General features: G+C 63.4%; 46 protein-coding genes, 1 tRNA gene and 7 pseudogenes (2 of these 54 running past the window's edge). 27 read left to right on the top strand and 27 right to left on the bottom strand.

Translation table 11 applies throughout. The features are described 5' to 3' along the window. The 8 genes in view from QIY50_05265 to QIY50_05230 are tightly spaced (at most 27 nt apart) and all read left to right on the top strand, a layout consistent with a single transcriptional unit that may run on beyond the window. Nucleotides 1-773, top strand: the 3' portion of a protein-coding gene (locus QIY50_05265; protein ID WGV21648.1) for a pilus assembly protein TadG-related protein. The gene continues 568 nt to the left of window position 1, outside the view; 773 of the gene's 1,341 nt are visible here — the last part of the coding sequence; its start codon lies beyond the left edge, outside the window; the stop codon is at nt 771-773. A 9-nt stretch (nt 774-782) separates the two neighbouring features. Then, the gene (locus QIY50_05260; GenBank protein ID WGV21647.1) at nt 783-1,253 is read left to right on the top strand and encodes a TadE/TadG family type IV pilus assembly protein; all 471 of its coding nucleotides are present in this window, start codon (nt 783-785) and stop codon (nt 1,251-1,253) included. Beyond that, nucleotides 1,253-1,756, top strand: coding sequence for a pilus assembly protein (locus QIY50_05255; protein ID WGV21646.1), 504 nt, complete (start codon nt 1,253-1,255; stop codon nt 1,754-1,756). The genes QIY50_05260 and QIY50_05255 overlap by 1 nt, the downstream gene beginning before the upstream one ends. After that, a complete protein-coding gene (locus tag QIY50_05250) occupies nt 1,750-2,967 on the top strand; it encodes an AAA family ATPase (protein WGV21645.1) in 1,218 nt (405 codons plus the stop codon). Before QIY50_05255 ends, QIY50_05250 begins: the two co-directional genes overlap by 7 nt. A gap of 3 nt (nt 2,968-2,970) precedes the next feature. Beyond that, nucleotides 2,971-4,413 (top strand): CpaF family protein, encoded by a 1,443-nt coding sequence (locus QIY50_05245; GenBank protein ID WGV21644.1) that lies wholly within the window; start codon nt 2,971-2,973, stop codon nt 4,411-4,413. Then, nucleotides 4,410-5,396, top strand: coding sequence for a type II secretion system F family protein (locus tag QIY50_05240; GenBank protein WGV21643.1), 987 nt, complete (start codon nt 4,410-4,412; stop codon nt 5,394-5,396). The genes QIY50_05245 and QIY50_05240 overlap by 4 nt, the downstream gene beginning before the upstream one ends. A 27-nt stretch (nt 5,397-5,423) precedes the next feature. After that, the gene (locus QIY50_05235) at nt 5,424-6,392 is read left to right on the top strand and encodes a type II secretion system F family protein (GenBank protein WGV21642.1); all 969 of its coding nucleotides are present in this window, start codon (nt 5,424-5,426) and stop codon (nt 6,390-6,392) included. 1 nt (nt 6,393) lies between these two features. Continuing rightward, nucleotides 6,394-7,437, top strand: a complete 1,044-nt coding sequence (locus QIY50_05230; GenBank protein WGV21641.1) for a tetratricopeptide repeat protein — start codon at nt 6,394-6,396, stop codon at nt 7,435-7,437. A gap of 165 nt (nt 7,438-7,602) precedes the next feature. Here QIY50_05230 and QIY50_05225 read toward each other — a convergent pair whose 3' ends face one another. From QIY50_05225 to QIY50_05200, 6 genes and pseudogenes are all read right to left on the bottom strand, one after another. Further along, a complete protein-coding gene (locus QIY50_05225) occupies nt 7,603-8,610 on the bottom strand; it encodes a DUF4917 family protein (protein ID WGV21640.1) in 1,008 nt (335 codons plus the stop codon). A gap of 163 nt (nt 8,611-8,773) precedes the next feature. Next, nucleotides 8,774-10,480, bottom strand: a complete 1,707-nt coding sequence (locus tag QIY50_05220; protein ID WGV21639.1) for a SulP family inorganic anion transporter — start codon at nt 10,478-10,480, stop codon at nt 8,774-8,776. A gap of 165 nt (nt 10,481-10,645) precedes the next feature. Beyond that, nucleotides 10,646-10,719: transfer RNA gene (locus QIY50_05215), tRNA-Gly, on the bottom strand. Nucleotides 10,720-10,831: 112 nt separating this feature from the next. After that, nucleotides 10,832-11,719, bottom strand: coding sequence for a (R)-3-hydroxydecanoyl-ACP:CoA transacylase (phaG, locus tag QIY50_05210; protein WGV21638.1), 888 nt, complete (start codon nt 11,717-11,719; stop codon nt 10,832-10,834). A 448-nt stretch (nt 11,720-12,167) separates the two neighbouring features. Then, nucleotides 12,168-12,861, bottom strand: a pseudogene (locus tag QIY50_05205) (pseudouridine synthase). Nucleotides 12,862-12,870: 9 nt separating this feature from the next. After that, nucleotides 12,871-13,083 (bottom strand): cysteine-rich CWC family protein, encoded by a 213-nt coding sequence (locus QIY50_05200; protein ID WGV21637.1) that lies wholly within the window; start codon nt 13,081-13,083, stop codon nt 12,871-12,873. 143 nt (nt 13,084-13,226) lie between these two features. Here QIY50_05200 and QIY50_05195 point away from each other — a divergent pair, with 143 nt between their 5' ends. Continuing rightward, nucleotides 13,227-13,676, top strand: coding sequence for a hypothetical protein (locus QIY50_05195; GenBank protein WGV21636.1), 450 nt, complete (start codon nt 13,227-13,229; stop codon nt 13,674-13,676). 35 nt (nt 13,677-13,711) lie between these two features. On the opposite strand, the gene QIY50_05190 is transcribed toward QIY50_05195, so the two are convergent. Next, nucleotides 13,712-14,818, bottom strand: a complete 1,107-nt coding sequence (locus QIY50_05190; GenBank protein WGV21635.1) for an enoyl-CoA hydratase/isomerase family protein — start codon at nt 14,816-14,818, stop codon at nt 13,712-13,714. Nucleotides 14,819-14,944: 126 nt separating this feature from the next. Here QIY50_05190 and ung point away from each other — a divergent pair. Further along, nucleotides 14,945-15,638, top strand: a pseudogene (ung, locus tag QIY50_05185) (uracil-DNA glycosylase). Between the two features lie 70 nt (nt 15,639-15,708). Here the strand turns inward: ung and QIY50_05180 are convergent. The 5 genes from QIY50_05180 to QIY50_05160 form a co-directional block, all read right to left on the bottom strand. Next, nucleotides 15,709-16,740 (bottom strand): AbrB family transcriptional regulator, encoded by a 1,032-nt coding sequence (locus QIY50_05180; GenBank protein ID WGV21634.1) that lies wholly within the window; start codon nt 16,738-16,740, stop codon nt 15,709-15,711. Beyond that, nucleotides 16,733-18,247 (bottom strand): tripartite tricarboxylate transporter permease, encoded by a 1,515-nt coding sequence (locus QIY50_05175; protein ID WGV21633.1) that lies wholly within the window; start codon nt 18,245-18,247, stop codon nt 16,733-16,735. Before QIY50_05175 ends, QIY50_05180 begins: the two co-directional genes overlap by 8 nt. 3 nt (nt 18,248-18,250) lie before the next feature. Continuing rightward, nucleotides 18,251-18,709 (bottom strand): tripartite tricarboxylate transporter TctB family protein, encoded by a 459-nt coding sequence (locus tag QIY50_05170; protein ID WGV21632.1) that lies wholly within the window; start codon nt 18,707-18,709, stop codon nt 18,251-18,253. Between the two features lie 136 nt (nt 18,710-18,845). After that, nucleotides 18,846-19,826 (bottom strand): tripartite tricarboxylate transporter substrate binding protein, encoded by a 981-nt coding sequence (locus QIY50_05165; protein WGV21631.1) that lies wholly within the window; start codon nt 19,824-19,826, stop codon nt 18,846-18,848. Nucleotides 19,827-19,872: 46 nt separating this feature from the next. Then, nucleotides 19,873-21,162, bottom strand: coding sequence for an OprD family porin (locus QIY50_05160; protein ID WGV21630.1), 1,290 nt, complete (start codon nt 21,160-21,162; stop codon nt 19,873-19,875). A 199-nt stretch (nt 21,163-21,361) separates the two neighbouring features. Here QIY50_05160 and QIY50_05155 point away from each other — a divergent pair, with 199 nt between their 5' ends. After that, entirely contained in the window at nt 21,362-22,033 is a 672-nt protein-coding gene (locus QIY50_05155) for a response regulator (GenBank protein WGV21629.1), read from the top strand. Further along, nucleotides 22,026-23,405 carry a sensor histidine kinase N-terminal domain-containing protein gene (locus tag QIY50_05150; GenBank protein WGV21628.1) on the top strand — a complete coding sequence of 460 codons (1,380 nt, stop codon included), beginning with the start codon at nt 22,026-22,028 and terminating at the stop codon, nt 23,403-23,405. Before QIY50_05155 ends, QIY50_05150 begins: the two co-directional genes overlap by 8 nt. A gap of 114 nt (nt 23,406-23,519) precedes the next feature. Here QIY50_05150 and QIY50_05145 read toward each other — a convergent pair whose 3' ends face one another. Together QIY50_05145 and QIY50_05140 are read right to left on the bottom strand one after the other, a co-directional pair. Further along, entirely contained in the window at nt 23,520-24,326 is an 807-nt protein-coding gene (locus tag QIY50_05145) for an HDOD domain-containing protein (protein WGV21627.1), read from the bottom strand. Nucleotides 24,327-24,381: 55 nt separating this feature from the next. Next, on the bottom strand, nt 24,382-25,323 hold the full coding sequence (locus QIY50_05140; GenBank protein WGV21626.1) for a folate-binding protein YgfZ: 942 nt from the start codon (nt 25,321-25,323) through the stop codon (nt 24,382-24,384). A gap of 133 nt (nt 25,324-25,456) precedes the next feature. Between QIY50_05140 and QIY50_05135 the strand changes: the two genes are divergently transcribed. Both QIY50_05135 and QIY50_05130 read left to right on the top strand, forming a co-directional pair. Continuing rightward, nucleotides 25,457-25,711: a succinate dehydrogenase assembly factor 2 gene (locus QIY50_05135; GenBank protein ID WGV21625.1), complete on the top strand. Its 255-nt coding sequence runs from the start codon at nt 25,457-25,459 to the stop codon at nt 25,709-25,711. Then, nucleotides 25,695-26,153 (top strand): hypothetical protein, encoded by a 459-nt coding sequence (locus tag QIY50_05130; GenBank protein WGV21624.1) that lies wholly within the window; start codon nt 25,695-25,697, stop codon nt 26,151-26,153. The genes QIY50_05135 and QIY50_05130 overlap by 17 nt, the downstream gene beginning before the upstream one ends. 117 nt (nt 26,154-26,270) lie before the next feature. Here QIY50_05130 and nadB read toward each other — a convergent pair. Then, a pseudogene (gene nadB / locus QIY50_05125) lies at nt 26,271-27,876 on the bottom strand (L-aspartate oxidase). Between the two features lie 434 nt (nt 27,877-28,310). Between nadB and rpoE the strand changes: the two are divergent. The 10 genes and pseudogenes from rpoE (at nt 28,311) to pdxJ (ending at nt 38,239) form a co-directional block, all read left to right on the top strand. Beyond that, a complete protein-coding gene (rpoE, locus tag QIY50_05120) occupies nt 28,311-28,892 on the top strand; it encodes an RNA polymerase sigma factor RpoE (protein ID WGV21623.1) in 582 nt (193 codons plus the stop codon). 31 nt (nt 28,893-28,923) lie between these two features. Continuing rightward, a complete protein-coding gene (locus QIY50_05115) occupies nt 28,924-29,514 on the top strand; it encodes an RseA family anti-sigma factor (GenBank protein WGV21622.1) in 591 nt (196 codons plus the stop codon). A gap of 12 nt (nt 29,515-29,526) precedes the next feature. After that, on the top strand, nt 29,527-30,489 hold the full coding sequence (locus tag QIY50_05110) for a MucB/RseB C-terminal domain-containing protein (GenBank protein WGV21621.1): 963 nt from the start codon (nt 29,527-29,529) through the stop codon (nt 30,487-30,489). A gap of 189 nt (nt 30,490-30,678) precedes the next feature. Continuing rightward, nucleotides 30,679-32,112 carry a DegQ family serine endoprotease gene (locus tag QIY50_05105; GenBank protein WGV21620.1) on the top strand — a complete coding sequence of 478 codons (1,434 nt, stop codon included), beginning with the start codon at nt 30,679-30,681 and terminating at the stop codon, nt 32,110-32,112. A 180-nt stretch (nt 32,113-32,292) separates the two neighbouring features. Further along, complete coding sequence (lepA, locus tag QIY50_05100) at nt 32,293-34,092, top strand: translation elongation factor 4 (GenBank protein ID WGV21619.1); 1,800 nt, start codon at nt 32,293-32,295, stop codon at nt 34,090-34,092. Nucleotides 34,093-34,097: 5 nt separating this feature from the next. Further along, nucleotides 34,098-34,952, top strand: a complete 855-nt coding sequence (lepB, locus tag QIY50_05095; GenBank protein ID WGV21618.1) for a signal peptidase I — start codon at nt 34,098-34,100, stop codon at nt 34,950-34,952. Between the two features lie 161 nt (nt 34,953-35,113). After that, a pseudogene (gene rnc / locus QIY50_05090) lies at nt 35,114-35,804 on the top strand (ribonuclease III). Further along, the gene (gene era / locus QIY50_05085; protein WGV21617.1) at nt 35,797-36,699 is read left to right on the top strand and encodes a GTPase Era; all 903 of its coding nucleotides are present in this window, start codon (nt 35,797-35,799) and stop codon (nt 36,697-36,699) included. The pseudogene rnc and the gene era overlap by 8 nt, the downstream one beginning before the upstream one ends. A 72-nt stretch (nt 36,700-36,771) precedes the next feature. Further along, nucleotides 36,772-37,455: a DNA repair protein RecO gene (recO, locus tag QIY50_05080; protein ID WGV21616.1), complete on the top strand. Its 684-nt coding sequence runs from the start codon at nt 36,772-36,774 to the stop codon at nt 37,453-37,455. A 43-nt stretch (nt 37,456-37,498) separates the two neighbouring features. Further along, complete coding sequence (gene pdxJ, locus QIY50_05075) at nt 37,499-38,239, top strand: pyridoxine 5'-phosphate synthase (GenBank protein WGV21615.1); 741 nt, start codon at nt 37,499-37,501, stop codon at nt 38,237-38,239. A gap of 116 nt (nt 38,240-38,355) precedes the next feature. Here pdxJ and QIY50_05070 read toward each other — a convergent pair whose 3' ends face one another. Then, a complete protein-coding gene (locus tag QIY50_05070; GenBank protein ID WGV21614.1) occupies nt 38,356-39,738 on the bottom strand; it encodes a heavy metal sensor histidine kinase in 1,383 nt (460 codons plus the stop codon). Continuing rightward, entirely contained in the window at nt 39,735-40,409 is a 675-nt protein-coding gene (locus tag QIY50_05065; protein ID WGV21613.1) for a heavy metal response regulator transcription factor, read from the bottom strand. Before QIY50_05065 ends, QIY50_05070 begins: the two co-directional genes overlap by 4 nt. A 350-nt stretch (nt 40,410-40,759) precedes the next feature. Here QIY50_05065 and QIY50_05060 point away from each other — a divergent pair, with 350 nt between their 5' ends. Then, entirely contained in the window at nt 40,760-40,963 is a 204-nt protein-coding gene (locus QIY50_05060) for a hypothetical protein (GenBank protein ID WGV21612.1), read from the top strand. Nucleotides 40,964-41,033: 70 nt separating this feature from the next. On the opposite strand, the pseudogene cmoB reads toward QIY50_05060, so the two are convergent. The 7 genes and pseudogenes from cmoB to QIY50_05025 all read right to left on the bottom strand — a co-directional run bounded on the left by cmoB (nt 41,034) and on the right by QIY50_05025 (nt 52,177). Next, a pseudogene (cmoB, locus tag QIY50_05055) lies at nt 41,034-41,991 on the bottom strand (tRNA 5-methoxyuridine(34)/uridine 5-oxyacetic acid(34) synthase CmoB). Further along, the gene (gene cmoA / locus QIY50_05050; GenBank protein WGV21611.1) at nt 41,988-42,731 is read right to left on the bottom strand and encodes a carboxy-S-adenosyl-L-methionine synthase CmoA; all 744 of its coding nucleotides are present in this window, start codon (nt 42,729-42,731) and stop codon (nt 41,988-41,990) included. The pseudogene cmoB and the gene cmoA overlap by 4 nt, the downstream one beginning before the upstream one ends. A 106-nt stretch (nt 42,732-42,837) precedes the next feature. After that, the gene (locus QIY50_05045) at nt 42,838-43,230 is read right to left on the bottom strand and encodes a protease inhibitor I42 family protein (GenBank protein ID WGV21610.1); all 393 of its coding nucleotides are present in this window, start codon (nt 43,228-43,230) and stop codon (nt 42,838-42,840) included. 170 nt (nt 43,231-43,400) lie between these two features. After that, the gene (gene lon, locus QIY50_05040) at nt 43,401-45,821 is read right to left on the bottom strand and encodes an endopeptidase La (protein ID WGV21609.1); all 2,421 of its coding nucleotides are present in this window, start codon (nt 45,819-45,821) and stop codon (nt 43,401-43,403) included. A 234-nt stretch (nt 45,822-46,055) separates the two neighbouring features. After that, complete coding sequence (locus tag QIY50_05035; protein WGV21608.1) at nt 46,056-48,467, bottom strand: glucose/quinate/shikimate family membrane-bound PQQ-dependent dehydrogenase; 2,412 nt, start codon at nt 48,465-48,467, stop codon at nt 46,056-46,058. Between the two features lie 29 nt (nt 48,468-48,496). After that, complete coding sequence (locus QIY50_05030; GenBank protein WGV21607.1) at nt 48,497-49,831, bottom strand: carbohydrate porin; 1,335 nt, start codon at nt 49,829-49,831, stop codon at nt 48,497-48,499. Nucleotides 49,832-50,131: 300 nt separating this feature from the next. Beyond that, a complete protein-coding gene (locus QIY50_05025) occupies nt 50,132-52,177 on the bottom strand; it encodes a TonB-dependent receptor (GenBank protein ID WGV21606.1) in 2,046 nt (681 codons plus the stop codon). Between the two features lie 165 nt (nt 52,178-52,342). Between QIY50_05025 and QIY50_05020 the strand changes: the two genes are divergently transcribed. After that, nucleotides 52,343-52,564, top strand: coding sequence for a VF530 family protein (locus tag QIY50_05020; protein WGV21605.1), 222 nt, complete (start codon nt 52,343-52,345; stop codon nt 52,562-52,564). A gap of 1 nt (nt 52,565) precedes the next feature. Further along, nucleotides 52,566-53,202: pseudogene (locus QIY50_05015) on the top strand (Pr6Pr family membrane protein). A 107-nt stretch (nt 53,203-53,309) separates the two neighbouring features. Here QIY50_05015 and QIY50_05010 read toward each other — a convergent pair. The 3 genes and pseudogenes from QIY50_05010 to QIY50_05000 form a co-directional block, all read right to left on the bottom strand. Further along, nucleotides 53,310-54,071 carry a siderophore-interacting protein gene (locus QIY50_05010; protein ID WGV21604.1) on the bottom strand — a complete coding sequence of 254 codons (762 nt, stop codon included), beginning with the start codon at nt 54,069-54,071 and terminating at the stop codon, nt 53,310-53,312. Further along, nucleotides 54,064-54,609: a PadR family transcriptional regulator gene (locus QIY50_05005; GenBank protein WGV21603.1), complete on the bottom strand. Its 546-nt coding sequence runs from the start codon at nt 54,607-54,609 to the stop codon at nt 54,064-54,066. Before QIY50_05005 ends, QIY50_05010 begins: the two co-directional genes overlap by 8 nt. A gap of 89 nt (nt 54,610-54,698) precedes the next feature. Next, nucleotides 54,699-57,051: pseudogene (locus QIY50_05000) on the bottom strand (transglycosylase domain-containing protein); it runs 798 nt beyond the window's last position.

The raw sequence follows: 57,051 nt of genomic DNA, 5'->3' as shown, positions 1-57,051 counted from the left end.
CTCAATACAACCCGGGTACCGGCCTGTTCTGGGGGTATCGCTTTGGTGACCTGGAGGTATTGAAATCAGCCTCCAAGAACAGCGACCCGATCGGCCCGGGCAATTTTCAGTTGCTCGACTTTGGCTCGGGCGGCAAGGATGTTGGCGAACTCATGGCCGGCGGCGCCTCGGTTTGCCGCAATGTCGGTGAAAACGCCACCACCAAGCCTGGCAACACTGTTGGCCCTGCCATCAAAGGCCTGAATGCGCGCTTTGGCGAGTACGCCGGGTCGCTCAATAGTACGGACTATCCACCGGACCTGGTGACGAACTACAGCAACCCGGTGATGACGTACAACAGTACAGCTACACCTCCCCGGATCGAGCAGCAGGGCCAGGTCGTCACTTCGAGCAATGGCAACCTGTCTGCCGGCGGCACGTCGCTGTTCGACTACAACGATTATTCCGCGCAAACAGCCGCCTGTGTCGCAGGCGGCACGGGTTGCCAGTCGGGTGGGGTTTTCGAGCGGCGGATGCTGAAGATCGTGGTCGGCGACTGCTCTGGCAAGAACTCGGGTGCAACGTCGATTCCTGTCATCGGTTTCGGTTGCTTCTACGTAGTGCAGCCGGCCGACAACGCAGGTGGGGATTCGCAGATATTCGGCCAGTTCGTCCAGCAATGTGAAGGCGACGGTGTGCCAGGGCCCACGCCGCAGGACGATACCGGCCCGCGAATCATCCAGCTGTACAAGACCTTTATCAGTGGCAGTGGCACACCGAGTACCGACTCCTAGGAGCGTGTCATGAAACTTCACAGGCTCACGCGTGCGCAGCGCCAGCAAGGGGTGGCAATCGTCGAGTTCACCATCACCCTGCCGCTGCTGCTGCTTACCTTGCTGGCTTTCGGCGAGTTTGGCCGCATGCTCTACCAGTACAACAGCTTGCTGCAGGGCAGCCGGGATGCCGCACGCTTTGTCGCCAGCCAGGCCTGGAACTCGACCCTGGGCAAGGTCGAGGTGAGCGCCGACCTCGACTGCATGACCAAGTACGTGGCGGTGTACGGCGCGCCTTCTACGCCGCCCTGTAGCCTGACCGGGATGCCGGCCAACACTACCGTGCAGGTGGCCAAGGTTGCGGGTACCAACGACCATGTGCAGGTGACCATCAGCACGGTTTTTTCCCCGCTGATCGCCAACGGCATTCCGGCATTTTTCGGCAACGGCGCGGCGCTGAATTTCCCGTTGGTTGCCACCACCGTGATGAGGGCACTGTGATGAAGCGCAAAGACATGCAGGGCGTGTACGTGGTGGAGTTCGCCATCGTCAGTGCGTTGATGTTCACGCTGCTGTTCGGGGTGCTTGAAATAGGCCGCTTGTATTACACCGTGAACGTGCTGAATGAGTCCGTTCGGCGTGGTGCACGTTTGGCCGCGGTGTGCAATATCAGTGATCCGGTGGTGCTGCGTCGGGCGATATTCAACACTGCAGGCGACAGTGGAGCCAGCGGCCTGCTGGCCGACCTGGACACCTCGGACCTGACCCTGCGCTACCTGGACAAGAACGGTGCACAGGTCGCCAACCCCGGTGACCTGGTGAGCGCTACCGGGTTTGCTGCTGTCCGCTATGTGCAGCTGACGCTGCAGAACTTTCAATTCAGCCTGTTTATTCCAGGTTTTGGGGTACCCATTACCCTGCCAGTATTCAAGGCGACCTTACCCCGCGAGAGCCTCGGGCGTCATACCGAGGCGGATGTCGTACCGGAGATCACGCCATGCTGAATCTTAGGGAGAGTTCCGTATCCGCTACCTCCATCAAGCCCGGGATGCGTCTGTTGATCAGCAGTTCAGACGCGCTGGCCTTGCGTCAGTTGCAGGAAATCTGTCAGCGCATCGCCGGTCTGGAGGTGAATGTTCGTCAGGTGAGCAATGGGCATTGCGACCCTCTGTACGGGCTGGACCGGATGCCCGATTTTCTGCTGCTGCGCGTCGGCCAGCTGTGGCGCGAGGAACTGGCAGCCCTGTTGCAACGCCCGGCCCACGAGCGCCCGCCGCTGTTGCTGTGTGGCCTTTTGGACGATCGGGAAGGCATGCGCCTGGCGATGCAGGCCGGTGCGCGCGATTTTCTGCCGGAGCCCATCGTTGCCACGGAGCTCATCTCAGCCTTGAACCGTATGGTCATGGAAACCCAGACCATCAGCACGGCAACAGGGAAACTGGTCGCGGTGATGAATGCCAAGGGCGGCTCCGGCGGCACGGTACTGGCCTGTAACCTGGCGCATCAGCTCAGCCTCAAGGGCAACACCCTGTTGCTGGACCTGGACCTGCAGTTTGGCAGCGTGTCGCATCATCTGGACGTGGCGCAGTCGCACAGCCAGCTGGAGGTGTTGCAGCAGGTAAAAGAAATGGATGGTGTTGCACTGCGCGGGTTTTGCAGCCATTTCAGCCCGTCCTTGCATGTGCTTGGCAGCCGGGCCAATGAGCTGTGCCTGCCGCAGGATGTTCAGGCCGAACAGCTCGATGCGCTGCTGCAGCTGGCGCGGGCCAACTATGACTGGGTGGTGGCGGACTTGCCGCGGCAGATCGATCACATCACCGCCTCGGTGCTGGAGCAGGCCGACCGGGTGTATGTGGTGATACAGCAGAGCGTCAACCACCTGCGCGACGCCAGTTCCCTGGCGCGCATTCTGCGCGATGACCTGGGCGTACGCGGCAATCAGCTGGAGGTAGTGGTCAACCGCTACGACAAGGCGGCGCCGGTCAGCCTCAAGGACATTGGCGAGGCATTGCGCTGCACCAATATCGTGAAGCTGCCCAATGACTTCAGCGTTATCAACCAAAGCCAGAACACGGGTGTGCCCTTGGGCCTGCAAGCACCTCGCTCGGCGATTGCCCAGGCACTGCGTGGCCTGGCCGACGAGTTGGCCGGTGCGCAGGTGGACACGGGTAGTGGCTTGTTCAAGCGCGCCTTCAAGCGTGTTTTTCGGGGGTGAACCATGCTTAGCGATTTCCGTAACCGTTTGCGCAACCAGGCAGCCATCCCCGAGCCGTCGACGCCGTCGAAGCAGGGTGGCGGGGCGAAGGATCCGGCAGAGGCGCTGATGGCGTGGGAACAACCAGCGCCCGATGTTCTGTTTGAAACGAAAAGCCAGGTCACCTCGGTGGAAGCCGAGTGGCGAGAGAAAACCTATCAGCAACTGCTCAAGGTCATGGACCTGTCCCTGCTCGACTCGCTCGAGCAAGCCGAGGCCGTGCGGCAGATTCGCGATATCTGCCAGCGTCTGCTCGATGAGCATTCGGCGCCGGTGAGTTCTGCCAGCCGCCAGTTGATCATCAAGCAGATCACCGACGAGGTGCTTGGCCTTGGCCCGCTGGAGCCACTGCTGGCCGATCACACGGTGTCCGATATCCTGGTCAACGGCCATGACTCGGTGTACGTCGAGCGCTTCGGCAAGTTGCAACGCACCGATGTGCGTTTTCGCGATGATCAGCACTTGCTCAACATCATCGATCGCATCGTCTCCAGTCTCGGCCGGCGTATCGACGAGTCTTCGCCGTTGGTCGATGCCCGGCTCAAGGATGGCTCACGTGTCAATGCGATCATCCCGCCGCTGGCCATCGATGGGCCAAGTGTCTCGATTCGCCGCTTTGCCGTGGACCTGCTCAATACCGACAGCCTGATCCAGGCGGGCGCCCTGACGCCGGCCATTGCGCTGCTGCTCAAGGCGATCGTACGGGGCCGACTGAACGTGCTGATCTCCGGCGGCACCGGCTGCGGCAAGACCACCATGCTCAATGTGCTTTCCAGCTTCATTCCCCATAACGAGCGCATCGTCACCATCGAGGACTCGGCCGAGCTGCAACTGCAGCAGCCCCATGTTGTGCGCCTGGAAACACGGCCGGCGAACATCGAGGGGCGCGGTGAGGTGGGCCAGCGTGAGCTGGTACGCAACAGCCTGCGGATGCGCCCCGACCGTATCGTGATTGGTGAGGTGCGTGGCGCCGAGGCCCTGGACATGCTGACGGCAATGAATACCGGCCACGATGGTTCGCTGACCACGATCCATGCCAATACTGCGCGCGATGCGTTGGGCCGGGTCGAAAACATGGTGTTGATGTCTGGCGCTACATTCCCGATCAAGGCCATGCGGCAGCAGATCGCTTCGGCCATCGATGTGGTGATTCAGCTGGAGCGGCAGGAAGACGGCAAGCGGCGGTTGGTAAGCGTGCAGGAGGTCAATGGCATGGAGGGCGAAATCATCACCATGACCGAGATCTTCTCGTTTGTCCGCAATGGTGTGAATGAGCAGGGCCAGGTGCTGGGTGACTTCCGCCCCAGTGGCATGGTCCCGGCCTTTCGCGATGCCTTGGCAAAGCGCGGGATCGAGCTGCCGCTGACGATGTTCAGGCCGGAATGGATGGAGGCTCGTCAACCATGAGCCAGATACCTGTTGAATTCATCCTGATATTTCTTGGCATGGTGTTCGTTGCCGTGTTTCTCCTCAGCCAAGGGTTGGTGGTGCCAGTGTTCGGCGAAGCGGGCAAGGTCCGCAAACGTATCCGCAGCCGGCTGGTGATTCTGGAGCGGGCGAGCCATCTGCCGAACATGCAGACCGTGTTGCGGCAGAAGTACCTGACACGTTTGTCGCCGCTGGAGGCGCGACTCGAGCAATTGCCCTTCATGGCGACGCTGACGCAGTTGATCGAACAGGCCGGGCATGACTATCGCGCCTATCGGGTATTGTTGACGGGGCTCGTGCTGGCAGCGGCTGCCGGGATGCTGGCTTGGGTGTTCTTGCCATACTGGTGGTTGGCGCTGGCGGCAGCGTTCGTAGCGTTCTGGCTGCCGCTGCTGAAAATCATCAAAGACCGTGGCAAGCGTTTCGCCAGATTCGAGGAGGGTTTGCCGGACGCGCTGGAAGCCATGTGCCGGGCATTGCGCGCCGGGCATCCCTTCAATGAAACCCTGCGCCTGGTGGCCGAAGAGCACAAGGGACCGGTAGCGCATGAATTCGGCCTGACCTTCGCCGACATCAACTACGGTAACGATGTGCGCCGGGCCATGCTTGGCCTGCTGGAGAGGATGCCGAGCATGACCGTAATGATGATGGTGACTTCGATCCTCATTCATCGCGAGACCGGCGGCAACCTGACCGAAGTACTGGAGCGCCTCAGCAGCCTGATCCGCGGGCGTTTTCGCTTTCAGCGCAAGGTCAGGACAATGTCGGCCGAAGGGCGAATGTCGGCCTGGGTGTTAGTGGCCGTCCCCTTTGTGCTGGCGGCGGGGATCATGTTCACAAGCCCCACATACATGCCAACGCTGATCAACGATCCTTTCGGACAGAAGCTGATCCTGGCGGCTTTTGGCGCCATGTTGGTCGGGATTTTCTGGATCCGCAAAATCATCCGTATCCAGGTTTGAGCGGGGCTCTCAGGGGGGACGTTGGTCATGGATTACTTGCTCGGTTTGCTGAGTCGGGTGACGGACAATGAGGCACTTGCACGCTTGTTGATCGTCGGTGCGATCGGAATGAGCACGGTCATTGCGGTGATCACCGTGGCGTTACTGGTGCAGGGGTTGCAGAGCCCTTTGCGACGTCGCCTCGCATTGATAAAGCGTGATCATTCCAGCGTTGCGGTCGGGCGGGAAGCGCCAGGAAACCTGCAGCTTTTACTGGAACGGGTCGGTCAGCGCCTTGGCCCTTCTGCGCAGGGGGAGGCGTCAGCCACCCGAACCCTGTTGACCCACGCGGGTTATGGCTCGGCGTCAGCGGTACAGGTTTACTGGGCCGTGCGCTTGCTGCTGCCGTTGATGCTGATGGGTATCTCGCTGTTTACACTTCCACTGGTCCCCAATCTTTCGTCACTCACGATCATCGCCGTGGTGCTGACGGGAGCGGCCGTTGGATGGTTGCTGCCGGCGGTGTATGTCGACAAGCGCAAGAAGGCTCGACAGGGTCGGTTGCGTGCGGCCTTTCCTGACGCCCTGGACTTGATGGTGGTTTGCGTGGAGTCGGGCCTGGCGTTGCCCCAGGCGATAGAGCGGGTGGCCGAAGAAATGGCGGTCAGCCAGGCCGAACTGGCCGAGGAACTGGCGTTGGTCAATGCGCAGATCCGCGCTGGCATTTCCAGTACCGAAGCGCTGCGGCAACTGGCCTCTCGCACCGGCCTGGAAGACATCCAGGGCTTGGTCAGCCTGCTGGCCCAGAGCATCCGTTTCGGCACCAGCGTAGGGGCTACCCTGCGCATCTATGCCGAGGAGTTTCGTGACCGGCGCATGCAGGCCGCCGAGGAAATGGGCGCGAAGATCGGAACAAAGCTGGTTTTTCCGCTAATTTTCTGTCTGTGGCCAAGCTTTTTTCTGGTCGCCATCGGCCCGGTGATCATCGGGGCACTTAGAACGTTCGGGAAGCTATGACATGAACAGGATCAGCTTGCTGTTGACCATGATAGCCGTGCTTTCGGGTTGCCAGAGCACTGGGCCAGACTTGAACGGTGTACGGTCAGTCTATTCCGCTGGCAATTCGGTGCTCTACCAGGTGCAGTCGCAGAGCAACTCGCCCGACCAGGCGATGCAGATGGCGGCGATGGCTTACCAGGCCGGCGACCTGGACCAGGCGCTGTACCAGTACTTGCGCGTGCTTGAACTGGCGCCTGAACGTTATGAGGCCCTGGTCTGGGTTGGCCGTATCCATCGTGAGCGCGGCAATAACCAGCTGGCCGAGATGGCCTTCACCGAGGTACTGGGCAAGGCGCCGGAAAACCCCGATGCCCTGACCGAAATGGGCCTGCTGAACCTGTCCATGCGCAAACACGAGCAGGCCAAGGCGATGCTGTTGAAGGCAGTAGCCGTGGATCAGAAGCGCTTCACCAAGGACCCGGCCAACGCCCAGGCCGGGGCGGCTGCGCTCAGGGTCGACAGCAAGTCACCGCTCAAGGCATACAACGGGCTGGGGGTGCTTGCGGATCTGGCCGACAACTTCACCGAAGCGCAGACGTACTACCGCCTGGCCGAGCTCATCGATCCACGGTCGGCGTTGGTGCAGAACAGTCTGGGGTACTCCTACTACATGGCCGGGCAATGGGCCGATGCCGAGCTCCGCTACAAACGTGGTGTGAGCTACGACGGGACCTACAAACCGCTTTGGCGCAACTACGGGTTGCTGCTGGCGCGCATGGGGCGCTATGAGGAGGCAGTGTCTGCTTTCGAACAGGTCGAAAAGCGTGCCGAGGCCAGCAATGACGTTGGCTATGTCTGCCTGGTGGAAGGCAAGCTGGATGTGGCCGAGCAGTTTTTCCGCAGCGCGATAGAGTTGTCGCCGGGGCACTACCCCGTCGCCTGGGAAAACCTGAACAGGGTCCAGCAGATTCGGCAAATTCGCCAGCTGGGTGGCGATGTAGCGATGCCTGAGCCGGTTGCAGTTGGCCCGGCCGTGCAGGTGACAACCGCATCGGCGCCTTGATGCATACGGTTGGTTCAACGGGCTGGCTCTTGTAGGAGCGGCCTTGTGTCGCGAAAGGGCTGCGAAGCAGCCCCAGCAATTTGGGCATCTGCGCTGGAATCCGGGGGCTGCTTCGCAGCCCTTTCGCGACACAAGGCCGCTCCTGCAACTGGCCGCGTTATTCGGTCAGGTGCGAGCTGGCGCTTCAATAACCAACGCTGCTTGCCCCAACGGATGCGTACTGGCATCAAAGAAATGCAGCTCCGTCCCTGACATATCCCCGAACCTATTCATAAAATGCTGCTTCTGGTTGATCACCGATGCCCCGCTCAACGGCCTAATGGCAATAGACAGATGCTTCGGCCGGGCCTGTCGGATGGCTTCGAGCAGGTGCTGGTCACTGCTGTCCAGATGCTGCCCGAACAGGCATAGCCCCTGGCTTTCCTGCGCCAGCTGCCCCAGGCACCAGCCAAGGTAATCCGAGTTGCGGATGGCGCGCAGTTTCTCGTCGCTGCGATCTTCGTTGACGAACAACGGCACTTCGCCCGGAATGTTCACGGCAAAACCATCGAGCAATTCGGCGCTGTCGGCGCTGCGGTGGCGGGTGGTGCCGTCGGGTAGCTTGAGCAGGTGCAGGCCGCCATGCAGGTGCAGCACGCGGGTGCCTTCGCCGCGGGTGCGGCGCACGTCGAAGAAGCCTTGCTCGTCGAACAGTTTGGTGAAGCCGTGCGGGGCGTGTTGCACAGCCCACGGTAGCAGCAGGTCGTAGTTGCTGGTGTAGACGCTGCGGTAGCCGCGCAGGGCCTGGTTGAGGGTTGCCAGGGTGGCCGCCGGCATGAGTGGCCACGGCAGGTGCACCGTGCGGACGGCGTGAATCAGCGCTTCCTTGATCGAGTAGTAGCGGTTCAGCGGCGCGGTGGAGTTGATGGCCAGCGCGGCGTTGGTGCGTACGGTGGTGTTGAGGGCGCTGAGCACCGGCTCGAACAGTTCGGTGCCCAGTGACTTGAACAGTGCCTGGTCGCTGACAGCCAGGCCTTTCTTGCGACCGGCGCGTTGCGCTTCCTCGAACAGCGAGAAGTAGCCGAACGGCTTCCACAGCGCGCGGCTGGCGCCGTTGCCCAACAGCAGTGCATCGCAAGGGTGCAGGGCGGCGAGTTCTGGCCAGGGGATGAGGGTGGCGTCGAGTGCGGGCATGCTGGGGTCCGTTGGGTGGAGCGAAAACGGGGCGACTTTAGCATGTCATGCAAGGTGTGCGAGGGTTGTATTCAGCCAACGGCCTTGCGGCGGCACTGACGGCAGCGCAATACCTATGGGAGCTGGCTTGCCGGCGATAGGGCCAGTGGCAACCATGCATCTTTCAACTTTGCTCAGCCACCTCCACACTGCGGCTCCTGTTACGCCACACCCGATACGCACGGATGCCCGCCCGCACCGAGCCGAACAGCAGTTTGTCTTCCATCTCCCGGGCCATCCCCGAGCGCACCAGCATGCGCAGAAAGGTGCCGCGGGCGCGGGCTATGGCGAACAGGATACCCTGGGCCGCCAAGGTGTCGCGCACTTCGCGCAGGGCGGCGATGCCGCTGACGTCGATGCTGGTTACCGCTTCGGCATCGAACAGCACGGCCTTGGGCTGGTCGTGGCTCTGCACCGCTTCGAGCAGGCGCATCTTGAAATAGTCGGCGTTGAAGAACAGGATCGCGTCGTCGAAGCGGTACACCACCAGCCCGGGCACGGTACGGGCATCCTTGTGTTTGCGGATGTCCACCTGGCCTTCGGTACCCGGCAGCCAGCCCAGCACCGCGTCGGTGGGCTGATAGATGCTGTACAGCAGGCGCAGGATCGCCAGGGTCACGGCAAACACGATGCCGGGCAGCACGCCCAGGCTCAGCACACCGACCGTGGTCAGCAGGCACAGCCAGAACTCGAAGCGGCTCAGGCGGCGGATATGCTTCAGCGACTTGATGTCGATCAGCCCCCAGCCTGCCATCAGCAGCACGGCACCCAGCGCGGCCTGCGGGATCCACGCCATCGGCGCGGTGAAGAACAGCAGGATCAGGGCGATGACCAGTGCTGCGATGATGCCCACCAGTTGGCTCTTGCCACCGACCATGTCGTTGACCGCAGTGCGCGAGTCTGCACCGCTGATGGCAAAGCCCTGGGAAACCCCGGCTGCCAGATTGCTTACGCCCAGGGCGACGAATTCGTGGTTGGCGTTGATCGCGTAGCCGTGCCGGGCGGCAAAGCTGCGTGCGGTGAGCATGGCGCTGCAGAAGCTGACGGTGGCGATACCCAGGGCGTCGCGCAGCAGGCTTTTCATTTCTGCCAGGTTACTGTGTGGCCAGGCCAACTGCGGGATACCGGCGGGTACCGGGCCGAGGATGGCGACGCCAAAGCGGTCGAGGCCGAACAGGCCGACCAGCAGCATGAACAGCGCGACCACTGTCAGTGCCGCGGGCAGGCGCGGGTAGCGCCGTGGTAGCCAGATCAGCAGGCCCAGTGCGGCGAGGCCGATGAACAGTGTTACCCAATGGATTTCGCCCAGGCGCTGGAAGAAGTTGATCAGGCTGAGGATGAAACCGTCGCCCTCGATCCTGAATCCCACCACCTTGGACAACTGCCCGGCGATCAGGCTCAGGCCGATGCCGTTGAGGTAGCCAATCAGGATCGGCCGCGAGAAGAAGCTGGCGATGAACCCGGCCCGGGCCACACCGGCGGCAATCAGCATGACCCCGACCAGCAGGGTGACGATCACTGACAGTTCGGCAATCCGGTGCGGCTCGCCCATGGCCAGCGGCGCCACGGCACCGGCGATCATCGCGCAGGTGGCGGCGTCGGGGCCGACCATCAACTGGCGTGAGCTGCCGATCAGGGCATAGACCATCATCGGCAGCACACAGGCGTACAGGCCGTATTGCGGCGGCAGGCCGACGATTTGCGCGTAGGCGATGGCAATGGGAATCTGGATGGCTGCCACCGACAGGCCGGCCTGCAGGTCGGCGTGGAACCACTCGCGGCGGTAGCGCAGCAGGTTGGCAAGGCCCGGTAGCCAGCGGGAGAGAAACATGCGTCGTCCTTTCGAAATGCTTCACGAGTCCATCCACGCATTGAAGCGGATCGGCAGGCAAATGGCCATGGGGCAGGTCAAAGGGAAGGGGGAGAAACGAAAAAAGGAGCCTGGGCTCCTTTTGACAGCGATGACGTTGCGGGAACGCCATGCGGGAATGCGATGTGGAGCGGGTAGAGGGAATCGAACCCTCAACTAAAGCTTGGGAAGCTTTCGTTTTGCCACTAAACTATACCCGCATCTGCGCTGCACTTTTTACCAGAACCCTCCACGAATTAGAAGCCCAAGTTATAAAAAAGCTTGTCGGCACCCCATAAGCCTGCGGGTATCGCCTACGGGGCGCCGATGCGCTCAGATGGCCAATGCATGCTGCCCCTGTTGTACGTGCTGGTAGCGTTGACGAGGTTCGCGCACGGTCGGCTTGAGGAAACCGAGCAAGACGCTGCGGGTGTTCTCGCAGGCGGCCTTGTTTTCCATGTCGAGGAAGTGGCCCGCGTCACGGATCACGCTGAACTGGCTCTTGCCCACATGCTTGCCGAACTGCCTGGCATCTTCGACGGTGGTGTACTCGTCGCGTTCGCCGTTGATGAACAGCACCGGGATGTCGATATTGCGTGCGCCGTTCAGGGCCCGCTCCAGGTCATGTTGCAGCACTTCGTTGATGTGGAAGTGCATCTGCGCGTACTCGTGGCTGTCCAGGCTGCTGACGTGGCGGTAGTTGAAGCGCTTGAACAGCGACGGCAGGTGCTTGCCGATGGTGTCGTTGACCAGGTTGCCGACCTGATAGCGGTCGCAGGCGGCCAGGTACTGGCAGCCACGGTTCAGGTAGTCGCGCATCGGTTCGTTGATCACCGGCGAGAACGAGCTTACCACCGCTTTCTTCACGTGCCGCGGCTGGTGCGCCAGCGCCAGCAGCGTACTTGCGCCCCCCCACGAGAACGACATCACGTGGTCTGCCTGGAAGTGCTCGATCAGCTCAAGAAGAATATGCGCCTCGGTCTCCTTGCTGATCAGTCGTTCCTGGCGGTTATGCGGCTTGGACTTGCCGGCATATGGCTGGTCGAACAGCACTACGTTGAACTGCGGGTGCAGGTTACGTACCGTCTGGGCGAACGAGGCCGTGGTGGCCAGCGAGCCATTGATCAGGATGATCGTTTTTTCGGCCGCATCCGCGCGATAGAACTCCGTGTAAACCCGATACTGACCTTGGATATCAAGTACAGCGATTTCTGGCCTCATGTCATCGACTCCTGGCGCAAAAAGGGTATTCGCGTCACCTAGGGTGCACGTTCTTTATGACAGGTAGGCATTTGCCTGAAGAGAAACCGGGTGGCCCTGTGTCGATCCTTGGCACGTGCGTCGACGGTATTGTTTTTGGCGGGCAATTTGCCGTGCCCCAAGGCATCAAGGCCCTGGGTGGCCGGCAAAAAGTGTCTTCGACCGCGAGCGTGACTTGTTAGTCACATGCGGACTGACGATTTGGATTCAAGCAGTGGAGCGGGGATCCCGCAAGTGCCGTTCGGGAGGAAATGTGACTTTTGTCGCTGAGCGGTCGTATGACGAGCCTGAGCTGTCTTTTCGGGCCTCTTCGCGGGCTTGCCCGCTCCCACAGGTACACCACAGGCCTCAGGGTTGATGTGATCCCTGTGGGAGCGGGCGAGCCCGCGAAGAGGCCCGAACAGTCCAACTAGACCGTCGCTATTTCATCCGCCGTGAGCTCACGAAACGCGCCAGGCGCCAACCCCGGGTCCAGCCGGATCGCCCCCATGCTCTCGCGGTGCAACCCCACCACCTTGTTATCGAAATGGCCGAACATGCGCTTCACCTGGTGATAGCGGCCTTCGACGATCGCCAACCGCGCCTGGCGCGGCCCAAGGATGTCCAGCTGGGCCGGCAGGGTGGTGAGGCCCTCGAAGGCGAAGTAGAAGCCCTCGAGGAACTTGGCCACATAGTGCTCGCCAATCTCGTCCTCGGTTTCCACCAGGTAGTGCTTGGGTAGCTTGGTCGCGGGCTGGGTAAGCCGCCGTGACCATTGGCCATCGTTGGTCAGGATCATCAGGCCGGTGGTGTTGAAGTCCAGCCGCCCGGCAATGTGCAGGTCCTCACGCAGCGCGGGGGGCAGCAGGTCGAGCACGGTGCGGTGTTGCGGGTCCTGGGTGGCACTGACGCAGCCAGTGGGCTTCGTGCAGCATCAGGTAGCGCGCCGGGCGGCCTGCCTGCAGCAGTTGGTCGTCCAGCTCCACGCGGCTGAATTCGCGCACCTCGGTCAGCGGGTCGCTGACCACCTGGCCATCCAGCCGCACACGGCGCTGCGCCAGCATCAGGCGGACTTGCTGGCGGTTGTGGCTGGGCAGGTTGGCGAGGAAACGGTCGAGGCGCATGACAAACGGTCAGTCGGAAGCGGGGGAACGAAGTTGTTCTTCGACGGCGGCGCAGCGCGGGCACAGGCAGGCTTTGTCGCGCAGCTCGGCGGGCAGGGCCTCGAGCACGGCACGGTCAATGGTCACGCTGTAACACCAGCAGGCCTGGGTGGCCCGGCGCGGGTCGGCCAGGCTGCACTGGTTGAGGGCGCCACACGCGGGGCAGTGCTGGTTGTCGGGCATGGCTGCCGCTCACCTGTATCAAATTGTTGCGGAAATGGCACTGCACCTTGGCGGTACTGTCTTATTCGATGTCGATGATCGCATTTCGCATCGACGCTCGCCAGCGCCGCTGTTCGGGCACTCCAGCGGTCCAGGAGGCCGCCATGTCCTATCGAATCCTGTTGATTACCCTGCTGGGGCTGATGACTTCCGCCTGCGTTCCGTACTACGAGAGCGGGGGCTATTACCGATCGGACCACTACTACTCCGACCGTTATGTGTCACCGGACTATTACCGCTATGACCGCTATTACGTAACGCCGCAACCGCGCTATTACTACCAGCCGGCACCGCGCTATTACTACCGCTCGGCGCCAGCGCCTCATTACCGGTCTTATCCGCAGCCGGGGATGAAGCAGTGGCATGGCAACCCGCGTTATGACTATGGCAACCGCCAGCGGTATGACTATGGACGCGACCGGGACCGTCATGATTATCGAGGTGGTAGCCAGCGTTACCAGAATGACCGTTGGCATTCCAGTGGACGGGGGGATGGTGACCGGCGTGGGGACGGGCGGCGTGGGCACGGGCAAGGGGGGAACTGGCAGCGGTAGGCGATGGGCTGCAAAGCAGCCCCAGGTACTCGAAGCTAACCCAGATCCGCCAGTGGGTGTCGCCCCTCCCAGACCTTGGCAAAATGCGCCTCGACCACCGCCGCCGGCACTTGCGCCACATCGGGCCAGTGCCAGTGCGGCTGGTTGTCCTTGTCCAGCAAGCGCGCACGCACGCCTTCGCTGAACTCCGGGTGGCGGCAGCAGTTCAGGCTCATTGTGTATTCCATCTGGAACACCTGCGCCAACGACAGGTGCCGTGCCCGGCGGATCTGTTCCCACACCAGGTGGGCGGTCAGCGGGCAACCTTCATGCAACCGTTGGCCGGCATCTGCCAGCAGCGGGTCGGCATGCTGCTTGAGCCCCTCCAGCGCACGCCAGGCAGCGGCGGCGTCGGCCACGTCCAGCAACTGATCGATCACCTGCCGTCGCGGCAGCCACTGGGCTTCGGGCAACTCGGCGCAGGCTCGGTGCTGTTCGGCCTTGAGCAGGCTGTTCAATTGCAGGGCGGTCTGTTCCTGCCAGTTCAATTGCAGCAGTTCTTCGATCAGCGCCTCTTGCTGGTGTTCGCCCAGGAAGCGGTCGGCCAAGCCAAGGTGAAGGGCGTCGTGGGCATTGATCGGCGCGCCCGTCAGGCCAAGGAACAACCCCAGCTTGCCCGGCAGGCGGGCAAGGAACCAGCTGGCGCCCACGTCCGGGTACAGGCCGATGCTGATTTCCGGCATGGCCAGCCGACTGCTGGGGGTGACGATGCGCACATTGGCGCCCTGCAGCAGGCCCATGCCACCGCCCAACACATGCCCATGGCCCCAGCACAGCAGCGGCTTGGGATAGGTATGCAGGGCAAAGTCCAGGCGGTATTCGGCGGCGAAGAAGCTGGCGGCCAGTGGCGGCACGCTGCCGGGGTGGTCGCGGCAGGCTTGCACCAGCGCACGCACATCGCCGCCGGCGCAAAAGGCCTTGGCACCGTTGCCGCGCAGCAGTACACAGACGATCCCCGGGTCGCGAGCCCAGGCGTGCAACTGTTCGCCCAAGACCTCGATCATTGGCAGATTCAGGGCATTGAGCGCCTTGGGTGCATCCAGGGTGGCGATGCCGATGCGGGCGCCATCGGCTCCGGTGAGTACCTCGCAATGAATGGCCATGGACTACCTCGTGCAGGTCATCGCACAAGTATGGCTTGCCTGGCCGAACATGCCGGTCGTCGGTCGGATCGTTTGACAAGCGGGAAAGGCTTACCTAGTGTCGCGCCATTGTTTATGGAAGGCCCCATGACTGACGACGATCGCATCAAACTCGAACCCAGCTGGAAGGCCGCCTTGCGCGCCGAATTCGACCAGCCGTACATGCATCAGTTGCGCGAGTTCCTGCGCAGCGAGTACGCCGCCGGCAAAGAGATCTACCCGCCGGGGCCGTTGATTTTCAACGCGCTCAACTCCACACCGCTGGACCAGGTGAAGGTGGTCATCCTTGGCCAGGACCCTTACCACGGGGCCGGGCCAGGCGCATGGCCTGTGCTTCTCGGTGCAGCCGGGCGTGGCCACGCCACCGTCGCTGGTCAACATCTACAAGGAGCTGCAGCGCGACCTGAACATCCCGATTGCCAATCATGGCTACCTGCAGAGCTGGGCCGAGCAGGGCGTGCTGTTACTCAACACGACCATGACCGTGGAGCGCGCCAATGCCGCGTCGCATGCCAAGAAGGGCTGGGAGTTCTTCACCGACCGGGTCATCCAGGTGGTCAGCGAGCAGTGCCCGAACGTGGTGTTCCTGCTGTGGGGCTCGCATGCGCAAAGCAAGCAGAAGCTGATCGACGGGACCAGGCACCTGGTGCTGAAATCGGTGCATCCGTCGCCGTTGTCGGCCTATCGTGGGTTCCTGGGGTGCGGGCATTTCAGCCGGGCCAACAGTTTCCTCCAGCAGCGCGGGCTGGCGCCGATCAACTGGGCGTTGCCACCGTTGTGATCACCTGAAAGACCGCGTCGCCTTCTTTCGCGGGCAAGCCCGCGAAGAAGGCGACACGGTTTATCAGGCATTACTCGAAACGCGCATTCCACACCCGGAACAACGGCTCTGCCAGAAACAGCACGAACAACAAGCGCATCACCTGCAGTGCCGTCACCAGCGGCACCGACAACTGCAGGGTCTCTGCCGTCAGACTCATCTCGGCAATCCCGCCCGGCATCATCCCTAGCGTCAGCGAACGCAAGTCCAGCGCAGTCATCACGCTCAGCACCCAAGCGGCACTGCCGGCAATCGCCATGCACAACGCCGTGGCCACCAGGGTGCGCGCAAGGAACGAGGGAGCGCGGCGGAAGAATGCCCGGTTGAAGTGGCAGGCCAGGCCACTGCCGATCAGCCACTGACCAATCTGGCTGGCGCCATTGGGCAAGGTTATCTGCAGGTTGCCCGCCAGGCTCACCGTAGCTGCAACCAGCAATGGCCCGAACAACCATGGGTTGGGCTGGCGCAGGCGCTGCCAAAGCAGGGCAACGGCAACGCCCAGTGGGGCAATCAATGCCAGCCATCCCCAGCTCACACTGCCGGTGTGATTCAGCGGTACCCCGTCACCCAGCAGGAACTTGAACAGTGCCGGCACGCACAGCACCACCGCCAGTACGCGCAGGCTCTGCGCCGCCGCCACCTGGCTGAGCACCGCGCCATTGCGCGCGCCGAGGTTGACCATTTCCCCCGAGCCGCCCGGCATGCTGGCGAAGAATGCCGTGGCACGGTCCTCGCCGGTGCGCCGCAGCAGCCATACGCTGATCACGCTGGACAGGGTGGTGAAAAGCGCGCCGAAGAAGATCAGCGCAAAATGGCTGGCCACCTGTTCGATCACCGCCGGGGTGAAGTGCAAGCCGATGCCTATACCGATGATCCACTGCCCGCATTTGCGGCCATTGGGAATTTCCGGCAGCTGCCAGGGCGTCAGGCAGCGCACCAGGATGATCGCCAGCAACGAGCCGACCATCCACGGCAAAGGCCAGCCGACCTTGCTGGCGGCAAAACCGCCAGCAAGGCCGACCAGCCCGGTCGCGACAAACAACGGCAACCAGCGATCAGGCATCGGCCATCGCCCGGCGCTGCTGGCTGCGTTTGCGCCAGCTGCGCAGCAGCGGCAGGGTCAGCATGCAAAGGGTCAGTACCCATACCGACATGCTGATCGGGCTCGACCAGAGGATGCCCAGTTCGCCGTTGGAGATCGACAGCGCCCGGCGCAGGTTCTGTTCCATCAAGCCACCGAGGATGAAACCGAGCAGGATCGGCGACAGCGGGAAGTCCAGCTTGCGCAGGATATAACCCATGATGCCGATGCCGACCATCAGGAACAGGTCGAAGGTGGTGGCATGCACGGCGTACACGCCGATCGCCGTGATGATGGCGATAACCGGTACCAGCGCCCAGTTCGGCACGGCGAGGATGCGGGTGAAGATGCGGATCATCGGGATGTTGAGGATCACCAGCATGATGTTGGCGACGAACAGCGAGGCGATCAGGCCCCAGACGATGTCTGGCTGCTGTTCGAACAACAGTGGGCCGGGGGTGATGTTGTACAGGGTCAGAGCACCGATCATCACTGCAGTGGTGCCCGAACCGGGTACACCCAGGGTCAGCATCGGCACCAGGGCGCCACAGCAGGAGGCACCGATGGCGGTTTCCGGGGCGGCCAGGCCACGGGCGTCGCCCTTGCCGAACTTGCCCTTTTCACCTGCCAGGCGTTTCTCGGTCATGTAGGCCACGGCACTGGCCAGCGTTGCACCGGCACCTGGCAGCACCCCCATGATGAAGCCCAGCAGGCCGCAGCGGATGTTGACCATGAACACCGAGGCCGCTTCCTTGAAGTTGAACAGCATGCGCCCGGTGGCCTTGACCGCCTGGTGGCCATGGTGGGTCTTTTCCAGCAGCAGGAGGATTTCGCTGATAGAGAACAGGCCCAGCACCAGCACCACGAACTGGATGCCATCGGCCAGGTGCACGCTGTCGCCGGTGAAACGGTACACGCCACTGTTGGCATCGATGCCGACTGCCGACAGGAACAGGCCGATCAGTGCGGCAATGAAGGTTTTCAGGGGCTTGTCGCCGGCCATGCCACCGAGGGCGACGATGGCGAATACCATCAGCACGAAGTACTCCGCCGGGCCGAAGGCGATCGCCCATTTCGCCAGCAGCGGGGCGAACAGCACCATGCCACAGGTAGCGATCAGCGCGCCGATGAACGAGCTCCAGGCCGACAACGACAGCGCCACGCCAGCCAGGCCGTTGCGCGCCATCGGGTAGCCATCGAGGGTGGTCATGACGGTCGAGGCTTCGCCCGGGATGTTCAGCAGGATCGAACTGATGCGCCCACCGTACTCGCAACCCAGGTACACCGCCGCCAGCAGGATCAGCGCCGATTCCGGCGGCAGGCCAAGGGCGAAGGCAATGGGGATCAGCAGGGCCACGCCGTTGATCGGGCCCAGGCCCGGCAGCAGGCCCACCACGGTACCGATCAGCGTGCCGGTGAGGGCGGTGACCAGGTTGTAGGGGGACAGGGCGACGCCGAAGCCCTGGCCCAGGTAGCTCAAGGTATCCATGTGTCAGTTCTCCAGTACGCTGAGCAGGCCAAGGGGCAGGGGCACGTCCATCACGCGGTCGAACAGCCAGTAGAGGAACAGGCTCATGCCCGCCACCACGAGGGCGCTGTGCAGCCAGCGGCCGCCGTACAGGCGGGCCATGGGCACGCCGACCAGGATGGCGCTGAGGATGAAGCCCAGGGCTTCGAAGGTGCTGGCGAATACGATCAGCAGGCCGACGCAGGCGGCGATCTTGATCAGGGTTTCGCGGTCCAGTTCCGGCTCGTCGTCCTTGCGCACGATGGGCGTGGGGCGGAACACCAGGTACAGCAGGCCCAGGCCCATCAGGCCGAGCATCAACAGCGGGTAGGCGCGCGGGCCCACCGGTTCATAGGAAAACGCCGCCTGGTAAGGCCAGGCCATCACGGCCAGGGCGGCGCACACCGCCAGCAGGGCCAGGGCGAAGATGCGTTGCAGGATCATTGGATAGTCCTCATTGAACGCCGACCTTGTGGGAGCGGGCGTGCCCGCGAAACAAACACCGCGGTACATGGCACCGGCTTTGCCGGTGTTCGCGGGCATGCCCGCTCCCACAGGGATTGTGGTGAATCCGACAGGCTTACTGGATCAGGCCAAATTCCCTGGCCAGTGCCTTGTAGTCAGCCACTTGCTTCTTCACATAGCCGTCCAGCTCTTCGCCGGTCATGGCGAACGGGAACAGCTCGCGCTGGTCACGCAGCTGGGCGAAGTCTTCCGAGGCCAGCATCTTGTCGAACGACTGCTTCCACCAGGCGTAGTCTTCGTCGCTCACCTTCGGCCCCAGGTAGAAGCCGCGCACCACTGGCCAGACGATGTCGTAGCCCTGCTCCTTGGCGGTGGGGATGTCTTTCATCTCGGGCTCGTCCAGGCGGTTTTCCGAGAACACCGCGAGGATGCGCATGTTGCCGCTCTGAATGTGCGGCATGGAGTCGGAGATGTCGGTCGAGCCGACCTGGATATGCCCGCCCAGCAACGCCGTGGCGATTTCGCCGCCGCCTTCCAGGGCCACGTAGCGCAGGTCACGCGGGTTGATGCCGGCGGCCTTGGCGATCAGGGCGGTCTGCATCCAGTCCTGGCTGCCGACGGTACCGCCGGAGCCAATCACCACCTTGCTCGGGTCTTTCTTCAACGCCGCGACCAGGTCGTCGAGGGTCTTGTAGGGCGAATCGCTTTTCACCGCGATGGCGCCGTAGCTGGTACCGACCGCAGCCAGCCATTTCACCGCATTCTCGTCGAAGCGGCCGAACTTGCCCTGGGCCAGGTTCAGCAGCGAGCCACTGGACCAGGCCACCAGGGTGCCGGCATCGGCCGGGCGCTGGGCGACCACGGCGTTGTAGGCCACCGCGCCGACACCGCCAGGCATGTAGGTGACGCGCATTGGCTTGCTGAGGATCTTTTCCTGCACCAGGGCGCTCTGCACCAGCTTGCAGGTCAGGTCGAAACCACCGCCGGGCGATGCCGGGGCGATGCATTCGGGACGTTTCGGTTCGGCAGCGAGGGCGTTGCCGGCCAACAGCAGGCAGCCGGTTGCGAGGACGAGGCGGCTCAGTGAAAAGGTCATCGTCGATCTCCGTGAGTGTTGTTGTTATCGGGTTACTGCTGTTGGCTTACCAAAGGGCCAGGCTGTAGCTCACCAGCAGCCGCACCTCGTCCGCGTCGCGGGCGAAGTTGGAGCGGAAGGTGGCGTTACGCAAACGCACGGCGACGTTCTTCAACGGGCCGCTTTGTACCACGTACTTCATTTCGGTATCGCGTTCCCACTCCTTGCCCTCGCCACCGGCGGCGCGGCTGACGTTGTCGCCGCTGATGTAGCGGGTCATGAAGGTCAGGCCGGGCACGCCGAGCGCGGCGAAGTTGTAGTCGTAGCGCGCCTGCCAGGAGCGCTCGTCGGCGCCGGCGAAGTCGTTGATCTGAACGAAGTTGACCAGGTACGGGTCGGCACCATCGACGTACGGGAACGCGCTGTCGCCGGACAGTTGCTGCCAGGCGGCGCTGACCTTGTGCCCGCCCAGGGCGTAGCTGAGCATGCCGTTGACCGTGGTGTTGTCGATGTTGCCGGCCTTGGCGGCGCCGGCGTCGTCACTCACGGCCAGGCGCAGGTCGGCGCCGAAGGTGCCCGGGCCCCATGGCTGGGTAGCGACCATGCCGATGAAGTGCTGGCGGTAGATATCGTCGAGCTGGGCGAAGTGATAGCTGCCGGTGATGCGATCGGTGAACTGGTAGTCGAGGCCGGCGAGGTCCAGGTTGTCAGCGCTGAACGAGCCTCCGAAGCGGCCGTTCTTGTTGTTCAGGGCCAGGTCTTCCCAGTTGGTGTCGTTGCGGTCCTTGGCCTTGTCCAGTCGGCCGCCGGTGAAGGTCAGGCCCTTGACCTCCTTCGAGGTGAGCAGGCCGCCTTCGAAGGTTTGCGGCAGGATGCGCCCATCGTTTGGCTGCAGGGTCGGCAATTCGGGGATCAGCGTGCCGATCTTCAGTTCGGTTTGCGAAATCTTCACCTTGCCGGTCAGGCCTAGCTTGGAGTATTCATCGGCAGCCTTGCCGTCATCGTGGGTCGGCAGCAGGCCGGTGTCGGTGCGGTCGGGGCTGGAATCGAGCTTGATACCGAGCATGCCCAGCGCATCCAGGCCGAAGCCCACGGTGCCATCGGTGTAGCCAGACTCGAAGTTGAGAATGAAGCCCTGGGCCCACTCGTCGCGCTTGGATTGCTGCGCACTGGTGCCGTCGCGGAAGTCACGGTTGAAGTACATGTTGCGGGTTTCGAAGGTAGCCGTGCTGTCTTCGAAGAAGGCGGCCTGGCTGATCGGGGCGACACCGGCAAGCGCAACGGCGCTGGCGATGGCGGAGGGGCGTGCGGCAAAGTAACGGGTAGGCGCGAACGCCTTCGGCTGCAATGACAGCATCACTGTTGGCTCCGTTTATTGTTCTTATTCGTTGCACCTTGCTGGTGCTTTTCTCGGCGCGAAGGGCGACCGTGGTGCGATGCTAGGCAACCAACCTTTCGCTAACCTTTCAGCGTGAAAGGTTTGTCGACAGGGCTTCACAGGTCTGCCGACAGCGGTACACTCCGCGCCACCGTCCCACCCGAGCAGGGAGAATCCGATGCGTGTGTTGCTGGTCGAAGACCACCTGCAACTGGCCGAAAGCGTGGCCCAGGCCTTGAAAAGCCATGGCCTGACCGTGGATGTGCTGCATGACGGCGTGGCCGCCGACCTGGCCCTGGCCAGCGAGGAATACGCCGTGGCCGTGCTGGATGTCGGCTTGCCGCGCATGGACGGTTTCGAGGTGCTGGCGCGTCTGCGTGGCCGTGGCAAGACCCTGCCGGTGCTGATGCTGACCGCGCGCAGCGACGTCAAGGACCGGGTCCACGGCCTGAACCTGGGGGCTGACGACTACCTGGCCAAGCCGTTCGAACTGACCGAGCTGGAAGCACGGGTCAAGGCCCTGTTGCGCCGTAGTGTGCTCGGTGGCGAGCGCCAGCAACGCTGCGGGCCGCTGGTGTACGACCTCGACACCCGGCGCTTCACGCTGGGTGGTGACCATCTGACCCTGACCTCACGCGAGCAAAGCGTACTGGAAGCGCTGATCGCCCGGCCGGGCCGGGTGATGAGCAAGGAGCAACTGGCCGCCCAGGTGTTCGGCCTGGATGAAGAGGCCAGCCCTGACGCCATCGAAATCTACATCCACCGCCTGCGCAAGAAGCTCGATGGCCAGCCAGTGGCCATTGTCACCTTCCGCGGCCTGGGTTACCTGCTCGAGCACCGCGATGCGTGACAACGGCAGCCTGCGCGGGCGCTTGCTCGGCAACCTGGCCTTGCTGCTGGTGGTGCTGATGCTGGCCAGCGGCCTCAGCGCCTACTGGAACGGTCGTGAGGCCGCCGATACAGCCTACGATCGCACTTTGCTGGCGTCGGCGCGGACCATCGCCGCCGGGCTGTCGCAGCGTGACGGTTCGCTGAGTGCGGACGTGCCCTACGTGGCCCTGGACACCTTTGCCTACGACAGCGCCGGGCGCATCTACTACCAGGTGCTGGACATCCAGCAGCGACTGATATCCGGTTACGAGAACCTGCCGCCGCCGCCGCCGGAGACGCCACGTACCGACGATTACCCGGCGTTGGCGCGGTTCTACAACGCCACCTACCTGGGCCAGGACGTGCGCGTGGTCAGCCTGCTGAAGCCGGTGAGCGAGCCGAACATGAACGGCATGGCGGAAATCCGCGTGGCCGAGACCGAGGAAGCACGGGTGCGCATGGCTCGTGGCTTGATGGCCGATACCCTGCTGCGCCTGGGCATGCTGGCGCTGGGCGCGTTGGTGATGGTGTGGTTTGCCGTGAGTGCCGCGTTGCGGCCGCTGGAGCGCCTGCGCACGGCGGTTGAAGAGCGCCAGCCGGACGACCTGCGGGCCTTGCCGGTGGTGCAGGTGCAGCGTGAGCTGGGCCCGCTGGTGCGGGCTTTGAACCATTTCACCGAGCGTTTGCGCGGCCAGTTCGAGCGCCAGGCGCAGTTCATCGCCGACGCCGCTCACGAGTTGCGCACGCCACTGGCCGCGCTGAAGGCGCGGGTCGAGCTGGGCTTGCGTTCGGCCGAGCCGCAGGAGTGGCGGCAGACGCTGGAGTCCGCGGCCCAGGGCACCGATCGGCTGACCCACCTGGCTAACCAGCTGCTGTCGCTGGCGCGGATCGAGAACGGCGCACGGGCGATAGCCGAGGGCGGCGCGCAGCGCCTGGACCTGAGCCAGCTGGCTCGCGAGCTGGGTATGGCCATGGCACCGCTGGCGCACAAGCGCGGGGTTGCGCTGGCCCTGGAAGCCGAAGCGCCGGTGTGGTTGAAGGGCGAGCCGATGTTGCTCAATGAGCTGCTGAGCAACCTGGTGGACAATGCCCTGGCCCATACCCCCGAAGGCGGCAACGTGATCTTGCGGGTGCTGGCACCGGCGGTGCTCGAGGTGGAGGACGACGGGCCGGGGATTCCCGAGGCCGAGCGTGAACGGGTGTTCGAGCGCTTCTACCGGCGCAGTGCGCAGGGCAGTGGGCTTGGCTTGGCGATTGTTGGCGAGATCTGCCGGGCGCACCTGGCGCAGGTAAGCCTGCATGACGGTGCGAAGGGCGGGTTGCGGGTGCGGGTGAGTTTTATCGCAGATTGATGCAGCGCCGGTACGGGCCCTTTCGCGGGCAAGCCCGCTCCCACAGGTTCAGGCTTGCGCTGCCACTGTGGGAGCGGGCGTGCCCGCGAAAGGGCCGGCACAGGCTGGCGCAGATCAGCGCAACATGCTCCGCGCCTCGATCAGTTCATCCACTTCCAGCTCGGTACCAAACGGCAAGCCCAGGTGGCGGTACGCCGGCAATGCCGCCAGCGGCCGGTGGCGCCCGCGCTGGCTGATGCAGCGGGCGATCTGCACGATGTCGATGTAGTCGATCTTGTCGGTCTGCCGGTCCAGGTCCTGCACCTGGCTGGGCAGGTTGACCAGTTGCTCCGGAAACTCCCAGGCCTTGAGGATCTTGTCGCCCAGCACCGGCTGGATCTGCTCGATCACATAGTGCAGGCACACCGGGTCGGACAGCAGTTCATTGTGCTCTTCGGCATAGATCAGCACCGGTAGCGCGCCAATCTGGTTGACCAGCCCGCCGAGAGTAGCCTGGTCGGGCTTGAGTTGCGTGTAGCGGCGGCAGAGTTCGTAGCTGATACCCGCCACATCCAGGCTGTTGGCCCATATGTCGCGTAGTTTTTGCTCGACCGCCGGCGCGCGGGCGTGGAATATCTGCTCGATCACCAGGCCAATGGCCAGGTTGCAGCTGTAGTTGATGCCCAGCCGCGTGATGGCGGTATGCAGGTCGGTGACCTCGACCGCCGCGCGCAGCAGCGGGCTGTTGACGACCTTGATCAGGCGCGCTGAAAGGGCCGCATCGCGACCGATCACCTTGCTCAGGGCCGCTACGCTGATCTCGCTGTCTTCCGCTGCCTCGCGGATGCTCAAGGCAACCTCGGGCAGGGTCGGCAGGACCAGGTCATCCTTTTCGATGGCATCGAGCAACTGTGCTTGAACCATCTCGGCCAGCTTGTTCATGGGCGTGTCTACCGCAGTGGTGGTGCGGCCCCGCCTTGTAGGCGGGGCAGGCTGGTCAGCGCTGGATTTCCCGGTCGCGGTCCAGTTCGTAAGGCAGGGTCAGCACCTGCAGGCGCGGGCCTTCGAGGCTGCCCAGGTGCAGGTTGTCGTCTTCCACCGCTTCGGCGCTGAGCACCGCAAGCAGTTCGCAGCCTGTGCCGTTGCTGGCAGCCATGACCACTTCACCGACCGACGAACCGTGGATGGGCGAGAAAATCTCGGCGCCCGGGGCCGGGATGGCCTGCTGGTCCAGTGCCAGGCGGTACTGGCGGCGCTTGAGCTTGCCCAGGTACTGCATGCGGGCAACGATTTCCTGGCCGGTGTAGCAGCCTTTCTTGAAGCTGACGCCGTCGACGGCCTGCAGGTTGATCATCTGCGGGATGAACAGCTCGCGGGTCGGCCCCATGACCTGGCCGATCCCGGCGCGAATCTGCCCCAGCAGCCAGTCGTTGAGGCTGCCTTCGGGCAATGCGGCGGCCAGCGCCTGGCGAACGCGGGCGGCGTTCTCTGCCGGCACCCACAGCTCCACGCGGCCGGCGGACACGGCGATGGCGATCAAGCCATCGTGGCGCACGGTGCTACCGGCTGCCTCGGGCACATCGAGCCCCAGCGCTTGCAGCGCTGCGGCGCCGCCTTGCAGGCCGAAGCGTGCCCAGGCAGCACTTTCATCGGTCAGTGTGGCCTTGGAGAACACGGCGTACTTCTTCAGGTCGGCCAGCTGGGCGTCAAGCAGTTCGCTGGCCATGGCCAGCAGGTAGCCGTTGCCTTCGGGCAGGATGCGGAAACTCGACTGCATGCGCCCCTTGACCATGCAGCGGGCGCCGAGACTGGCGTATTCCTGGCTGAGGTAGTTGATGTTGCAGGTCAGCTGGCCCTGCAGGAACTTGCCTGCATCGGAGCCGCGGACGGCGAGGATGCCCTCGTGGGACAGGGGGCAGAAGAAAGCGGAATCGGCCATGGGTCATCGCGGTGGCTAAAGACTGGCGGCCATCATAGAACGCCGGTAACAAAATAGGTAGTTGACTAGACCAATGCCCGGTGTCGCTTCGTTCGCCTGGCTGTATACTGGCGGGCCATTCGAGGAGGGCCCCATGGTCGAACAAACTGAACTCAACCGGCTTTTCTGGCACAGCCGCCGCGGTATGCTGGAACTGGACGTACTGCTGGTGCCTTTCACCCAGGAAGTCTACCCCACGCTCAACGAGACCGACCGCGAACTCTACGTGCGTCTGTTGAGCTGCGAGGATCAGGACATGTTCGGCTGGTTCATGGAGCGCACCGAGTCCGAAGACCCGGAGCTGCAGCGCATGGTCCGCATCATCCTGGACCGTGTCCAGCCCAAGTGAGTGCTTCGAGTGCCGCTGGCAAGGCTCGCGCCTGCTGCTGGCGGCCTACCTGGTGTGCCAGGTGCTGGCGTGGCTCGCCATTGGGGCGAGCCCGCTGTCCGGCTGGCAGGCCCTTGCCGTTGCCGCCGTCTGTATCGCCCACGCTGGCTGGGCCATCCCCCGACGTATTCTGCTGACCCATGAGCATGCCGTGACTGGCCTGCGCCGTGATGCGCGCGGCTGGCACGTGTTCAGCCGTGCCCTCGGCTGGCAGCCGGTGCGCTTGTGCCGCGACAGCGTGGCGTTGCCGGCGCTGGTGGTGTTGCGTTTCGAGCGGGCGGGGCGATGGGTGGGGGAAAGCCAATGTGTGCCGCGGGATGCGCTGGGGGCGGATGAGCACCGGCGCTTGCGGGTACGGTTGAAGTTCAGCCGGCGCAGGTGGGCAGGGGTGAGCCGGGCATAAAGCCATACCGAGTTGGCTTCTTCGCGGGCTTGCCCGCTCCCACAGGTACTGCGCAAGGCTGCAAGGCAGCGGGATCTCTGTGGGAGCGGGCGTGCCCGCGAAGGCCGCGACGCCGATTCAAATCGGGCTGAGGATGGTGTCCCTGGCCTCGTCCAGCATCCCCGGGTAGTCCAGCGTGTAATGCAGCCCACGGCTTTCCTTGCGCTGCATGGCCGAGCGGATCATCAGCTCGGCCACCTGCGCCAGGTTGCGCAGCTCGATCAGGTCGCGGCTTACCTTGTAGTTGCTGTAGAACTCATCGATTTCGTCCAACAACAGACGAATGCGGTGCTGGGCCCGCTGCAGGCGCTTGCTGGTGCGCACGATGCCGACGTAGTCCCACATGAAGCGCCGCAGTTCGTCCCAGTTGTGCGCGATGATCACATCCTCGTCCGAGTCGGTGACCTGGCTGGCGTCCCAGCCGGGCAGGGCCTTGGGCATGGTCACTTCGTCCAGGTGCGCCTGGATGGTCGGCCGCTGCGGCACGGCCATAGACGAAGCATTCCAGCAGCGAGTTGCTGGCCATGCGGTTGGCGCCGTGCAGGCCGGTGAAGCTGGTTTCGCCAATGGCGTACAGGCCCGGCACATCGGTGTGGCCGCGGTCGTCGACCATTACCCCGCCGCAGGTGTAGTGCGCCGCCGGTACCACCGGAATCGGCTGGCGGGTGATGTCGATGCCAAAGGCCAGGCAGCGCTCGTACACGGTGGGGAAGTGGCTCTTGATGAAGTCGGCCGGCTTGTGGGTGATGTCCAGGTACACGCAGTCCACGCCCAGGCGCTTCATCTCGTGGTCGATGGCGCGGGCTACGATGTCGCGCGGGGCCAGTTCTTCCCGCGGGTCGAAGCGTGGCATGAACCGCTCGCCATTGGGCAAGCGCAGCAGCGCGCCTTCGCCGCGCAGGGCTTCGGTGATCAGGAAGCTCTTGGCCTGTGGATGGTACAGGCAGGTCGGGTGAAACTGGTTGAACTCCAGGTTCGCCACCCGGCAACCGGCCCGCCAGGCCATGGCGATGCCGTCACCGCAGGCACCATCGGGGTTGCTGGTATACAGGTAGACCTTGGCCGCACCGCCAGTGGCCAGCACGGTGAAACGCGCGCCGAAGGTGTCCACCTCACCGGTGTTGCGGTCGAGCACATAGGCGCCCAGGCAGCGCTCGCCGGGCAGGCCGAGGCGGCGTTCGGTGATCAGGTCGACCGCCACGCGCTGTTCAAGCAGCTGGATATTCGGGCGCCGCCGAGCCTGCTGCAGCAGCGTGGTGAAGATCGCGGCACCGGTGGCGTCGGCAGCGTGGATGATACGCCTGTGGCTATGGCCGCCCTCGCGGGTCAGGTGGAACTCGAAACCGCCGTCGTCGACGCTGTAGTGCTCGTCACGGGTAAAGGGCACGCCTTGCTCGATCAGCCATTCGATGGCTTCGCGGCTGTGCTCGACGGTGAAGCGCACTGCCTCTTCATGGCACAGGCCGCCGCCGGCATTGAGGGTATCCTCGACATGCGACTGCACGGTATCGGTATTGTCCAGCACCGCCGCGACACCGCCCTGGGCCCAGAAGGTCGAGCCGTTGGCCAGGTCGCCCTTGCTGAGCACGGCGACGCGCAGGTGGCTGGGGAGGTTCAGTGCCAGGCTGAGACCGGCGGCGCCGCTGCCGATCACCAGGACATCATGTTGGAATTGTTGGCTCATGTCGGGACACTAGTATTCTTTGGAAGGGGCGCGGCACAATAGTCACGCGCCGATGGCATTGTGAAACTATCGTTAAGGCTGGCCGGGTTGCCTTTATAGCAGCCCCGGGTGGCCAATTTCCATGCCACTTGCCTGGTCGCGACAACCTTTATGGGAACTTTCCGACATGGCCGGAAATCCTATGAAGGCTGCCCACGCGCCACAACTTGCCGCGGCGACGCAGGGCGGCAGGCCTGTCCGGGCTGTCCCTGCGTACTCGAAACCTGATTATCGACGTAGCCGGCCGTGACCGTGCCGCGTCTTCCGTGCAAGCCGACCAAGGGCTGCAGGAAACTTGCTTGGAGGGGAGAACTTTTGCGCAAAGCCCGAGTCTATGGTTGCAAGCCTGAACGATGGCGGATGCAACGCTCCTTCGAGTTCACTGAGGAGTGTTCATGCTAACCCAGGAAGAGGATCAGCAGCTTGTCGAGCGCGTTCAGCGTGGTGACAGGCGAGCGTTCGATCTGTTGGTGCTGAAGTATCAGCACAAGATTCTCGGGTTGATCGTGCGGTTCGTTCACGATACCCACGAGGCCCAGGATGTAGCACAGGAAGCCTTCATCAAGGCCTACCGTGCGCTTGGCAACTTCCGCGGAGACAGTGCGTTCTATACGTGGCTGTACCGCATCGCCATCAACACGGCGAAGAACTACCTGGTGTCCCGTGGAAGACGGCCGCCAGACAGCGATGTGAGCTCCGAGGATGCGGAGTTTTACGACGGCGATCATGGCCTCAAGGATCTCGAGTCCCCAGAACGCTCGTTGTTGCGGGATGAAATCGAAGGCACCGTCCATCGCACCATCCAGCAACTGCCTGAAGACCTGCGCACGGCACTGACCCTGCGCGAGTTCGACGGGCTGAGTTACGAAGACATTGCCAGTGTCATGCAATGTCCGGTGGGTACCGTGCGCTCTCGAATCTTCCGCGCTCGGGAGGCCATAGATAAAGCCCTGCAACCTTTGCTGCAGGAAACCTGAGACAGCGGCGACAGCCAAGAGAGGAACCGCCATGAGTCGTGAAGCTTTGCAGGAATCGCTGTCCGCGGTGATGGATAACGAAGCGGACGAGCTTGAACTGCGTCGTGTGTTGAACGCCGTAGACGATGCTGAAACCCGTGCCACCTGGTCGCGTTACCAGGTGGCCCGCGCAGCCATGCACAAGGAGCTGCTGCTGCCAAACCTGGATATCGCCTCGGCGGTGTCTGCCGCGCTGGCTGACGAAGCCGTGCCGGCCAAGGTCAAGCAAGGCCCATGGCGCAGCATTGGCCGCCTGGCGGTAGCTGCCTCGGTTACCGTAGCGGTGCTGGCGGGTGTACGCATGTACAACCAGGACGAGATCACTGGCGCCGAGCTGGCTGCCCAACAACCTGCCCAACAAGGCCTGACTGTGCCACAAGCCCAGGGCCCAGCCGTTTTGGCAGGCTATAGTGAGAGCAGTGAGCAACCGACCGGGCCGATGGCCAACGGCGTGCTGCAGAACCAGGCCGGCTGGGATCAGCGTTTGCCAGGCTACCTGCGCCAGCATGCCCAGGAATCTGCGCTCAAGGGCACTGAAACCGCATTGCCGTATGCCCGCGCCGCCAGCCTGGAAAACCGTTAAGTAAGGAGGATCATGCGCGCGCTACCTCTCCTGTCGCTGCTGATAGGCAGCTGCATGACGGTGCCAGCGTTGGCGGCCAATTCTTCGCCCGAGGCGAGCGAGTGGCTGAACAAGCTGGCACAGGCCGAGCAAAAGCAGAGCTACCAGGGCTCTTTTGTTTACGAACGCAACGGCAGCTTCTCCTCCCATGAGATCTGGCACAGGGTCGACGGCGGCAAGGTCAGCGAGCGGCTGTTGCAGCTCGATGGCACTGCCCAGGAAATCGTGCGCGTAGATGGCAAGGTAGAGTGTGTCAGCGGGGCCTTGGTCAGTGGTGTTACGGCTCCCCCGGACGCCGCGCAACGTGTTCTTGATCCGCTGAAACTGATGGGCTGGTATGACTTGAGCGTGGCGGGCAAGTCACGGGTCGCCGGGCGCGATGCCGTGATCGTGACGCTCACGCCGCGCGACCAGCACCGCTATGCCTTCGAATTGCACCTGGACCGTGCTACCGGCTTGCCACTGCGCTCATTGATGATCAATGACAAGGGGCAGTTGCTGGAGCGCTTCCAGATGACCCGTCTCGATACTGAAGTCCCCAGTGATGAAGACCTGCGTGCCAGCGCTGCGTGCAAGCCGGTGCAGCAGGTGGCCGCTGCCGGTGATGACAAGGTCGTCGGCTGGCGTTCAGACTGGCTGCCGCCAGGCTTCGAACTGGTCAACAGCTCGGTACGCCGCGATCCGAAACATGACAGCACGGTCAGCAGCCTGATGTACGACGATGGTCTGGCGCGCTTCTCGGTATTCCTCGAGCCGGTCAAGGATGAAGGCGGTACCGACATGCGTACCCAGCTTGGCCCGACGTCGGCGGTTTCGCGTCGGCTGAACACGCCAAAAGGCAGGGTAATGGTCACCGTGGTCGGCGAAATCCCGTTGGGTACGGCAGAGCGCGTGGCGTTGTCGATGCGCCCTCTGGATGGTCCGGCACGCCAGTAATGGCGCGCTTTTGCGAGGCTGGCGTGTGGGCCATGCCAAGGCGCGTGGACATGCCGCTGAAATGAAATTAAAGCATTGTCATTTGCAATCCATCGGCAAATTTTCTATAGGTCAGGCTTCTTGGAGCCTGGCCTTTCCTGCTTTGTGCAGGGGCTTTTCTAAACTACCGCTCGTTGTGACGGGAGCCGTATGTCAATACCACGCTTGAAATCCTACCTATCGATGTTCGCCGCCGTGCTGATGCTCGGCCAGGTGCTCAGCGCCCAGGCCGAGGAAGCCCTGCCGGACTTCACTACCCTGGTCGAGCAGGCCTCGCCAGCCGTGGTCAACATCAGTACCAAGCAAAAGCTGCCGGACCGCCGCATGGCCGCCGGGCAGATGCCCGACCTGGAAGGTCTGCCGCCAATGTTCCGCGAGTTCTTCGAGCGCAACATGCCGCAGCAGCCGCGCTCGCCGCGTGGCGACCGCCAGCGCGAGGCCCAGTCGCTGGGTTCGGGCTTCATCATCTCCAGCGATGGTTACGTGCTGACCAACAACCACGTGGTAGCCGATGCCGACGAGATCATCGTCCGCCTGTCGGACCGCAGCGAGCTGCAGGCCAAACTGGTCGGCACCGACCCGCGTACCGACGTGGCCTTGCTCAAGGTCGAGGGCAAGAACCTGCCGACCGTCAAGCTGGGTGATTCCGAGAAACTCAAAGTGGGCGAGTGGGTGCTGGCCATCGGTTCGCCGTTCGGCTTCGACCATTCGGTGACCAAAGGTATCGTCAGCGCCAAGGGTCGTACCCTGCCCAACGACACCTACGTACCGTTCATCCAGACCGACGTGGCAATCAACCCGGGCAACTCGGGTGGCCCGCTGTTCAACATGAATGGCGAAGTGGTGGGGATCAACTCGCAGATCTTCACCCGTTCCGGCGGTTTCATGGGCCTGTCGTTCGCCATTCCGATCGATGTGGCGATCGACGTTTCCAACCAGCTGAAGAAAGACGGCAAGGTCAGCCGCGGCTGGCTGGGCGTGGTGATCCAGGAGGTCAACAAGGACCTGGCTGAATCGTTCGGCCTGGACAAACCGGCCGGCGCCCTGGTAGCGCAGGTGCTGGAAAACGGCCCGGCAGCCAAGGGCGGCCTGCAGGTGGGTGACGTGATCCTGAGCATGAACGGCCAGCCGATCATCATGTCGGCCGACTTGCCGCACCTGGTCGGCAGCCTGAAGGATGGCGAAAAGGCCAAGCTGGAGATCATCCGCAACGGCAAACGCCAGAATCTCGACATCAGCGTTGGTGCCTTGCCGGACGATGATGCCGACATCGGTACCGGTGCCGAAGGCAGCGCCGAACGCAGCAGCAACCGCCTGGGTGTATCGGTGGCCGACCTGACTGCCGAACAGAAGAAGGCCCTGGAGCTCAAGGGTGGCGTTGTGATCAAGGAAGTCCAGGATGGCCCGGCCGCGATGATCGGCCTGCGTCCGGGTGACGTCATCAGCCACCTGAACAACCAGGCCATCGGTTCGGCCAAGGAATTCACCGAGATCGCCAAGGAACTGCCGAAGAACCGCTCGGTGTCGATGCGCGTGCTGCGTCAGGGGCGCGCCAGCTTCATCACCTTCAAGCTGGCTGAATAAGCGGCTTTGCAAGGCAAAAGGGCAGCTTCGGCTGCCCTTTTTTCATGAAAGTTCACAATTCCACGGCCAATGCCGTGTACAGCCCGATAGAGGAATCTCCCATATCCCGGCAGCTTAAGGTACAATTCCCGGCTATTTTTCGGCGGGCGTCCGGCTCGCAGCCTTTTCGAGTGTTGACCCGTGAGTGATTTGAGTCATATCCGCAATTTCTCCATCATCGCCCACATCGACCATGGCAAGTCGACGCTGGCCGACCGTTTCATCCAGATGTGCGGTGGCCTGTCGGCACGCGAGATGGAAGCCCAGGTGCTCGATTCCATGGACCTGGAGCGTGAGCGCGGTATCACCATCAAGGCCCACAGCGTCACGCTCAACTACAAGGCGCAGGACGGCAAGGTCTACCAGCTGAACTTCATCGATACCCCCGGCCACGTCGACTTCACTTACGAAGTTTCGCGCTCGCTGGCGGCCTGTGAAGGCGCGCTGCTGGTGGTGGACGCCGGCCAGGGCGTCGAGGCCCAGTCCGTGGCCAACTGCTACACCGCCATTGAGCAGGGCCTGGAGGTCATGCCGGTACTGAACAAGATGGACCTGCCCCAGGCCGACCCGGACCGCGTCAAGGACGAGATCGAGAAGATCATCGGCATCGACGCCACCGACGCCGTGGCCTGCAGCGCCAAGAGCGGCATGGGCGTGGACGAGGTGCTCGAGCGCCTGGTGCAGACCATCCCTGCTCCGGAAGGCGATATCGAGGCGCCGCTGCAGGCGCTGATCATCGACTCCTGGTTCGACAACTACCTGGGCGTGGTCTCGCTGGTGCGTGTGCGCCACGGCCGCGTCAAGAAAGGCGACAAGATCCTGGTCAAGTCCACCGGCAAGGTGCACCTGGTCGACAGCGTGGGTGTGTTCACCCCGAAACACACCCAGACGGCCGACCTGAAGGCCGGCGAAGTAGGCTTCATCATCGCCAGCATCAAGGACATTCACGGTGCGCCGGTCGGTGACACCCTGACCCTGTCCACCACGCCTGAGGTGGAGGTGCTGCCAGGCTTCAAGAAGATCCAGCCGCAGGTTTACGCCGGCCTGTTCCCGGTCAGCTCCGACGATTTCGAGGACTTCCGCGATGCGCTGCAGAAGCTGACCCTGAACGATTCGTCGCTGCAATACATGCCGGAAAGCTCCGACGCCCTGGGCTTCGGCTTCCGTTGCGGCTTCCTCGGCATGCTGCACATGGAGATCATTCAGGAGCGCCTGGAGCGCGAATACGACCTGGACCTGATCACCACCGCGCCAAGCGTGATCTACGAGCTGGAACTGAAAACCGGCGAGACCATCACCGTAGACAACCCGTCGAAGCTGCCTGACGTCTCGGCGGTCGCCGATTTCCGCGAGCCGATCGTCACTGCAACCATTCTGGTGCCGCAGGAGCACCTGGGCAACGTCATCACCCTGTGTATCGAGAAGCGTGGCGTGCAGCGCGACATGCAGTTCCTCGGCAGTCAGGTGCAGGTGCGCTACGACCTGCCGATGAACGAAGTGGTGCTGGACTTCTTCGACCGCCTCAAGTCCACCAGCCGCGGCTATGCTTCGCTGGACTATCATTTCGATCGCTACCAGTCGGCCAACCTGGTCAAGCTGGACGTACTGATCAACGGCGACAAGGTCGATGCCCTGGCATTGATCGTGCACCGCGACAACGCGGCCTACAAAGGCCGTGCGTTGACCGAGAAGATGAAGGAGCTGATCCCTCGGCAGATGTTCGATGTGGCGATCCAGGCAGCTATCGGCGGCCAGATCATCGCGCGGACAACCGTCAAGGCGCTCAGAAAGAACGTACTGGCCAAGTGCTACGGTGGTGACGTCAGCCGTAAGAAGAAACTGCTGGAGAAGCAGAAGGCCGGTAAGAAACGCATGAAACAGGTGGGCAACGTGGAGATTCCACAGGAAGCCTTCCTCGCCGTGCTCAGGTTGGATAGCTAGGTCCTATGTCGCTAAATTTCCCGCTGTTGCTAGTCATCGCCGTCTTCGTCTGCGGCCTGCTGGGCTTGATCGACTTGCTGTTCCTGGCCCCGCGCCGGCGTGCGGCAATCGCCAACTACCAGGGCAGCGTCAGCCAGCCCGAAATGGCTGTGGTCGAACGCCTGGGCAAGGAGCCGTTGCTGGTCGAGTACGGCAAGTCGTTCTTCCCGGTTCTGTTCATCGTGCTGGTGCTGCGTTCGTTCCTGGTCGAGCCGTTCCAGATCCCTTCGGGGTCGATGAAGCCGACCCTGGAAGTGGGCGATTTCATCCTGGTGAACAAGTTCTCGTACGGCATTCGCCTGCCGGTGATCGACAAGAAGGTCATCGAGGTGGGTGACCCGCAACGCGGTGATGTGATGGTGTTCCGCTACCCGAGCGACCCGAACGTCAACTACATCAAGCGGGTGGTCGGCCTGCCAGGCGACGTGGTGCGTTACACCAACGACAAGCGGCTGTTCGTCAACGGCCAGCCGATTGCCGAACAACTGGTGGGCACCGAGCCGGGCACATTGGGCAGCGCCGAGCTGTACAAGGAAAAGCTCGGTGAGGCCGAACACCTGATCCGCAAGGAAATGAGCCGTTACCGCATGCCGCCGGACCAGCAATGGACCGTGCCGGCAGGCCATTACTTCATGATGGGCGACAACCGCGACAACTCCAACGACAGCCGTTACTGGGATGACCCGAACATCCCGAAGGAACTGCACGGCATGGTTCCGGACCGGAACATTGTCGGCAAGGCCTTCGCGGTGTGGATGAGCTGGCCAGAACCCAAGCTCAGCCACCTGCCCAACCTGTCGCGGGTCGGTCTGATCCATTGATACCCATCGGCGCTGGCCAGCAGGCAGCGCCGAATGCATTTCTGACATAGGCTGTGTTCTCAGGGATCGGGAGATTCGTCGCACGTTGCGGCGGGCCACAGCCAAACAGTCTTTCAGGATGTTGATTTGAACAACGCGTTGAACAACGAACGGGTGGCTGCATGAGTGCTCCCCTTGCCCGTCTGGAGCGAAAGCTCGGTTATACCTTCATAGAACCAGGACCAGATGCTCCTGGCACTGACCCATCGCAGCTACGCCGGGCGCAACAACGAGCGCCTGGAGTTTCTCGGTGACGCCATTCTCAACTTCGTCGCCGGCGAAGCGCTGTTCGAGCGCTTCCCGCAGGCCCGCGAAGGCCAGCTGTCGCGCCTGCGCGCGCGCTTGGTCAAGGGTGAAACCCTGGCCCGACTGGCCCGTGGTTTCGACCTGGGCGACCACCTGCGGCTGGGGTCGGGTGAGCTCAAGAGCGGTGGCTTCCGCCGCGAGTCGATCCTGGCTGATGCACTGGAGGCGCTGATTGGCGCCATCTACCTGGACGCCGATATGGAAACGGCCCGGGAGCGCGTGCTGGCGTGGCTGGCCGATGAGTTCGAAGGCCTGACCCTGGTCGATACCAACAAGGACCCGAAGACCCGCCTGCAGGAGTTCCTGCAGTCGCGCAGCTGTGAGCTGCCGCGTTACGAAGTGGTGGATATCCAGGGCGAACCGCACTGCCGCACCTTCTTCGTCGAATGCGAAGTGGTGCTGCTGAACAACAAGAGCCGTGGCCAGGGCGTTAGCCGGCGTATCGCCGAGCAAGTCGCCGCCGCGTCTGCACTGATCGCCCTGGGCGTGGAGAATGGCAATGACTGATAGCAACCCGACCCGCTGCGGCTACGTGGCCATTGTCGGCCGCCCGAACGTGGGCAAGTCGACCCTGCTCAACCACATCCTCGGCCAGAAACTGGCGATCACCTCGCGCAAGCCGCAGACAACCCGCCACAACATGCTCGGCATCAAGACCGAGGGTGACGTGCAGGCGATCTACGTCGATACCCCCGGTATGCACAAGGCCAACGACAAGGCCTTGAACCGCTACATGAACCGCAACGCCTCGGCGGCCCTGAAAGACGTCGACGTGGTGATCTTCGTGGTCGACCGCACCAAGTGGACCGACGAAGACCAACTGGTGCTGGAGCGCGTGCAGTATGTGACCGGCCCGCTGATCATCGCGGTCAACAAGACCGACCGCATGGAAGAGAAGGCCGAGCTGATCCCTCACTTGCAGTGGCTGCAGGAGCAATTGCCGAACGCCGAGGTCATGCCGATTTCCGCGCAGCAGGGGCACAACCTCGAAGCGCTGGAAGCCCAGATCGCCAAGCACTTGCCCGAAAACGATCACTTCTTCCCGGAAGACCAGATCACTGACCGCAGCAGCCGCTTCCTGGCTGCCGAGCTGGTGCGCGAGAAGATCATGCGCCAGCTGGGTGCCGAGCTGCCGTACCAGATCACCGTGGAGATCGAAGAATTCAAGCAGCAGGGCCATGTGCTGCACATTCACGCGCTGATCCTGGTCGAGCGTGACGGCCAGAAGAAGATCATCATTGGCGACAAGGGCGAGCGCATCAAGCGCATCGGCTCCGAGGCGCGCAAGGACATGGAAGTGCTGTTCGACTCCAAGGTCATGCTCAACCTGTGGGTCAAGGTTAAAGGCGGCTGGTCCGATGACGAGCGCGCCCTGCGTTCGCTGGGCTACGGCGACCTCTAAGCAATACTGTTGGGGCCGCACCGCGGCCCCAATTAGCAGTATTGCCGGGGCGCAGGTAACGAGTGATCTTTGATGGAACAGCCAGTCGGCCAACCGGCCTACGTCCTGCACAGCCGTGCCTACAAGGAAACCAGCGCGCTGGTGGACTTCTTCACCCCGCAGGGCCGTGTACGTGCCGTGCTGCGCCGTGCGCGCGGCAAGGGTGGCAGCCTGGTGCGGCCGTTCGTGCCACTGGAGCTGGAGCTGCGCGGGCGTGGCGAGCTGAAGAATGTAGGCCGCATGGACAGCGCCGGCATCGCCGCCTGGCTGCACGGCGATGCCCTGTTCAGCGGGCTGTACCTCAACGAACTGCTCATGCGCCTGCTGCCCGCCGAAGCGCCTTTCCCGGCGCTGTTCGAGCACTACACCCTGACCTTGCAGGCCTTGGCCGCTGGTCGCCCGCTGGAGCCGCTGCTGCGCTCCTTCGAATGGCGGCTGCTGGACGAGCTCGGTTACGCGTTTTCGTTGCGCCACGACGTCAATGACCAGCCGATCGCGGTCGACGGCCTGTACCGCTTGCGTGTGGATGCCGGCCTGGAGCGGATCGAACTGGTGCAACCCGGGCTGTTTCGCGGTACCGAGCTGCTGGCCCTGGCCGAAGCCGACTGGGATGCCCCTGGTGCCTTGCTCGCCGCCAAGCGCCTGATGCGCCAGGCACTGGCGGTTCACCTGGGGGCAAAGCCGCTGGTCAGCCGGGAACTGTTTCGCAAGCGCTGATCACGACGTATGCTGTGGGGCTCAATCTTCAGGAGAGCCTTTCGTGACTCACAGCAACCGCATGCTTCTTGGCGTAAACATCGACCACGTGGCGACCCTGCGCCAGGCCCGGGGCACGCGTTACCCTGATCCGGTCAAGGCTGCCCTGGATGCCGAGGAAGCAGGCGCCGATGGCATCACCGTGCACCTGCGTGAAGACCGCCGGCACATTCAGGAGCGTGACGTGGTGCTGCTCAAGGATGTGCTGCAGACCCGCATGAACTTCGAGATGGGCGTCACCGAAGAGATGATGGCCTTTGCCGAGAAGATTCGCCCGGCGCACATCTGCCTGGTACCGGAAACCCGTCAGGAACTGACCACCGAAGGTGGGCTGGACGTCGCAGGCCAGGAGGCGCGGATCAAGGCGGCGGTTGAGCGGCTGTCCCGTACCGGTGCGGAAGTGTCGCTGTTCATCGATGCCGACGAGCGGCAGATCGAGGCCTCGCGTCGGGTTGGTGCGCCGGCTATCGAGCTGCACACCGGGCGTTACGCCGATGCCGAAACCCCGACCGAGGTCGCTGAAGAGCTCAAGCGTATCGTCGATGGCGTGGCGTTTGGCGTGGGGCAGGGGTTGATCGTCAATGCCGGCCATGGGCTGCATTACCACAACGTCGAGGCGGTGGCGGCGATCAAGGGCATCAACGAGCTGAACATCGGCCATGCGCTGGTGGCGCATGCGTTGTTTGTCGGCTTCAAGGCGGCCGTGGCGGAGATGAAGGCGCTGATCGTGGCGGCTTCGCGCTAATCGTTGGTCGCCTGTACCGGCCTCTTCGCGGGCTTGCCCGCTCCCACAGGGATTGCACAAGCTTCAAGACCTGTGGGAGCGGGCAAGCCCGCGAAGAGGCCAGCACAGGCGGTGGATTACTCGGCAGGAAACACCAGGGTAAACCGGGTAGGCCCCAAGGGGCTGCTGCTGACTTCGACCCGCCCGCCATGCAACAGCATGATCGATTTCACGATTGCCAGCCCCAACCCGGTCCCGCCCTCCAGCCGCGAGCGCCCCGAGCCCACCCGGTAAAACCGCTCGAACAAGCGCGACTGGTGCTCTTCAGCAATACCAGGCCCCTGGTTCTCTACCGAAAGCCGAATTTCGCTACCCAGGCGCTCGATGCGCAACTCCACAGGCTTGCCATCGGGACAGTGCCGAATGGCATTGCTCAACAGGTTCGACAACGCCCGTTGAAACATCAGCCGATCCCCCAATGCCGTCCCCCAGCCCTGAACACGCAGCTCAACGTCTTTAAGTTCGGCACTGAACGCGAACAGTTCGACAACCCGAGCAGTCTCGTCGGCCATTGCCATGGGTTTCAGCACTACCTGGGCTTGAGGCTGGCTGACCTGGGCGAGAAACAGCATGTCGTTGATGATGCGGTTGAGCCGGGTCAGTTCTTCGATGCTGTCTTCCAGCACTTCCCGGTAGTTGGCGTTATCCCGCTCACGGGCCAGGGTCACCTGGGCCTTGCCCATCAGGTTGCTCAACGGCGTACGCAACTCGTGGGCCAGGTCATCGGAAAACTGCGACAGCTGGCTGACGCCTTGGTCGAGGCGGTCCAGCATCACATTGATGCTGCTGGCCAGTTCTGCCAGTTCCAGCGGCAGGCCGGTAGCGGGCAGGCGATGTTGCAGGTCCTGGGCCGATACCCGCCCGGCAATGCGCCGGAAGTGCCGCAGTGGCTTCAGGCCGCGCTGCATCAGCCACCAGGCGCCGGCGCCAATCAGCAGTAACAGCAGCGGCAGCGCGAGCAGGGTGGAATGCAGGTAGGCTTGCAGCAGGGCGTTATCGTCGGCGCGGTTGAGCGACATCATCACCTTTACCGGGGTGTCGTCGCGCAGGCGCATCAGCCGGGTCACGGTGAGTATCTGGGTGCCACCGCTGTCGCGCCAGGCATGGAAGGTCAGGCTGGCATCGGTGCGCAGCTCGCCGACCTGCGACTCCAGCGCTGGCCCGAGGCTGAGCAGATGCGGGTGGCGGCCTTCGAGAGCCAGTACGGTGAGGCTGAGGTTGTCGTGCCCCATCACCAGATCGAGCAAGGGATGGGCGCGACTGCCCAGGTCTTCGCTACGCAGGTCGACGCGCAGGTTGTGCTCGACCTGCAGCATCTTGCGCGCCAGGTCCTTGCGTGCGCGGCTGTCCAGTTCGTGATCGAGGGCGAACACGGCCAGGCAGGCCAGTAGCAGCACCAGGGCGGCGCCCATCAGCGTCATGCTCAGCCCCAGGCGCAGTGACAGGCTGGCATTGTTCAAAAGCGTGCCTCGAGCACGTAGCCGACGCCACGCAGGGTATGGATCAGCTTGTCGTCGAACGGGTCGTCGATCTTTGCCCGCAGGCGCCGGATCGAAACCTCGACCACATTGGTGTCGCAGTCGAAGTTCATGTCCCACACCAGCGAGATGATCTGGGTGCGCGACAGCACCTCGCCGGTCTGGCGCATCAGCAGGTGCAGCAGGGCGAATTCCTTGGCGGTCAGGTCGATACGCTGCCCGGCGCGGTAAGCGCGGTGGCGGCCGGGGTCCAGTTCCAGATCGGCGACGCGCAAGGTGCTGGGCTGCAGTTGCTGGTCGTTGCGGCGCAGCAGGCTGCGGATGCGTGCCAGCAGTTCGGGAAACTCGAAGGGTTTGAGCAGGTAATCGTCGGCCCCCAGGTCCAGGCCCTTGACCCGGTCGGCCAGGCGACCGTGAGCGGTGAGCATCATGATGCGCGTGGCCGATTCGGCGCGCAGCCGCTGCAGCACGGTCCAGCCATCGAGCTCGGGCAGGTTGACATCGAGAATGACCAGGTCGTAGGGCTGCTGGCGGGCCAGGTGCAAGCCATCGGTGCCGGTGTGGGCGCAATCGACCACGTAGCCGTTCTCGCGCAGGCCCTGCTGCAGGTAGTCGGCGGTACGCAACTCGTCCTCGATGATCAGTAGGCGCATGGGTGGGCTCGGTGTGATGACGGGGGGGCGATTCTCGACCCTGTAGTGACATCAGGGTCAAGGCGCAGGATGTTACGGCATGAGAAAGGGCCTGCGGTGCAGATAACGGATTTGTAATGCTGCTGTTATCTGGCTGTCTGATCCGGCCTCTTCGCGGGCACGCCCGCTCCCACAGGTACACCACAGATTTCGACAGCTGTGGTGTACCTGTGGGAGCGGGCGTGCCCGCGAAGAGGCCGGATCAGGCAAAACAAGGCCACATTGCAAGACTGTAATCCCCGCCTCACCTTGCCGTTAGCTAGCCCTCGCTAGGATGGCCGTGTCTGATCGGTTATCACGAGGCAACCACGATGAACCTGACCAAATACCTGCTGCTGGTCACGCTTGCCCTTGGCAGCGCCAGTGTTTACGCCGAGGGCGGTGCTGAACGTTCGAAACAATTCTGGCAAGCGTTCCGCGAAGACCAGCAGCGCCTGCACGGTGACAAGCAACAGGCCATTGCCGAGCGTGAGCGCAAGGCGCAGGAAAAGGCCCGCGAGTTGGCCAAGGACTGAGGTAACAGCACCTGCGCCGCGACAGCTCCTCGGCGCAGGTGTATTCAGGCGCCCACTCCGGGCGCTTTTTTTATTTGCGCGCCAGCAGGGTGGCGCGGCGTGGTGCCGGCAGGCCTTCGAGGGTTTTGCTGTGGTCGTTCGGGTCAAGGAAGTCGCCCAGTGACTGGTAGCGCATCCACTCGGTGCTGCGCTGTTCCTCGACGCTGGTCACGCTGACGTCGACGCACCGCACATCGCTGAAACCGGCACGGCGCAACCACCGCGCCAGAGCCGGCACAGACGGCAGATACCAGACGTTGCGCATCTGTGCATAGCGGTCCTCAGGTACCAGCACCTGGTTTTCGTCACCCTCGATCACCAAGGTTTCCAGCACCAGCTCACCGCCTTTGACCAGGCAGTCCTTGAGCGCCAGCAGGTGCTCGATGGGCGAGCGGCGGTGGTAGAACACGCCCATGGAAAACACCGTGTCGAAACCTTCGAGGTTGGCCGGCAGGTCTTCGAGAGCGAACGGCAGGTGCCAGGCGGGCAGTTCGGGCAGGTATTGCTGGACGGCCTGGAACTGGCAGAAGAACAGCCAGTTGGGATCGACGCCTATCACCATGTCGGCGCCGGCACCGAGCATGCGCCACTGGTAGTAGCCGTTGCCGCAGCCTACGTCGAGCACGCGCTTGCCCTTGAGGTCCAGGTGCGGGCCAACCCGTGGACCATTTCCAGTCTGAACGCCATTCGGTGTCCACATGTACACCGAACAGGTCGAACGGCCCTTTGCGCCAGGGTGACAGGCCCATCAGTGCCTGGCGCATCTGCGCGCGGGTCGCGTCGTCGCAGTCGCAATCCAGGCGCAGCCCGTTGACCAGGTCGATTTCGCTTGGCTGCAGGGCGGGCAGGGCCTCCAGTGCACCGCGCCAGCGATCGAGGTCACCGTGGCCCTTTTCCAGCTTGGCTTCCAGTTGTGCTTGCAGGCCTTGCGACCAGGAAGCCAGGGGCGTGCCCGCCAGGCGGCGGACGAGAGGGGACAGATCGATCATGGCAGGGCTATCAAAGAGGCGAAGTTAAGGCATTGGAACCAGGGCACCACTTTCGAGAAACCGGCAGCGCGCAGGCGTTCCTTGTGGGCTTCGAGGGTATCAGGCCTCATCACGTTTTCAATGGCGCTGCGCTTCTGGGCAATTTCCAGCTCGCTGTAGCCATTGGCACGCTTGAAGTCCAGGTGCAGTTCATTGAGCAGGTCCTGCTCTTCGTGATCGGCGAAGCGCAGTTTTTCCGAGAGGATCAGTGCGCCGCCGGGCAGCAGCGCCTGGCGGATGCGGCCGAGCAGCTCCAGGCGCTGGTCGGGGGCGATGAACTGCAGGGTGAAGTTCATCGCCACCACCGAGGCGGGCTCGAAGGGCAGGGCCAGGATGTCGGCTTCCAGCACCTGCACCGGTAGCAGTTCCTGGAACATCGAGTCCTGGGCAGTGAGGTACTGGCGGCAACGCTCGACCATCGCCGCGGAGTTGTCCACGGCAATTACCCGGCAGCCGTCACTGCGCACATGGCGGCGCAGCGACTGGGTGACGGCGCCCAGCGACGCACCCAGGTCGTACAGCGCGGTGTGCGGCTGGGCGAAGCGCGCGGCCAGCACGCCGAGGTTCTCGACGATAGTCGGGTAGCCCGGCACCGAGCGCTTGATCATGTCCGGGAACACACGCACCACATCCTCGTTGAAGGCGAAGTCGGGCACCTGCTCCAGGGGCTGGGCGAAAAGGCGGTCGGGTTGTTTGCTCACGGCGGGCTCGATACAGGGTGAAACGGAGGCGCATTTTAGCCAAAGGCCGCGATTCTTGCCATGTCAGCGCTTCAGGCTCAGGGCGTTCATACCGCAGCCGCTGCGGTCAGCGGACGACGATCCGGCAATCGAAAGTCTGTACCGGGGCAACATCTGCCGCCCAGGGCTGCTGGTACACCAGCACCAACTGGCCATCGCCGGTGCTGCTGGCCTGGTAGCGCCAGGTCGAGACACCGGCGCTGCCGACCACATTTTCTTCTTCCGGGGCGCTATACACCTCCGGGCCGAGGCTTTGCAGCACGTTCGCGGCCGGGTTTTCGACCCGCCAGCGGTAACCGGTGGACGGGTTGCTCGGCAGGGTCAGGATCAGTGCCTGGCCAACCTGCAGGCGCGTTGGGCATTCGCTCTCGGCGTCCAGTGCGACGGGTTGCGTGGGCTGTTGGGCGCAGGCAGAAAGCAAGGCGAAGCTCAGGGGAACGAGCAGACGAGGGGCGGTCATGTTGGCTCCGTAGGCTGGCGATGGCCTGAGGATAACCGATGATCGAGGAGATTTGTGTTGCCTGTGCCGGCCTCTTCGCGGGCTTGCCCGCTCCCACAGGTATTGCACAGTATTTGAAAACTGTGATTTCCCTGTGGGGGCGGGCAAGCCCGCGAAGGGGTCGGAGCAGCTCAGAACAGGACTTTGGCCACGTCGGCAAAGCGCTTGGCGAAATGCACCGTCAGGCCTTCGCGCAGGTAGTCCGGCAGTTCTTCGTAGTCCCCGCGGTTAGGCTCCGGCAAGATCAGCTCGAAGATCTTCTGCCGCCGCGCCGCGATCACCTTCTCGCGCACACCACCAATCGGCAGTACTTGCCCGGTCAGGGTCAGCTCGCCAGTCATGGCCACGCCCTTCTTCGGCGCCTGGTCACGGGCCAGCGACAGCAGGGCGCTGGCCATGGTGATGCCGGCACTCGGGCCGTCCTTGGGCGTGGCGCCTTCGGGCACGTGCAGATGAATGAACGCTTCGTTGAAGAAACCAGGGTCACCACCAAACTGCTTGAGGTTGGAACTGACGTAGCTGTAGGCGATTTCGGCCGACTCTTTCATCACGTCACCCAGCTTGCCGGTCAGCTTGAAGCCGCGGTTGAGGGTGTGGATACGGGTGGCCTCGATCGGCAGCGTGGCGCCACCCATGCTGGTCCAGGCCAGGCCGGTGATCACGCCTTTGCCGGCCAGCACCTGCTCGCTGCGGAACACGGGCATGCCAAGCGCGGCTTCCAGGTCCTTGGTGCCTATCTTCAGCTTGGCCTGGGGGGCATCCAGCAGCTTGACCACTGCCTTGCGCACCAGCTTGCCCAGTTGTTTCTCCAGCTGGCGCACCCCGGCTTCGCGGGCATAGCCTTCGATCACCGTGCGCAGGGCGCTGTCACTGATGGCCAGGCTGGTCTTGGTCACGCCGGCCTTTTCCAGCTGCTTGGGCCACAGGTGGCGCTTGGCGATGGCCAGTTTCTCTTCGGTGATGTAGCCGGACAGGCGGATCACTTCCATGCGGTCGAGCAATGGCCCGGGGATCGAGTCCAGGGTATTGGCGGTGCACACGAACAGCACCTTGGACAGGTCCAGACGCAGGTCGAGGTAGTGGTCGAGGAAGTCGACGTTCTGCTCCGGGTCGAGGGTTTCCAGCAGCGCCGAAGCCGGATCGCCCTGGTAGCTCTGGCCCATCTTGTCGATCTCGTCGAGCATGATCACCGGGTTCATCACTTCGACGTCCTTCAGGGCCTGCACCAGCTTGCCGGGCTGGGCGCCAATATAGGTACGGCGGTGGCCCTTGATCTCTGCCTCGTCACGCATGCCGCCGACACTGAAGCGGTAGAACGGCCGGCCGAGCGATTCGGCGATGGACTTGCCGATGCTGGTCTTGCCCACCCCCGGCGGGCCCACCAGCAGCACGATCGAGCCACTGATCTCGCCTTTCCAGGCGCCCACGGCGAGGAATTCGAGAATGCGTTCCTTGATGTCATCGAGACCGGCATGGTGCTGGTCGAGGACTTTGCGCGCGTGTTTGAGGTCGAGCTTGTCCTTGCCGTACACGCCCCAGGGCAGGGCGGTGGCCCAGTCCAGGTAGTTGCGGGTGACGGCGTACTCGGGCGAGCCGGTTTCGAGAATGGCCAGCTTGCCCATCTCCTCATCGATGCGCTTGCGCGCCTGGTCCGGCAGGGTCTTGCCTTCGAGACGCTGCTCGAACTGCTCAAGGTCGGCGCTGCGGTCGTCTTTGGTCAGGCCCAGTTCCTGCTGGATGACCTTGAGCTGCTCCTTGAGGAAGAACTCGCGCTGGTGCTCGCCGATCTGGCGGTTGACCTCGGCCGAGATCTCGTTCTGCAGGCGCGCGACCTCGACTTCCTTGCGCAGCATCGGCAGGACCTTTTCCATGCGCTTGAGCATGGGTACGCAGTCGAGCACTTCCTGCAGCTGGTTGCCGGTGGCCGAGGTCAGGGCAGCGGCAAAGTCGGTGAGCGGCGACGGGTCGTTGGGGCTGAAGCGGTTGAGGTAGTTTTTAAGCTCTTCGCTGTATAGCGGGTTGAGTGGCAGCAGCTCCTTGATCGCGTTGATCAGCGCCATGCCGTAGGCCTTGACCTCGTCGGTCGGCTCGGCGGGCTGGCGCGGGTATTCGACCTCTACCAGGTACGGTGGGCGGTGGTGCTTGAGCCAGGTGCGGATGCGTACCCGGGTCAGGCCCTGGGCGACGAACTGCAGCTTGCCGTTTTCGCGGCTGGCGTGGTGCACCTTCACCAGCGTTCCGTACTCCGGCAGCGCCGAGGTGTCGAAGTGACGGTGATCTTCAGGCGGGGTGTCCATGAAGAACAGGGCCAGCGTGTGGTCTGGCGTCTTTGCTACCAGGTCGAGGGTTTCTGCCCAAGGCTCTTCATTGACGATGACCGGCAGCACCTGGGCGGGGAAGAACGGACGGTTGTGGATCGGGATCACGTAGACCTTGTCCGGCAGCTGCTGGCCGGGCAGGGCGAGGGCGTGGCCGGTTTCGGCCTGGGGAGTGGTGTGTTCGACTTCGCTGTGTTCGTCGGGATGTTCCGGGAAATCCTGCTGGTCGCTCATGGGGCACCTGCGTGAATGACTATGGTGCTTAGATGGGGCGCGGGGGGATGGGTTTCAATGGTAGACGAAGGCGGGAGAGGGATGTTTGCTGCCCTGTCCCGGCCCTATCGCCGGCAAGCCAGCTCCCACAGGTCACTCACTGCTTTCAAGGCCGCTGGAGTACCTGTGGGAGCTGGCTTGCCGGCGATGAGGCCAGTGCAGCTGAATGAGCCCCGCTGGAGGGGCTCGGCAGCTTTATTCAGCCAGTTTGTAAGCGATGATGTAATCGCCCATCCTGGTCCCCAGCGAGCCATGCCCGCCGGCGGTCACCAGCACGTACTGCTTGCCATCCTTGCCGCTGTAGGTCATCGGCGTGGCCTGGCCACCCGCTGGCAGGCGGGCTTTCCACAGCTCCTTGCCGTTGTTCACGTCATAGGCGCGCAGGTACTGGTCCAGGGTGCCGCTGAGGAAGCCGACGCCACCGGCGGTGACGATCGAGCCACCCATGCTCGGCACGCCAACCGGCAGGCCGATCGGCACCGGGGTGCTGTCGCGGGTGGTGCCGTTCTTGTGCTTCCACACCACCTTGTTGGTGAACAGGTCGATAGCGGCGACATACCCCCAGGCCGGGGCCTGGCACGGAACGCCCAGTGGCGACATGAACGGATGCATGGTCACTGCGTACGGCGCACCGGTGTTCGGCTGCACGCCGCTGGTTTCGCTTTCGCGCTTGCTGCCCTCGGCCACCTGCTCACGCGGGATCATCTTCGAGACGAAGGCCATGTAGTTGGGCGAGGTGAACAGCAGCTGGCGCACCGGGTCGACCGACACGCTGCCCCAGTTGAACACACCAACGTTACCCGGGTAGACCAGCGAGCCTTGCTCGGACGGCGGGGTGTACTGGCCTTCGTAACGCAGCTCGCGGAACTGGATGCGGCACAGCATCTGGTCGAACGGCGTGGCGCCCCACATGGCCTGTTCGGTCAGCTCAGGGCCCAGCAGGTTGAGGTCGGAGCGGGCCTGGGTCGGCGAAGTGTGATCGCCTTTCACCGCACCTTGCGGGGTGGGGATTTCGCGGATCGGCACGATCGGCGTGCCGTCGCGGCGGTCAAGCACGTACAGGCTGCCTTGCTTGGTCGGCACGATGATTGCCGGCTTCACGCCGTCGTCGGTCTTCAGGTGGACCAGGGTCGGCTGGCTACCCACGTCCATGTCCCACAGGTCGTGGTGGGTGAACTGGTAGTTCCAGCGGGCCTTGCCGGTGGCAAGGTCCAAAGCGACCACGCCGGCACTGTACTTCTCGGCACCCGGGGTACGGTCAGCGCCCCACTGGTCCGGGGTCTGGTTGCCCAGTGGCAGGTAGATCATGCCGAGGTCTTCGTCGACGCTGGCGATCGACCACATGTTGGCCGAGTTGCGGCTGTACATCTTGCCGGGGGCCAGTGGCTGTGTGTCGTCCGGGTTGTTGCTGTCCCAGTTCCACACCAGGTGGCCGTCGTGCACGTCGTAGGCGCGGATCACGCCGGACGGCTCGTTGGTCGACTCGTTGTCGGTGACGTGGCCACCGATGATCACCAGGTCACGGGTGACTGCCGCTGGCGAGGTGGAGTAGTAGCCGCCAGCGGTGAACGGGCCGATGCCGGTGGTAAGGTCGATCACGCCCTGGTTGGCGAAGCCTTCGCAGACCTTGCCGTTGTCGGCGTTGATGGCGATCAGGCGGGCGTCCGCAGTCGGCAGGTAGAGGCGGCGAGGGCAGGCCTGGGCCACGGCCTGGCCGGCGTCGGTAATTTTCGGTGCCGGGCGGCCGTCGCGGCTGACGTAGCGGTTTTCGTCATAGTACGAAACGCCACGGCAGGTCATGTGGGCAAAGCCCTTGAAGGTGCCGACCGGGCTCTTGACCTGCGGGTCGTAGCGCCAGATTTCCGCGCCGGTGTCCGGGTCCAGGGCCAGCAGGCGGCTGTGCGCGGTGCAGGCATAGAGCATGCCGTTGACCTTCAGCGGGGTGTTCTGGTTGGTCAGCTCCACCGGGTCGTTTTCGGTCGGCAGGTCACCGGTGCGGATGCGCCAGGCCTCTTCAAGACGGTAGGCGTTCTGCGGGGTGATCTGGCGCAGCGGCGAATAGCGGTCGCCGTGCTCGGTGCGGCCGTAGGCCTGCCACTCGCCGTCGGGCATGGCCGGGGCGGCGCTGGCCATTTCGCTGCTGTCGCGGCCCAGTTCGCCGAACACCTCACCGGGGTGGGTGAACTGGCTGCCCAGGGCGCAAGCGCCCGAAGCGACCACTGCAACGCTGAGCAGCGCAGTGTTGGCCTTGCTGGCCGGGCCGATCAGCGGGCGACGCGCCCAGGGCAGCAGCAGGACCACGCCGATGGCAAACCAGATGGCCAGGCGCGGTACCAGTTGCCACCAGTCCAGGCCCACTTCGAGCAGTGCCCATACGGTGCTGCCCAGCAGAACCAGGCCGTAAAGGCCCAAGGCGATGCGGCGCTGGGCCAGCAGCAGGATGCCCGCCAGGGCAAAGCCGATACCGGCGATCAGGTAGTACAGCGATCCGCCCAGCTGGCTCAGCTTGATGCCACCGGCCAGCAGGGCCAGGCCCATCAGCAACAGCAGCGCGCCGATCAGACGCGGTAGCCAGCGGCTTCCATTGTTGGCACCTTCAGTGCTCATCGTAGGTTCTCCGTCAGGTCAAAAAGGGGTTAGAAACTGCTCTGGATCTTCAGGCCGCCGATCAGGGCGCCATCGACCTGCGACACCCCGCCCGGGTGGCGGATGTACTGCAGGTTGGGGCGTACCGTGAGCCAGTCGGCCAAGTGGATGCCGTAATACAGCTCGGCGCTGTACTCGGTGTCCTGCACCGGCAGGAAACCGGGGTTGTCGTAGTCGTCGATGCCGCTGGCCTGGTTGGCCAGGCGCGCGTTCTTGCGGTAGGCAGGGTTGACGTGCACGCGGGCGAGGGCGAAACCGATGTCGTCCTTGGCGCGGGCGTCGAATGGCCCTTTGTATACCAGTCCTGCCTGAACATAGTTGTCGATGGCATTGGTCTTCTTGTCGTGCACCGTGGCGTTGGCGAACAGGCTCAGGCCACGCGACTGGTCGGACGCCAGCGAAGTCACCTGCTGCTGGGCGCCGAGCCACAAGCCGTGCTTGCTCGAACTGCTGCGGTAGGCGGCGCCGCTGAGGGCTGCCGGCTGGCCGTTGCTGTCCTTGAGAACATCCTGTGCCTTGGCATTACTGTAGTAGTAGCCGGCGCGATATTCCCCTTTCAGACCATTGACCCGTGGGCTCCATACCAGTTCTATCGGCATTACCGCGCCTTGGGTGCCACTGCCGCTGAGCTTGAAGCCGTTGCCCGATTCCAGGTTGGAGGGGTTCTGCTCGAACACGCCAACCTGGGCGTAGAGCGCATCATTGAGGTTGTAGCGCACGCGCAGGGCCCACTGGCTGACCGGCCAGTTGTACCAGATGCCACCCGCCCAGTTGCCTACCTGCGAACCGCAGAAGGCCAGGTTCTGGAAGTCGCAGGGGAAGCTGTTGAAGTCTTCGCCCTCGCCGAAACGGCCGAATTTCACGTCCAGCGCGCCGTCGAAGTACTTCTGCTTGACCCACAGCTGCGTCAGCCGCCAGGTTTCGCCACGGCCCCAGACTTCCTGGGCCGAGGTGAAACCGCCGACGCGCGGGTCGTTGATGCGGTCGTTGCTGATGTTGTCGCCATGGCGCTCGGTGATGGTCAGCTGGAATTCGGTGTCGTGCCAGCCAAGGATCTTCTCCAGGTCCAGGTGGCTGCCGAAGGTGAACTGGTCGCTGTAGCGCGCGGTGCGGTCGTGGTCGTGGCCACCGTGCAGGTTGCTGCCCATCTCGCCGGTGTAGCCGAGAGTGAAGTCGTAGCCTTTTTCCAGCAGTTCGCTGCGGGTGCCACCCCAGTCGCCGAGCATCCAGGGCGAGTCGCTGGCGAACATCTCGCTGGCGCCGGCGTGGGTCGCCAAGGCACTGAGGGCAAGGCCGATGTGACAGGTTTTGGGCAGTTGGAGCATGAGATAGCGCTATCTTTTGATTATTGAATAAACGGCAAGCGCATCGAAGGGCGGGCCCTTCAATGGATATGGCACAAGATGGTTTCGATGAAGCGATTCAGCTTTCGGCGGGGAGGATATAGGGGAAGTTGTAAGAAAAAAAGACAAATTGTCGCAGTGGATTGTTGCCCATATGGCAACAGTCCAGGGCTTGCGTGCTCTTTGTGGGAGCGGGCGCGCCCGCGAACACCGGCGAAGCCGGTGCCATCCACCGCGTCGGCTTCTTCGCGGGAACGCCCGCTCCCACAGATATCGGATTGCTCAGAAGGTGGTACGCAGGCCCACTTCCACGCTGCGCCCCGGCGCCGGCGCGATATCGCGCAGGATCGAGCTGGCATAGCGCACGGTCTGGTCAGTCAGGTTCTCACCGCGCACAAACGCCAGCCATTGGCTCTGGCCAACTTCGAAGCGGTAGCCAACGCTGGCCCCCAGTGTTGTATAGCCGTCAGTGCTGGTTTCGTTGGCCGGTTTGCGATGCTGCGACGCAGCGTGCTGCACATCGACCCGCGCCTGCCAGCGGTCCAGCTCCCAGACCAGGCCGCTGTTCAGGCGCAGTGGGGCGATGCGCGGCAGCGGCTCGCCACTGTCGAGGTTCTTCGCCCGGGTGTAGTCACCAGAGACCTCCAGGGCGAAGCTGCCATAGCGGTTCTCGGCCAGTTGCCAGCGGTCCTGGGCCTCGATGCCATAGAATCGCGCCCGCACGCCCTGGTACTGGTACTCCGGGAAACCGTCATGGTCGTGATCGTGGTCGTGGTCATCCTCGCCATGGTCGTGGTCGTGCCCCTCGCGCAGGTTGCCGGTGCCGATCAGGCCGATGTAGTTGCGGAAGTGGCTGTAGAACACCCCGACACTGCCCTTGTGGGTGCCGTTGTCGAAGCGCAGCGCCAGGTCGGCGGAAATGGCTTTTTCCTTGTTCAGGTTGGCGTCGCCGACCTCAAAGGCCCCAGTGGCCACGTGGGCACCGTTGGCATAGAGCTCGTAGAAGGTCGGGGCGCGCTCGGTGTAGCCAAGGTTGGCGGCCAGCGCCCAGATCGGGTCGAGCTGGTACACCGCCCCGGAGGACAGGCTGAAGGCGTTGAAACTGCTGGCGCTGTCGGCGCCGACGAAGTTTTCGTTGCCTTTGGCATCCGGGTCGACCCGTGTGTGCTCCAGGCGTGCGCCCAGGCTCAGGTTCAAGCGCTCGCTGGCTTGCCACTGCTCCAGCATGAACAGCGCCAGGCTGTCGGTGTCGGTGTGCGGGACGAAGGCTTCCTCGCCCAAGGCGGAGAATTCGTTGCGGCTGACCTGGGCGCCGATCACGCCTTCCACCGGCCCGAGCGGTTGGTGGCGTGCTTCGATGCGTGCTTCATAGCCCTTGTTCCTGAAGGTGGTGTGAACCTCGCCTTCTTCGATTTCACGGTGCTCGTAGTCGGTGTAGCCGGCATCGACCTTGACCGAAGTGAACGGGCCTTCCAGGTCACGCAACTCGGAAGCGAAGGCGTAATGGTCCTGCTTCATGTCCAGGCGCACACCTGGTTCGGCCACCGAACCATAGTTGCTGTCGTAGCGGCTGTATGACAGGCCGGCATAGCCATGTTCCCAGTGGTAGGCGCCACCCACGGCACCACCGTCCTGGCGGCCGTCGCTGTTTTCCAGGCGGTGCTTGCTGCCGGGCTCGTCGGCATCACGTACCTTGGAACTGCGCGCGTAACCGGGGATGCGCAGGTCGTTGAACTGGCGGCTGTTGGCATCCAGGTGCAAGGCGAAGGCACCGTTGCCGGCCTCCAGCTTGCCAGCACTGCTGCGGGTGGTGTCGGCGCCGCCGTAGCGCAGTTCACCCGCACCCTGGATACCCTCGATAGGGGCATCCGGGATGCGGTTGTCGAAGGTATTGACCACGCCGCCGATGGCGTTACCGCCGTAGAGCAGGGCTGCCGGGCCACGGACGATCTCGACTCGGTCGACGGTCACCGGGTCCAGCGGCACGGCGTGGTCGTAGGACAGCGATGAAGCATCCAGGGCGCCGACGCCATTGCGCAGGATGCGAATGCGGTCGCCATCCAGGCCACGAATTACCGGGCGGCTGGCGCCAGGGCCGAACCAGGTGGAGGCGACCCCGGGCTGCTTGTTCAGGGTTTCACCGAGGCTGCCGTGCTGCTGTTGCAGCAGGTTGTCGCCTTCGAGCACGGTGCTGGGGGCGGCCAGCTGGCGGTTGCCCAAAGGGTTGGCGGTGATGACCTGGGGTTCGAGTTCCACCGCGTGGCTGGGTGCTGCGGCCAGCCAAAGCGCGACGGCGAGGGGAGAGAGGCGAAGCGGTGTGTACAGCATGGGGATGGGGCGTTCCTTGGCAGATGCGTTTGTATTGTTACAATATAACATCTCTATTTCAGCACAGAGGTTTTGCGCCTGGCCAGCGGTTTTTCTGCCGACTCGCCTGATCCCACTCACCACTACACTCGTGTAAGGTGCGCATCTTTCCTACGGAGCACTGGCATGAGCACGGCCCAACACAACGCGCTGCACGGCAAGACCCTCGAACAGATCCTCACGGAGCTGGTGGCGCACTACCAGTGGCAGGGCCTGGCCGAACGCATCGATGTGCGCTGCTTCAAGAGCAACCCGACCATAAAGTCGAGCCTGACCTTCCTGCGCAAGACACCGTGGGCACGGGAAAAGGTCGAGCAGCTGTACGTGAAGCTGCAGCGCCAGGCCTGACATGCCGCGTCATCGCTGGCTGACCGGCATGGCTGTGCTGGGTTGGTTCGGCCTGACAGTACAGGTGTACCTGGTGCTGTTGGCGCGCTGGCAGGAACAGGCCAGCCTGGTTGGTGGCCTGATCAATGTGTTCGGCTATTTCACCGTATTGACCAATACCCTGGTGGCAACTGTGCTCAGTTATGCGGCGTTCGGCCGGGAGGGCCGTGCGAAGCGCTTTTTCCTGTCGCCTTCGGTGAGCTCCGCGGTGGCCGCCAGCATCGTGCTGGTGGCACTGGCCTACAGCGTGCTGTTGCGTCACTTGTGGCAACCGCAGGGCTGGCAATGGCTGGCGGACGAGTTGCTGCACGATGTGATGCCCGTGCTCTATGCCTTGTATTGGTGGTGCGAAGCGCCCAAGGGCAGGTTACGGCTATGGCACCTGCTGGTCTGGGCGGCGTACCCGGCGGCGTATTTTGCTTATGCGTTGTGGCGGGGGAGCGAGATTGGCGTATATGCCTACCCGTTCATCGATGTGGCGAGCCTGGGGTATGGGCAGGTGATGCTCAACGCCCTGGGAGTGTTGGCGGGGTTCTGGGGGATCGGGCTGGTGTTGCTGGGCGCTGGATCGGTGGCGTGGGGTACATAAGCTTGCTTAGCCTGTGCCGGCCTCTTCGCGGGCACGCCCGCTCCCACAATGTATGGCGTTTGCAGTTCACTGTGGGAGCGGGCGTGCCCGCGAAAAGGCCGGAGCAGGCGATAACATTCATTCGTCGTCCGCAGTCCCGTCAGCACGCCAGTAGGCCACCGCCTTCAGCGCATCCTCAGGCACACCTTTCTCCAGCAAAACCGCCTTGGCCTGCCGGCTCAGGGCTTTTTCCAGTGCCACCCACCCATACAACCGGCCTTGCGGTAATGCCAGGTTGTTCACCAGTGCCAGCAAGTCTTCCTTATGGCGACGTACCCAGATCACCTCCACCTGCGCCTTGCTCGGCAGGGGCTGGCGTTCCTGCTCGTCTTCGATCTGGATAACCGCCAGCACCTGGCGGCCTGCGGGCAACTCCTCCAACCGCCGGCCAATGGCCGGAATGGCGGTCTCGTCGCCAATCAGCAGGTAGCTGTCGAAGATGTCCGGCACTACCGTCGAAGCCCGCGGCCCGGCGATGTCCAGGGTTTGCCCGGGTGCCGCCTGGGCGGCCCAGGTGGAGGCAGGGCCATCGCCGTGCAGCACGAAGTCGATGTCCAGCTCATTGGCCACCAGGTCGATGCGCCGTGGCGTGTACTCGCGCATGGTCGGCCGTGCACCACCTTGCCGGCCCAGGTTGCGAGCCTCGATGGCTTGCTGTTGCTCTGGCGTTTCGGCGAACAGCAGCTTGATATGGTCGTCGCTACCCACGCTGGTGAAGCCTTGCAGCTCGGCGCCAGCAAGGGTGATGCGGCGCATGCGTGGGGTCAGTTCGGTGACCCGCAGCACCTGCAGGCGGCGCTGGCGGATCTCGTGGTTGACGCGGTGAATGGTGTCACTCATGGGGTGTCTCCCTGACAGGTTCGGCCGGCCCGGAGGCGATGGCCTTGGCGGTATGGTTGAGCAGGTCGCGAACCCGCTCGATTTCTTCCGGTGTCCAGTGGCCGCTATGCATGTGCAGTGCGTGGCGCAGGTTCCCGACCGCTTCATGAATCTCTGGCGGGCGGTCGTGGCCGCGCAGGGCGCGCTTGCTGACTTCGATGCGCATGCGCACGCCGTCCAGGGCGACAGCCTGTTCGGCCAGCGCGGTGCGGCCGGCTTCGGTGATGGCATAAAGGCGTTTGCTGCCTTGTACCTGGCCGCTGATCAGCTCGGCCTCCTCGAGGAAGTTGAGGGTGGGGTAGATCACCCCGGGGCTTGGGCTGTAGCTGCCGTCGAACAGGTTTTCGATCTGGCGGATCAGGTCGTAGCCGTGGCCTGGCTGCTCGGCGAGCAGGTCGAGCATCAGCAGCTTGAGGTCGCCGGGGGCGAAGACGCGCGGGCCGCGCTCGCCACGGCCGGGGCGCCGCTCGAAGGGGTCGTGAGGGGTGTGTTCGCGCATGGGGGCAGGGCTCCGTCGTTTGCGATATATCGTAAGATATTACTCAAGATATATCTAAAGACAAGGCCTGTAATGCTGATGATTATCATCTAGTTGTTCGATGTACCCCCTTGCGAGGTGGCTGTGTGCACGGCCACCTGCGGCGGTTTGCATTCATTCGGATTGCCCGGTTGCAGGTACGGCATGAGGATCGGAGCCATGCCCTTGAGTACCTGCACCGGCAGTGCCGAGGTGAACTTGAAGGCCTCTGCCGAGCGCCCCGGCACGAATGCGGTCAGGGTGCCGAAGTGGTTGTCACCGAGGAAGAACACGAAGGTGGCGGTACGGTTCAGCGAGCGCGAGCCGATCAGCCGGCCGCCAGCCCCAAAGCTTTCGATGCGGTTGTCACCGGTACCGGTTTTGCCGCCCATTACCAGTGGCGTGCCGTCCTGCAGCTTGAAGCTGCCGGAAATGCGCCGCGCGGTGCCCGCATCTACCACCTGCGACATGGCGCCCTTGAGGGCGCGCGCCACTTCGACCGGCAGAATGCGCACACCCCGGTCCGGGTCAGTGACCAAGCTTGGTCTCGTAGGGCGTGTTGGCCGCGAAGTGCAGGGTGTCGATGCGCAAGGTCGGCAGACGCACGCCGTCGTTCTGGATGATGCCAACCAGTTCGGAGAGGGCGGCGGGGCGGTCGCCCGAGCTGCCGATGGCGGTGGCCAGCGACGGCACCAGGTGGTCGAACGGATAGCCCACGCGCTTCCAGCGCTGGTGGATGTCGAGGAACGCTTCGATCTCGACCATGGTGCGAATGCGGCTGTCACGGGCGCCCTGATGGCGGCTCTTGAACAGCCAGCCGTACACCTCCTGGCGCTCGAAGCGGCTGGCGTTGACCATCTCGGTCAAGGTCGAACCAGGGTTCTTCAGCAGATAACCGAGCAGCCACAAGTCCAGCGGGTGAACCTTGGCGATGTAGCCCTGGTCGGGCAGGTCGTACTTGCCCGGGCCGTAAGCTTCATACATCTCCGACAGGCGGCCGTCGGTCAGTTTGCCGAGGGCGATCTTGTCCCCCTTGAGGTGGGCGCGCACGAAGGCATTGAAGGTTTCCTGACCGGCCTCGGGGAACAGGTAGCGGTGCACGGCCGCCAACCGTTGCGGTGTCACGCGCATGCTGTCGAGGAAGGTGTCCAGGCGCTGCTGCGAGGTCTTGCGCTGGTATTTCTTCCAGAAGCGCATCAGGTAGTTGGTGCCTTCCTTGTCGGCAAAACGGGCCAGGTATTCCTGGCGGCGCGGGTCGGAATCGTCCTTGAGCAACGGCACGCGGTTGTACGGCTGTTGGTAGGTCACATAGCGCACCAGGTCACGCATCAGGCGGATGAACGGCAGGTTGATCGACTCGCGCAAGGCATCCTTCAGTGTCGGGTTGCGGCTGTTGTCTTCCTTGCGGAAGTTGTTGAACACGTGCATGCCGCCGCCGGTGAAGAAGGCCTCGCCGGTGTTGGCCGAATACTTGCGCTCCAGCGCCGCATCGAGCATGGCGTCCAGGCTCTGGTTCTTGCTGTTCTGGGCCAGCCATTCCAGTGACCATTGGGTAATCCGGTCGAGTTCGGCGACTTCGACTTTCTTCAACTCGGCGGCAGGCTTGCCGGCGTACTTGTCGTGCAGCTCGGCGATGATCTCCAGGTAAGTGGTGAGCACCCGCAGCTTGGCGGTGGAACCCAGCTCCAGCTTGCTGCCTTCGTTGATGTCGAACGGCTGGTCGGTGCTGTCGGTCTGCACCCGTACCCGCGAGCCGTCCGCGGTGCGCTCGAACAAGGTGAAGCTGTAGCTCACCTGGTCGGTGGTCTTGGCGGTGAGCAGGCGTTCGCCGATCAGGCCGATCTGCGCCGCGAATTCAGGGTCGGCAAGGTTTTTCAGGTACTGGCTGACCTGCAGCTGCAGGTCGGACTGCAACGTACTGGTTGCCGACACGTCGAGCCGGTCGAGGTCGTACAGTGGGCGGTTGAGCATGGCCGCCAGGCGGTTGCGTGCCAGGCTGATGCCCTTGTTGGTAACGATCGGCACGATGGTCGGTTGCGCTACCCAATCGCGGTATACCGCCTTGCTGGCCAGTGCAGCGTCGGCCAGTGGCTGCTCGATGACCTTGTTGGCGGCCAGTACACGGATATGCGCATCGGTCAGTTCGGCCAGTTCGACCCGCCCCTTGGACAGGTAGTGCGACGGCCGGCGCTGGGCAATCATCAACGACAGCACCTGGCGCAGGGCCAGGCCGCGTGCGGCCATGCTTTCGGGGTCGCTGGTGGTGGCGTTCAGGGCCTGGTTGACCTGGTCGAAATCGGCGCCGTACCACACCCGCAGGCCTTCGGCCATGCCATGCACTTCGCCATGCCCAGGCACTGCCGACAGCGGCACGCTGTTGAGGTAGTCACGCACGATGCGCTGGCGCGCCTCGGTGGTATCCGG

The organism is Pseudomonas putida (genome assembly GCA_029953615.1).
Taxonomy (GTDB): Bacteria; Pseudomonadota; Gammaproteobacteria; order Pseudomonadales; family Pseudomonadaceae; genus Aquipseudomonas.
The sequence above is the reverse complement of the archived record's forward strand: the minus strand, read 5'-3'. Positions and strand labels throughout refer to the sequence as shown.

Bases quoted from the DNA above. Each gene is read 5' to 3' on its own strand.
- QIY50_05145 (WGV21627.1), bottom strand. From the start codon at position 24,326: ATGAACAAGCTGGCCGAGATGGTTCAAGCACAGTTGCTCGATGCCATC.
- QIY50_05045 (WGV21610.1), bottom strand. From the start codon at position 43,230: ATGACCGCCCCTCGTCTGCTCGTTCCCCTGAGCTTCGCCTTGCTTTCT.
- QIY50_05150 (WGV21628.1), top strand. From the start codon at position 22,026: ATGCGTGACAACGGCAGCCTGCGCGGGCGCTTGCTCGGCAACCTGGCC.
- QIY50_05110 (WGV21621.1), top strand. From the start codon at position 29,527: ATGCGCGCGCTACCTCTCCTGTCGCTGCTGATAGGCAGCTGCATGACG.
- QIY50_05060 (WGV21612.1), top strand. From the start codon at position 40,760: ATGAACCTGACCAAATACCTGCTGCTGGTCACGCTTGCCCTTGGCAGC.
- QIY50_05135 (WGV21625.1), top strand. From the start codon at position 25,457: ATGGTCGAACAAACTGAACTCAACCGGCTTTTCTGGCACAGCCGCCGC.
- QIY50_05240 (WGV21643.1), top strand. From the start codon at position 4,410: ATGAGCCAGATACCTGTTGAATTCATCCTGATATTTCTTGGCATGGTG.
- rpoE (WGV21623.1), top strand. From the start codon at position 28,311: ATGCTAACCCAGGAAGAGGATCAGCAGCTTGTCGAGCGCGTTCAGCGT.
- lon (WGV21609.1), bottom strand. From the start codon at position 45,821: ATGAGCGACCAGCAGGATTTCCCGGAACATCCCGACGAACACAGCGAA.
- QIY50_05235 (WGV21642.1), top strand. From the start codon at position 5,424: ATGGATTACTTGCTCGGTTTGCTGAGTCGGGTGACGGACAATGAGGCA.
- QIY50_05010 (WGV21604.1), bottom strand. From the start codon at position 54,071: ATGAGTGACACCATTCACCGCGTCAACCACGAGATCCGCCAGCGCCGC.
- QIY50_05260 (WGV21647.1), top strand. From the start codon at position 783: ATGAAACTTCACAGGCTCACGCGTGCGCAGCGCCAGCAAGGGGTGGCA.
- QIY50_05035 (WGV21608.1), bottom strand. From the start codon at position 48,467: ATGAGCACTGAAGGTGCCAACAATGGAAGCCGCTGGCTACCGCGTCTG.
- QIY50_05155 (WGV21629.1), top strand. From the start codon at position 21,362: ATGCGTGTGTTGCTGGTCGAAGACCACCTGCAACTGGCCGAAAGCGTG.
- QIY50_05140 (WGV21626.1), bottom strand. From the start codon at position 25,323: ATGGCCGATTCCGCTTTCTTCTGCCCCCTGTCCCACGAGGGCATCCTC.
- era (WGV21617.1), top strand. From the start codon at position 35,797: ATGACTGATAGCAACCCGACCCGCTGCGGCTACGTGGCCATTGTCGGC.
- QIY50_05180 (WGV21634.1), bottom strand. From the start codon at position 16,740: ATGCCTGATCGCTGGTTGCCGTTGTTTGTCGCGACCGGGCTGGTCGGC.
- QIY50_05020 (WGV21605.1), top strand. From the start codon at position 52,343: ATGAGCACGGCCCAACACAACGCGCTGCACGGCAAGACCCTCGAACAG.
- QIY50_05025 (WGV21606.1), bottom strand. From the start codon at position 52,177: ATGCTGTACACACCGCTTCGCCTCTCTCCCCTCGCCGTCGCGCTTTGG.
- QIY50_05200 (WGV21637.1), bottom strand. From the start codon at position 13,083: ATGCCCGACAACCAGCACTGCCCCGCGTGTGGCGCCCTCAACCAGTGC.
- QIY50_05245 (WGV21644.1), top strand. From the start codon at position 2,971: ATGCTTAGCGATTTCCGTAACCGTTTGCGCAACCAGGCAGCCATCCCC.
- QIY50_05230 (WGV21641.1), top strand. From the start codon at position 6,394: ATGAACAGGATCAGCTTGCTGTTGACCATGATAGCCGTGCTTTCGGGT.
- QIY50_05005 (WGV21603.1), bottom strand. From the start codon at position 54,609: ATGCGCGAACACACCCCTCACGACCCCTTCGAGCGGCGCCCCGGCCGT.
- QIY50_05195 (WGV21636.1), top strand. From the start codon at position 13,227: ATGTCCTATCGAATCCTGTTGATTACCCTGCTGGGGCTGATGACTTCC.
- lepB (WGV21618.1), top strand. From the start codon at position 34,098: ATGTCGCTAAATTTCCCGCTGTTGCTAGTCATCGCCGTCTTCGTCTGC.
- QIY50_05105 (WGV21620.1), top strand. From the start codon at position 30,679: ATGTCAATACCACGCTTGAAATCCTACCTATCGATGTTCGCCGCCGTG.
- QIY50_05225 (WGV21640.1), bottom strand. From the start codon at position 8,610: ATGCCCGCACTCGACGCCACCCTCATCCCCTGGCCAGAACTCGCCGCC.
- QIY50_05170 (WGV21632.1), bottom strand. From the start codon at position 18,709: ATGATCCTGCAACGCATCTTCGCCCTGGCCCTGCTGGCGGTGTGCGCC.
- phaG (WGV21638.1), bottom strand. From the start codon at position 11,719: ATGAGGCCAGAAATCGCTGTACTTGATATCCAAGGTCAGTATCGGGTT.
- QIY50_05175 (WGV21633.1), bottom strand. From the start codon at position 18,247: ATGGATACCTTGAGCTACCTGGGCCAGGGCTTCGGCGTCGCCCTGTCC.
- QIY50_05250 (WGV21645.1), top strand. From the start codon at position 1,750: ATGCTGAATCTTAGGGAGAGTTCCGTATCCGCTACCTCCATCAAGCCC.
- QIY50_05030 (WGV21607.1), bottom strand. From the start codon at position 49,831: ATGCTCCAACTGCCCAAAACCTGTCACATCGGCCTTGCCCTCAGTGCC.
- QIY50_05115 (WGV21622.1), top strand. From the start codon at position 28,924: ATGAGTCGTGAAGCTTTGCAGGAATCGCTGTCCGCGGTGATGGATAAC.
- QIY50_05220 (WGV21639.1), bottom strand. From the start codon at position 10,480: ATGTTTCTCTCCCGCTGGCTACCGGGCCTTGCCAACCTGCTGCGCTAC.
- recO (WGV21616.1), top strand. From the start codon at position 36,772: ATGGAACAGCCAGTCGGCCAACCGGCCTACGTCCTGCACAGCCGTGCC.
- QIY50_05160 (WGV21630.1), bottom strand. From the start codon at position 21,162: ATGCTGTCATTGCAGCCGAAGGCGTTCGCGCCTACCCGTTACTTTGCC.
- QIY50_05165 (WGV21631.1), bottom strand. From the start codon at position 19,826: ATGACCTTTTCACTGAGCCGCCTCGTCCTCGCAACCGGCTGCCTGCTG.
- QIY50_05255 (WGV21646.1), top strand. From the start codon at position 1,253: ATGAAGCGCAAAGACATGCAGGGCGTGTACGTGGTGGAGTTCGCCATC.
- QIY50_05190 (WGV21635.1), bottom strand. From the start codon at position 14,818: ATGGCCATTCATTGCGAGGTACTCACCGGAGCCGATGGCGCCCGCATC.
- QIY50_05065 (WGV21613.1), bottom strand. From the start codon at position 40,409: ATGCGCCTACTGATCATCGAGGACGAGTTGCGTACCGCCGACTACCTG.